This window comes from Kineococcus rhizosphaerae, from assembly GCF_003002055.1.
Lineage (GTDB): Bacteria > Actinomycetota > Actinomycetes > Actinomycetales > Kineococcaceae > Kineococcus > Kineococcus rhizosphaerae.
The window spans coordinates 57672-115077 of record NZ_PVZF01000012.1 but is presented as its reverse complement, the minus strand read 5'-3'; the positions used below and the strand labels follow the sequence as shown (position 1 = coordinate 115077).

At 74.0% G+C, this 57406-nt stretch carries 53 protein-coding genes and 1 pseudogene (2 of these 54 only partly in view); 17 read left to right on the top strand and 37 right to left on the bottom strand.

The features are described 5' to 3' along the window. The 3 genes from gatB to gatC all read right to left on the bottom strand — a co-directional run. Positions 1 to 726 carry the start of an Asp-tRNA(Asn)/Glu-tRNA(Gln) amidotransferase subunit GatB gene (gene gatB / locus CLV37_RS20975; protein WP_106214228.1) on the bottom strand. 792 nt of this gene lie to the left of the window's left edge, so only the first 726 of its 1518 coding nucleotides appear in the window; its start codon is at positions 724 to 726; the stop codon falls past the left edge of the window. Next, the gene (gene gatA, locus CLV37_RS20970; RefSeq protein ID WP_106214102.1) at positions 723 to 2249 is read right to left on the bottom strand and encodes an Asp-tRNA(Asn)/Glu-tRNA(Gln) amidotransferase subunit GatA; all 1527 of its coding nucleotides are present in this window, start codon (positions 2247 to 2249) and stop codon (positions 723 to 725) included. The genes gatB and gatA overlap by 4 nt, the downstream gene beginning before the upstream one ends. Before the next feature lie 115 nt (positions 2250 to 2364). After that, positions 2365 to 2664, bottom strand: coding sequence for an Asp-tRNA(Asn)/Glu-tRNA(Gln) amidotransferase subunit GatC (gene gatC, locus CLV37_RS20965; protein ID WP_106214100.1), 300 nt, complete (start codon positions 2662 to 2664; stop codon positions 2365 to 2367). 114 nt (positions 2665 to 2778) lie between these two features. Between gatC and CLV37_RS20960 the strand changes: the two genes are divergently transcribed. Beyond that, a complete protein-coding gene (locus CLV37_RS20960; RefSeq protein WP_106214098.1) occupies positions 2779 to 3321 on the top strand; it encodes a hypothetical protein in 543 nt (180 codons plus the stop codon). A gap of 3 nt (positions 3322 to 3324) precedes the next feature. On the opposite strand, the gene ligA is transcribed toward CLV37_RS20960, so the two are convergent. The 3 genes from ligA to CLV37_RS20945 are packed head-to-tail and all read right to left on the bottom strand — an operon-like array spanning position 3325 to position 7023. Further along, on the bottom strand, positions 3325 to 5445 hold the full coding sequence (gene ligA / locus CLV37_RS20955) for an NAD-dependent DNA ligase LigA (RefSeq protein WP_106214096.1): 2121 nt from the start codon (positions 5443 to 5445) through the stop codon (positions 3325 to 3327). A gap of 32 nt (positions 5446 to 5477) precedes the next feature. Further along, positions 5478 to 6032 carry a GNAT family N-acetyltransferase gene (locus CLV37_RS20950; RefSeq protein WP_106214094.1) on the bottom strand — a complete coding sequence of 185 codons (555 nt, stop codon included), beginning with the start codon at positions 6030 to 6032 and terminating at the stop codon, positions 5478 to 5480. Then, positions 6025 to 7023 (bottom strand): uroporphyrinogen decarboxylase/cobalamine-independent methonine synthase family protein, encoded by a 999-nt coding sequence (locus tag CLV37_RS20945; protein WP_170127406.1) that lies wholly within the window; start codon positions 7021 to 7023, stop codon positions 6025 to 6027. Before CLV37_RS20945 ends, CLV37_RS20950 begins: the two co-directional genes overlap by 8 nt. Positions 7024 to 7154: 131 nt before the next feature. Here CLV37_RS20945 and CLV37_RS20940 point away from each other — a divergent pair, with 131 nt between their 5' ends. The 3 genes from CLV37_RS20940 to CLV37_RS20930 all read left to right on the top strand — a co-directional run bounded on the left by CLV37_RS20940 (position 7155) and on the right by CLV37_RS20930 (position 12158). Then, on the top strand, positions 7155 to 8846 hold the full coding sequence (locus CLV37_RS20940) for an alpha/beta hydrolase (RefSeq protein WP_106214090.1): 1692 nt from the start codon (positions 7155 to 7157) through the stop codon (positions 8844 to 8846). A gap of 14 nt (positions 8847 to 8860) precedes the next feature. Then, positions 8861 to 10144, top strand: a complete 1284-nt coding sequence (locus CLV37_RS20935) for a DUF445 domain-containing protein (protein WP_106214088.1) — start codon at positions 8861 to 8863, stop codon at positions 10142 to 10144. A 70-nt stretch (positions 10145 to 10214) separates the two neighbouring features. Further along, entirely contained in the window at positions 10215 to 12158 is a 1944-nt protein-coding gene (locus CLV37_RS20930; protein WP_245885518.1) for a putative bifunctional diguanylate cyclase/phosphodiesterase, read from the top strand. Here the strand turns inward: CLV37_RS20930 and mnmA are convergent. Both mnmA and CLV37_RS20920 read right to left on the bottom strand, forming a co-directional pair. Then, on the bottom strand, positions 12047 to 13183 hold the full coding sequence (mnmA, locus tag CLV37_RS20925; RefSeq protein WP_106214086.1) for a tRNA 2-thiouridine(34) synthase MnmA: 1137 nt from the start codon (positions 13181 to 13183) through the stop codon (positions 12047 to 12049). The two genes, CLV37_RS20930 and mnmA, sit on opposite strands and share 112 nt — an antisense overlap. Further along, on the bottom strand, positions 13183 to 14403 hold the full coding sequence (locus tag CLV37_RS20920; RefSeq protein WP_106214084.1) for a cysteine desulfurase family protein: 1221 nt from the start codon (positions 14401 to 14403) through the stop codon (positions 13183 to 13185). The genes mnmA and CLV37_RS20920 overlap by 1 nt, the downstream gene beginning before the upstream one ends. Positions 14404 to 14482: 79 nt before the next feature. On the opposite strand from CLV37_RS20920, the gene glgX reads away from it, so the two are divergent. The 3 genes from glgX to CLV37_RS20905 are packed head-to-tail and all read left to right on the top strand — an operon-like array spanning position 14483 to position 18584. Continuing rightward, positions 14483 to 16591 carry a glycogen debranching protein GlgX gene (gene glgX, locus CLV37_RS20915; protein WP_245885517.1) on the top strand — a complete coding sequence of 703 codons (2109 nt, stop codon included), beginning with the start codon at positions 14483 to 14485 and terminating at the stop codon, positions 16589 to 16591. Positions 16592 to 16598: 7 nt separating this feature from the next. Beyond that, on the top strand, positions 16599 to 17291 hold the full coding sequence (locus CLV37_RS20910; RefSeq protein ID WP_106214080.1) for an alpha/beta fold hydrolase: 693 nt from the start codon (positions 16599 to 16601) through the stop codon (positions 17289 to 17291). A 9-nt stretch (positions 17292 to 17300) separates the two neighbouring features. Further along, positions 17301 to 18584, top strand: a complete 1284-nt coding sequence (locus CLV37_RS20905) for a Kelch repeat-containing protein (protein ID WP_106214078.1) — start codon at positions 17301 to 17303, stop codon at positions 18582 to 18584. A 114-nt stretch (positions 18585 to 18698) separates the two neighbouring features. On the opposite strand, the gene glgP is transcribed toward CLV37_RS20905, so the two are convergent. Beyond that, positions 18699 to 21263: an alpha-glucan family phosphorylase gene (gene glgP / locus CLV37_RS20900; protein WP_170127405.1), complete on the bottom strand. Its 2565-nt coding sequence runs from the start codon at positions 21261 to 21263 to the stop codon at positions 18699 to 18701. Positions 21264 to 21394: 131 nt separating this feature from the next. Between glgP and CLV37_RS20895 the strand changes: the two genes are divergently transcribed. From CLV37_RS20895 to glgB, 3 genes are read left to right on the top strand one after another with little or no spacing between them, the layout of a single operon-like run. Continuing rightward, complete coding sequence (locus CLV37_RS20895; protein ID WP_245885516.1) at positions 21395 to 23437, top strand: alpha-1,4-glucan--maltose-1-phosphate maltosyltransferase; 2043 nt, start codon at positions 21395 to 21397, stop codon at positions 23435 to 23437. Positions 23438 to 23455: 18 nt separating this feature from the next. Then, a complete protein-coding gene (locus tag CLV37_RS20890) occupies positions 23456 to 24832 on the top strand; it encodes a maltokinase N-terminal cap-like domain-containing protein (RefSeq protein WP_106214074.1) in 1377 nt (458 codons plus the stop codon). Between the two features lie 37 nt (positions 24833 to 24869). Continuing rightward, positions 24870 to 27056, top strand: a complete 2187-nt coding sequence (glgB, locus tag CLV37_RS20885; protein WP_106214072.1) for a 1,4-alpha-glucan branching protein GlgB — start codon at positions 24870 to 24872, stop codon at positions 27054 to 27056. Positions 27057 to 27101: 45 nt separating this feature from the next. On the opposite strand, the gene CLV37_RS20880 is transcribed toward glgB, so the two are convergent. The 5 genes from CLV37_RS20880 to CLV37_RS20860 form a co-directional block, all read right to left on the bottom strand. Further along, on the bottom strand, positions 27102 to 28064 hold the full coding sequence (locus tag CLV37_RS20880; protein WP_106214070.1) for an SDR family NAD(P)-dependent oxidoreductase: 963 nt from the start codon (positions 28062 to 28064) through the stop codon (positions 27102 to 27104). A gap of 86 nt (positions 28065 to 28150) precedes the next feature. Further along, complete coding sequence (locus CLV37_RS20875; RefSeq protein ID WP_106214068.1) at positions 28151 to 29089, bottom strand: ABC transporter substrate-binding protein; 939 nt, start codon at positions 29087 to 29089, stop codon at positions 28151 to 28153. Beyond that, positions 29086 to 29841, bottom strand: coding sequence for an ABC transporter permease (locus tag CLV37_RS20870; protein ID WP_106214066.1), 756 nt, complete (start codon positions 29839 to 29841; stop codon positions 29086 to 29088). Before CLV37_RS20870 ends, CLV37_RS20875 begins: the two co-directional genes overlap by 4 nt. 1 nt (position 29842) lies before the next feature. After that, positions 29843 to 30499, bottom strand: coding sequence for an ABC transporter permease (locus CLV37_RS20865; protein WP_211298829.1), 657 nt, complete (start codon positions 30497 to 30499; stop codon positions 29843 to 29845). After that, the gene (locus CLV37_RS20860) at positions 30496 to 31446 is read right to left on the bottom strand and encodes an ABC transporter ATP-binding protein (protein WP_106214064.1); all 951 of its coding nucleotides are present in this window, start codon (positions 31444 to 31446) and stop codon (positions 30496 to 30498) included. The genes CLV37_RS20865 and CLV37_RS20860 overlap by 4 nt, the downstream gene beginning before the upstream one ends. Before the next feature lie 139 nt (positions 31447 to 31585). Here CLV37_RS20860 and CLV37_RS20855 point away from each other — a divergent pair, with 139 nt between their 5' ends. Further along, complete coding sequence (locus tag CLV37_RS20855; RefSeq protein WP_106214062.1) at positions 31586 to 33076, top strand: aromatic amino acid lyase; 1491 nt, start codon at positions 31586 to 31588, stop codon at positions 33074 to 33076. A 213-nt stretch (positions 33077 to 33289) separates the two neighbouring features. On the opposite strand, the gene CLV37_RS20850 is transcribed toward CLV37_RS20855, so the two are convergent. Further along, on the bottom strand, positions 33290 to 33799 hold the full coding sequence (locus tag CLV37_RS20850; protein WP_106214060.1) for a cysteine dioxygenase: 510 nt from the start codon (positions 33797 to 33799) through the stop codon (positions 33290 to 33292). Further along, positions 33796 to 34695: an amidohydrolase family protein gene (locus tag CLV37_RS20845; protein WP_106214058.1), complete on the bottom strand. Its 900-nt coding sequence runs from the start codon at positions 34693 to 34695 to the stop codon at positions 33796 to 33798. Before CLV37_RS20845 ends, CLV37_RS20850 begins: the two co-directional genes overlap by 4 nt. Before the next feature lie 122 nt (positions 34696 to 34817). Between CLV37_RS20845 and CLV37_RS20840 the strand changes: the two genes are divergently transcribed. Continuing rightward, positions 34818 to 35819 carry a LacI family DNA-binding transcriptional regulator gene (locus CLV37_RS20840; RefSeq protein WP_106214056.1) on the top strand — a complete coding sequence of 334 codons (1002 nt, stop codon included), beginning with the start codon at positions 34818 to 34820 and terminating at the stop codon, positions 35817 to 35819. On the opposite strand, the gene CLV37_RS20835 is transcribed toward CLV37_RS20840, so the two are convergent. Both CLV37_RS20835 and CLV37_RS20830 read right to left on the bottom strand, forming a co-directional pair. Beyond that, the gene (locus CLV37_RS20835) at positions 35806 to 37227 is read right to left on the bottom strand and encodes an aromatic amino acid ammonia-lyase (protein ID WP_106214054.1); all 1422 of its coding nucleotides are present in this window, start codon (positions 37225 to 37227) and stop codon (positions 35806 to 35808) included. The genes CLV37_RS20840 and CLV37_RS20835 overlap by 14 nt on opposite strands. Continuing rightward, a complete protein-coding gene (locus tag CLV37_RS20830) occupies positions 37224 to 38615 on the bottom strand; it encodes a serine hydrolase domain-containing protein (RefSeq protein ID WP_106214052.1) in 1392 nt (463 codons plus the stop codon). The genes CLV37_RS20835 and CLV37_RS20830 overlap by 4 nt, the downstream gene beginning before the upstream one ends. Before the next feature lie 191 nt (positions 38616 to 38806). Between CLV37_RS20830 and CLV37_RS20825 the strand changes: the two genes are divergently transcribed. After that, positions 38807 to 40444 (top strand): ABC-F family ATP-binding cassette domain-containing protein, encoded by a 1638-nt coding sequence (locus tag CLV37_RS20825; protein WP_106214050.1) that lies wholly within the window; start codon positions 38807 to 38809, stop codon positions 40442 to 40444. A gap of 10 nt (positions 40445 to 40454) precedes the next feature. Here the strand turns inward: CLV37_RS20825 and CLV37_RS20820 are convergent, their stop codons facing one another. Genes CLV37_RS20820 through CLV37_RS20810 form a run of 3 tightly spaced genes read right to left on the bottom strand, consistent with a single transcriptional unit; the run spans position 40455 to position 43093 of the window. Continuing rightward, entirely contained in the window at positions 40455 to 41414 is a 960-nt protein-coding gene (locus CLV37_RS20820; protein WP_106214048.1) for a tetratricopeptide repeat protein, read from the bottom strand. A 24-nt stretch (positions 41415 to 41438) separates the two neighbouring features. Beyond that, positions 41439 to 42446: a DUF8094 domain-containing protein gene (locus CLV37_RS20815; RefSeq protein WP_106214046.1), complete on the bottom strand. Its 1008-nt coding sequence runs from the start codon at positions 42444 to 42446 to the stop codon at positions 41439 to 41441. Further along, a complete protein-coding gene (locus CLV37_RS20810; RefSeq protein WP_170127404.1) occupies positions 42443 to 43093 on the bottom strand; it encodes a hypothetical protein in 651 nt (216 codons plus the stop codon). The genes CLV37_RS20815 and CLV37_RS20810 overlap by 4 nt, the downstream gene beginning before the upstream one ends. A gap of 241 nt (positions 43094 to 43334) precedes the next feature. Here CLV37_RS20810 and CLV37_RS27790 point away from each other — a divergent pair, with 241 nt between their 5' ends. Continuing rightward, entirely contained in the window at positions 43335 to 43793 is a 459-nt protein-coding gene (locus tag CLV37_RS27790; protein ID WP_170127403.1) for a DoxX family protein, read from the top strand. A gap of 82 nt (positions 43794 to 43875) precedes the next feature. Here the strand turns inward: CLV37_RS27790 and CLV37_RS20800 are convergent, their stop codons facing one another. Continuing rightward, positions 43876 to 44217 carry a thiamine-binding protein gene (locus CLV37_RS20800; protein WP_106214040.1) on the bottom strand — a complete coding sequence of 114 codons (342 nt, stop codon included), beginning with the start codon at positions 44215 to 44217 and terminating at the stop codon, positions 43876 to 43878. A gap of 107 nt (positions 44218 to 44324) precedes the next feature. Here CLV37_RS20800 and CLV37_RS27785 point away from each other — a divergent pair, with 107 nt between their 5' ends. Continuing rightward, positions 44325 to 45407: a coiled-coil domain-containing protein gene (locus CLV37_RS27785; RefSeq protein WP_106214038.1), complete on the top strand. Its 1083-nt coding sequence runs from the start codon at positions 44325 to 44327 to the stop codon at positions 45405 to 45407. A gap of 6 nt (positions 45408 to 45413) precedes the next feature. On the opposite strand, the gene CLV37_RS20790 is transcribed toward CLV37_RS27785, so the two are convergent. Genes CLV37_RS20790 through CLV37_RS20780 form a run of 3 tightly spaced genes read right to left on the bottom strand, consistent with a single transcriptional unit; the run spans position 45414 to position 47501 of the window. After that, a complete protein-coding gene (locus CLV37_RS20790; protein ID WP_106214036.1) occupies positions 45414 to 46121 on the bottom strand; it encodes an alpha/beta hydrolase in 708 nt (235 codons plus the stop codon). Next, positions 46114 to 47172, bottom strand: a complete 1059-nt coding sequence (locus CLV37_RS20785; RefSeq protein ID WP_211298828.1) for a threonine aldolase family protein — start codon at positions 47170 to 47172, stop codon at positions 46114 to 46116. The genes CLV37_RS20790 and CLV37_RS20785 overlap by 8 nt, the downstream gene beginning before the upstream one ends. 41 nt (positions 47173 to 47213) lie before the next feature. After that, positions 47214 to 47501, bottom strand: a complete 288-nt coding sequence (locus tag CLV37_RS20780) for a hypothetical protein (protein WP_106214034.1) — start codon at positions 47499 to 47501, stop codon at positions 47214 to 47216. Positions 47502 to 47683: 182 nt separating this feature from the next. On the opposite strand from CLV37_RS20780, the gene nucS reads away from it, so the two are divergent. Beyond that, the gene (gene nucS, locus CLV37_RS20775; RefSeq protein ID WP_106214032.1) at positions 47684 to 48379 is read left to right on the top strand and encodes an endonuclease NucS; all 696 of its coding nucleotides are present in this window, start codon (positions 47684 to 47686) and stop codon (positions 48377 to 48379) included. A gap of 98 nt (positions 48380 to 48477) precedes the next feature. Here the strand turns inward: nucS and CLV37_RS29080 are convergent. Beyond that, positions 48478 to 48753: pseudogene (locus CLV37_RS29080) on the bottom strand (STAS domain-containing protein); the annotation flags it as partial. Positions 48754 to 49113: 360 nt separating this feature from the next. Here CLV37_RS29080 and CLV37_RS20765 point away from each other — a divergent pair. Next, positions 49114 to 49437, top strand: coding sequence for a hypothetical protein (locus tag CLV37_RS20765; protein ID WP_106214028.1), 324 nt, complete (start codon positions 49114 to 49116; stop codon positions 49435 to 49437). Positions 49438 to 49456: 19 nt separating this feature from the next. Here CLV37_RS20765 and CLV37_RS20760 read toward each other — a convergent pair whose 3' ends face one another. The 11 genes from CLV37_RS20760 to CLV37_RS20710 all read right to left on the bottom strand — a co-directional run. Further along, positions 49457 to 49909 carry a DUF2550 domain-containing protein gene (locus tag CLV37_RS20760; RefSeq protein WP_106214026.1) on the bottom strand — a complete coding sequence of 151 codons (453 nt, stop codon included), beginning with the start codon at positions 49907 to 49909 and terminating at the stop codon, positions 49457 to 49459. Between the two features lie 16 nt (positions 49910 to 49925). Beyond that, a complete protein-coding gene (locus tag CLV37_RS20755) occupies positions 49926 to 50201 on the bottom strand; it encodes a F0F1 ATP synthase subunit epsilon (RefSeq protein ID WP_211298827.1) in 276 nt (91 codons plus the stop codon). Further along, positions 50201 to 51661: a F0F1 ATP synthase subunit beta gene (gene atpD / locus CLV37_RS20750; RefSeq protein ID WP_106214022.1), complete on the bottom strand. Its 1461-nt coding sequence runs from the start codon at positions 51659 to 51661 to the stop codon at positions 50201 to 50203. Before atpD ends, CLV37_RS20755 begins: the two co-directional genes overlap by 1 nt. Before the next feature lie 59 nt (positions 51662 to 51720). After that, positions 51721 to 52629 carry a F0F1 ATP synthase subunit gamma gene (locus tag CLV37_RS20745; RefSeq protein ID WP_106214020.1) on the bottom strand — a complete coding sequence of 303 codons (909 nt, stop codon included), beginning with the start codon at positions 52627 to 52629 and terminating at the stop codon, positions 51721 to 51723. Positions 52630 to 52681: 52 nt separating this feature from the next. Beyond that, on the bottom strand, positions 52682 to 54319 hold the full coding sequence (gene atpA, locus CLV37_RS20740) for a F0F1 ATP synthase subunit alpha (protein ID WP_106214018.1): 1638 nt from the start codon (positions 54317 to 54319) through the stop codon (positions 52682 to 52684). 85 nt (positions 54320 to 54404) lie between these two features. Beyond that, on the bottom strand, positions 54405 to 55232 hold the full coding sequence (locus tag CLV37_RS20735) for a F0F1 ATP synthase subunit delta (protein WP_106214016.1): 828 nt from the start codon (positions 55230 to 55232) through the stop codon (positions 54405 to 54407). Next, complete coding sequence (locus CLV37_RS20730; RefSeq protein WP_106214014.1) at positions 55229 to 55795, bottom strand: F0F1 ATP synthase subunit B; 567 nt, start codon at positions 55793 to 55795, stop codon at positions 55229 to 55231. The genes CLV37_RS20735 and CLV37_RS20730 overlap by 4 nt, the downstream gene beginning before the upstream one ends. 45 nt (positions 55796 to 55840) lie before the next feature. Then, complete coding sequence (gene atpE, locus CLV37_RS20725) at positions 55841 to 56065, bottom strand: ATP synthase F0 subunit C (RefSeq protein WP_012084391.1); 225 nt, start codon at positions 56063 to 56065, stop codon at positions 55841 to 55843. Between the two features lie 65 nt (positions 56066 to 56130). Next, a complete protein-coding gene (gene atpB / locus CLV37_RS20720) occupies positions 56131 to 56919 on the bottom strand; it encodes a F0F1 ATP synthase subunit A (protein ID WP_106214012.1) in 789 nt (262 codons plus the stop codon). An 88-nt stretch (positions 56920 to 57007) separates the two neighbouring features. After that, positions 57008 to 57247 carry a hypothetical protein gene (locus tag CLV37_RS20715; protein ID WP_106214010.1) on the bottom strand — a complete coding sequence of 80 codons (240 nt, stop codon included), beginning with the start codon at positions 57245 to 57247 and terminating at the stop codon, positions 57008 to 57010. Continuing rightward, on the bottom strand, positions 57244 to 57406 hold the 3' portion of the coding sequence (locus CLV37_RS20710) for a Cg1360 family ATP-synthase-associated protein (RefSeq protein WP_106214008.1). It continues 275 nt past the right edge of the window; the window shows 163 of its 438 coding nt (coding positions 276–438); the start codon falls outside the window, past its right edge; the stop codon is at positions 57244 to 57246. Before CLV37_RS20710 ends, CLV37_RS20715 begins: the two co-directional genes overlap by 4 nt.

Below are 57406 nucleotides of genomic sequence, written 5' to 3'. Positions count from 1 at the left end.
CGACCGCGTCCCGAGCTTCGCCTGCGGGGACGGCCGCAGCGACAGGTTGACGTCGCAGCGCAGCGACCCCTGCTCCATCTTCACGTCGGAGACGTCGAGGGAGCGCAGCAGGTCGCGCAGCGCCGCCACGTACGCCTTCGCCACGTCGGGGGCGCGATCGCCCGTGCCCTCCAGCGGCTTCGTGACGATCTCGATGAGCGGGATGCCCGCGCGGTTGTAGTCCACGAGGGAGAACTCGGCGCCGTGGATGCGGCCGGTGGAACCGCCGACGTGCAGGGACTTGCCGGTGTCCTCCTCCATGTGGGCGCGCTCGATGAGCACCCGGTAGGTGAAGGCGGGTTTCGTGCCGTCCTCACTGGCCGGGACGTCGACGTCGAGGTAGCCGTCGAAGGCGATGGGCTCGTCGTACTGCGACGTCTGGAAGTTCTTCGGCATGTCCGGGTAGAAGTAGTTCTTCCGGGCGAAGCGGCAGTACGTCGCGATCGAGCAGTTCAGCGCCAGGCCGATGCGGATCGCGGATTCCAACGCCTTGGCGTTCAGCACCGGCATCGCGCCGGGCAGCCCGAGCGACGTCGGGTCGACCTGGGTGTTCGGCTCGGCGCCGAACTCCGTGGGCGCGCCGGAGAACATCTTGGTCTTCGTGTTCAGCTCGACGTGGACCTCCAGGCCCAGCACCGGGTCGAACTGCGCGACCGCCTCGTCGTAGTCCACCAGTTCGACGCTCACGCCGACACCCCCTGCCACGTCGGGACCTTCGCGAGCAACGGCCCGCCCCACCTGTCGTTCAACCGCGTCTCCAGCGCCGCCCCGACCCGGTACAGCCGGTCGTCGGCCTGCTGCGGCGCGAGGATCTGCAGACCCACCGGCAGGCCCTCGGAGAGGCCCGCGGGCAGGGACATGCCCGGGATCCCCGCGAGGTTGGCCGGGATCGTCGCGACGTCGCCGGCGTACATCGCCAGCGGGTCGTCCAGCTTCTCCCCGAGCCGGTACGCGACCGTCGGCGCGGTCGGCGAGACGAGCACGTCGACGTCGCCGAACGCGGCGGTGAAGTCGCGCTGGACCAGCGTGCGGACCTTCTGCGCGCTGCCGTAGTAGGCGTCGTAGTAGCCCGCGGACAGGGCGTAGGTGCCCAGGACGATGCGCCGCTTGGCCTCGTCGCCGAACCCGGCGGCGCGGGTGGCGCGCATGACGGCCTCGGCCGTCACCCCCTCGCCCTCGGGCACGACGCGCAGCCCGTAGCGCATCCCGTCGAACTTGGCGAGGTTGCTCGACGCCTCGCTCGGCAGGATCAGGTAGTACGCGGCGAGCGCGTGGACGATGTTCGGCAGGCTCAGCTCGACGACCTGCGCCCCGGCGGCGCGGAACTCCTCCAGCGCCTCCTCGAACCGGGCGACGACCCCGGGTTCGTAGCCCTCGCCGGACAGCTCCTTGACGACGCCGACCTTCACGCCCGTCAGGTCGCCGGAGGCGCCGAGCTTCGCGGCACCCACGACGTCGGGGACGTCGGCCGGGATCGAGGTGGAGTCCAGGGGGTCGTGTCCGGCGATGACGGCGTGCAGCAGCGCGGTGTCCAGCACCGTGCGGGCGCACGGGCCGGCCTGGTCCAGCGAGCTCGCCAGCGCGATGAGCCCGTAGCGCGAGACCGCGCCGTAGGTCGGCTTGACGCCGACCGTGCCGGTGACGGCCGCGGGCTGGCGGATCGAGCCGCCCGTGTCCGAGCCGATGGTCAGCGGGGCCTCGAAGGCCGCGAGCGCCGCCGCGGACCCGCCGCCGGAGCCGCCGGGGATGCGGGTGGGGTCCCACGGGTTGCGGGTGTCGCCGTAGGCGGAGTGCTCGGTGGTCGAGCCCATCGCGAACTCGTCCATGTTGGTCTTGCCGAGGACGACGAGACCGGCGTCGTGCAGGGACCGCACGACGGTCGCGTCGTACGGCGGGACCCAGCCCTCGAGCATCCGGGAGCCGGCGGTGGTGGGCAGGCCCTTGGTCGTCAGGACGTCCTTGACCCCGATCGGGACCCCGGCGAGCGGACCGAGGTCGGCGCCGGCGGCGCGGTCGGCGTCGATCTGCCGGGCGCGGGCCAGGGCGCCCTCGTGGTCGACGTGCAGGAACGCGTGGACGCCGCTCTGGACGGGCCCGTCGACGGCGTCGATGCGGTCGAGGTGCGCCTGGGTGACCTCGACGGCCGAGACCTCCTTCGTGCGCAGGGCCTCGGCGAGCTCGACGGCGGTCCTGCGGATCAGCTCGCTCACGCCACACCCTCCGTTCGCTCCGTCGCGGCGCCGGTGACGCCGCCTTCCCTCGGCACCACGCACCGACTCCGTCGGCGTGTCGCCTCGGTCCAGGCGCCGTCGCGCTGCTCGTCGCTCACGCTTCCTCCCCCAGGATCATGGGCACCCGGAACCGGCCGTCCTCCGAGGCGGGGGCGCCCGCGAGCGCCTCCTCGGCGGTGAGGACCTCACCGACGACGTCGGGGCGGGTCACGTTGGTCAGGGGCACGGGGTGCGAGGTGGCGGGTACGTCGTCGGTGGCGACCTTCGCGACGGCCGCGACGGCATCGAGGACCGCGTCGAGCTGACCCGCCATGCGGTCCAGCTCCTCGTCGGACATGTCGATGCGCGCCAGGCGCGCGAGGTGCTCGACCTCGGAACGGGAGATAGCGGACACGAGCAGCGAGTCTATTCGGGTCGGCGGGGATGTCCTCCGTCCACCGCCCGAGAGCGCGACGAGCGACCGACGACGATGGACCGACGGTGGGCGCCACCGACGTCATCATGGGGTGTGGACGAGCGGACGCTGAGGGCCAGCGGCACCGGCCGGGCCCTGGCCGGGGCGGTCTGCCTCGCGGCGCTCGCCGGGCTGCTCCTGTGGTGGCGGCCGATCCCGGCCGAGGTGGTCATCGGGTACGCCGCGGCGGCCGCGGTGAGCCTCGTCTGGTCCGTCGTGCGGCACCGCGGCGACGTCGTGCGCCTGACCGCCGAGGCGGTCGTCGTGGAGTCCCGGGGCTCGACGACGACGTACCCCTGGTCGCAGGTCCTGGAGGCGTCGTGGGGGCCGACCACGTGGCGCGCGTCCGGCAGTGGGCCGGTGCTGCGGGTCAAGGGCGGCGCGTTCGACGAGCCCGGCCCGAACACCCCGGTGCAGGTCGCTGCGCTGCCGCTGTTCGGACGGGGAGCCGAACGGAACGCGGTCCGCACCTTCCGCGAGTTCGCGGAGGCGAAGGGGGTCGTGTTCACCCCGAAGCTCGTCGAACTCCTGGCGCAGGGCGAGCGGCGTTCCCGGTTGCCGGGGGAACGCCGCGACGCACGCGGGGGATCGCTGTGACCCTCACTCCCCGGCGGGTTCCTCCGCTCCCTCGGTTTCCTCCGGCGCGGGCACCGCGTCCGGACCGCCCTCGATCAGCGCCGTGAACCCGGCCTCGTCCAGGATCCGCACCCCGAGCTGCTCGGCCTTGTCGGCCTTGGACCCGGCGGCCTCCCCCACGACGACGAAGTCGGTCTTCTTCGACACCGCGCTGGACGCCTTCCCGCCGCGGGACAGGATCGCCTCCTTGGCCTCGTCCCGGGAGTAGTTCGCGAGCGACCCCGTGACGACGATCGTGAGGCCCTCCAGGGTGCGGGCCACGGACTCGTCGCGCTCGTCGGCCATCCGCACCCCGGCCTCGCGCCACTTGCGGACGACCTCGCGGTGCCAGTCGACGGCCAGCCACTCCACGACGGCCTCGGCGATGGTGGGGCCGACGCCTTCGGCCGCGGCGATCTGCTCGGCGGTGGCGGCCTCGATCGCCTCCAGCGAGGCGAACGTGTCGGCCAGCGCGCGGGCCGCGGTCGGTCCGACGTGCCGGATCGAGAGCCCCACGAGGACCCGCCACAGCGGCTGGGTCTTGGCGGTGTCGAGGTTCTTCAGGAGCTTGCGGCCGTTGGCCGAGACGGTCCCGGCCTTGGTGAGGAACAGCGGGACCCGGGCGAGGTCCTCCTCGGACAGCGCGAACACGTCGCCCTCGTCCTCGATGACCCCGGCCTCCAGCAGGGCCGTCGCGGCCTTGTCCCCCAGCGCCTCGATGTCGAACGACCCGCGACCGGCGAGGTGGAAGACGCGTTCGCGCAACTGGGCCGGGCAGCTGCGGGAGTTCGGGCAGCGGATGTCGACGTCGTCGGCCTTCTGCCGGGCCAGCGTCGTGCCGCACTCGGGGCACTCGGTGGGCATGACGAACTCGCGCTCGTCGCCCGTGCGCGACTCCACGACGGGCCCGAGGACCTCGGGGATGACGTCACCGGCCTTGCGGACCACGACGGTGTCACCGATGAGGACGCCCTTGCGCTTGACCTCGTCGGCGTTGTGCAGGGTCGCCATGCTGACCGTGGACCCGGCGACCAGGACGGGTTCGAGCACGGCGAACGGGGTGACGCGGCCGGTGCGGCCGACGTTGACCTGGATGTCGCGCAGGAGGGTCGTGACCTCCTCGGGCGGGTACTTGTACGCGATGGCCCAGCGCGGGGCCCGCGACGTCGTGCCCAGCCTGCGCTGCAACGGGACCTGGTCGACCTTCACGACGACGCCGTCGATCTCGTGCTCGACGTCGTGGCGGTGCTCGCCGTAGTACCGGACGTAGTCGGCCACCTCGGGCAGGGTGTCGACCACCTTCACCCGCGGTGACGTCGGCAGCCCCCACGCGGCGAGCTTGTCGTAGGCCCCGGACTGCGAGTCGTTCTCCATGCCGCGCCGGGCCCCGACGCCGTGCACCAGCATCCGCAGCGGGCGGGTGGCCGTCACGCGCGGGTCCTTCTGCCGCAGCGACCCCGCGGCGGCGTTGCGGGGGTTGGCGAACGGCGGTTTGCCGGCCTCGACGAGCCCGGCGTTGATCCCCGCGAAACCGTCGAGGTGGAAGAACACCTCCCCGCGCACCTCGAGGAACTCGGGGACGTCCTCGCCGGTGAGCTCGTGGGGGATGTCGGTGATGGTGCGGACGTTGTACGTCACGTCCTCCCCCGTGCGGCCGTCGCCGCGCGTCACCCCGCGCACGAGGCGGCCGTTCTCGTACACCAGGTCGATCGCGAGGCCGTCGATCTTCGGCTCGCACAGGTACCGGGCGCCCTGTCCGACCTCCTTCTCGACCCGCGCCGCCCACTGGGACAGCTCGTCGAGGGAGAACGCGTTGTCGAGGCTGAGCATCCGCTCGGGGTGGTCGACCGCGGCGAACTCCGTCGAGAAGGTGCCGCCGACGGTCTGGGTGGGCGAGTCGGGCGTGCGCAGCTGCGGGTGCTCCTCCTCCAGAGCCCGCAGCTCCTTCTCCAGCTCGTCGTACTGCCCGTCGCTCAGCGGCGAGGAGTCGCGCACGTAGTAGGCGAACCGCGCGGCCTCGATGCGGGCCACGAGGTCCTCCCAGCGGTGCCGGGCCGGGGCTGGGATCTCGCTGGGGCTCACGCCGTCTTCGCTCACGTCCCACATCCTGCCGTGCGCCTCCGACACGTGCCCGCAGGTCAGGCGCCGGGCCGGGAGGAGGTGGGGCGGCGCAGCACGACGAACTCCAGGTCGTCGCGCAGCGGCCGGCCGAACCGCTCGTCGCCGTAGGGGAACGGACGGCGGTCGCCGGTGCGGGCGAAACCCAGCCGCTCGTACCAGGCGATGAGGTCCGCGCGCTGGGCGATGACCGTCATCTCCAGGTACGGCGCCCCCCAGCGGCGCACGGCCTCGGCGTCGGCGTGCGTGAGCAGCCGCCGCCCGATGCCGCCGCCCTGCGCGGCCGGGTCGACGGCGAACGTGCCGAAGTAGGCCGCCTCCCCCACCCGGCGCAGTTCGCAGCAGCCCAGGAGCTCGGCCCCGTGAGCGCCGTCGCGCTCGGCGAGCAGCAGCACCGCGTCGGCGCCCTCGACGACGGCCGAGATCCCCTCGGCGTCGGTCCGCTGCCCCTCCAGCAGGTCGGCCTCCGTCGTCCAGCCCGCGCGGCTGGCGTCCCCGCGGTAGGCGGACTCCACGAGGGTGACGACGGCGGGCACGTCGGCGGCGTGCGCCGCCCGGAACGTCAGGTCAGTCACCGGAAGCCTCCTCCAGGGCGGCGGCCGCCTCGCGCAGCCGGGTCAGCAGTCCCCGCACCGCGGCGGGGTCGGTGTCGGCCAGTCCCGACACCGGGGTCAGCACGACGTCGGCGAGCGCCGTGGCGGGCAGCCCGACGCGCCGCCAGGGCAGGCGGACGGCGTCGACGAGCGCGGCCACGGACGGCGGAGCGCCGCGCACCGGCAGGACCCCGGCCCACAGCCGTTGGCCGTCCTCGACGCCGGCGGCGACCGACTCCCACCCGGCGGGGCCGAGGTCGCGCACGTCCAGGGCGATCCCGGCGGCCCCGGCCTCCCGCACGAGCGCCCAGGGCGCCTCGGCGGGGCTCAGCCGCACGACGGGCTCGGCCCCGGCGGAGCGGACCGCGGCCAGCACGTCGCGCAGGCCGTCGCGGACCTCGGCGCGGTCGACGGCGCGCAGGGTCCCGTAGCCGGACTGGGTGGGCAGGCGGCCGGCCAGGACGGCCGCGATCGAGGGTTCCTCGACGTGGACGACGACCTGCGCCCCCGGCACGAGGCGGCGCACGTCGGCGACGTGCCGGGTCAGGCCCTCGGCGAGGGAGGCGACGACGTCGCGGCGGGCGCCGGGGTCGGAGACGCTGCGCTCGCCGCGGTTCAGCTCGACGGCGGCCAGCAGGGACCAGGGCCCGACGACGGCGAGGGCCAGCGGACCGCTCCAGCCGTCGGCGGCCTCGGCGAGCTCGTCGAGGTCGGCGCGCAGGAACGCGTCGGCGCGGGCGGCGTCGCGGCCGGGGGCGTCGACGAAGCGCCAGCCGGCGGGCTGGCGGTCGACGGGCAGGTCCACGAGCAGGGACGCGGTGCGGCCCAGCGGGTCGGCGCCGGGGCCGCGGGCGGGCAGCTGGGCCAGGTGCGGGACGTGGGGCGGGTCGCCGAGCTCGCCGAAGACGGTGCGGGCGGCTTCGCGGGGGTCCTCGCCGGGCATCGACCCGACGGCGGCGGCAGTTCCTGGCACGCCCGTGACGGTACCGGGGCACGGGTCCTCCGAAGGGAGGACCCGGACCGCACCCCTGGTCAGACGCCGCCACCCGGGCGGGTGCGACTGGATGGTCCTTCCACAGCAGACTCCTGGGAGGGGCAGTCCCCATGCACCACCGCCGTCCAGCCGTCGCCGGTGTCGCGGGCGTCCTCGCGCTGAGCGGGTCGCTCCTGCTCGCCGCCCCACCGGCCTCGGCGGCCCCCACCGGTGACGCCGCCCGCCCGGACCGGCTCGCGCAGGCGCAGCGCGACTTCGAGCGGCGCACGCCGGAGCGCTTCCGCGACCAGCGGCTCGCGTGGTCGCCGTGCACCACCGCCCAGCTCGGCGTGCTGGCCGGCCTGACCTCCGGGCTGCAGTGCGCGCAGGTCGCCGTGCCGCGGGACTGGGACGCCCCGCAGGCCGGTGACCCGTTGCAGGTCACGATCAGCCGCGAACCGCGCACCGGCCCCCGCCCGGCGCGCACGATCGTCACCAACCCCGGGGGTCCGGGCGGGGCGGGGTTGTCCCTGGCCGTGCTCGGCTCGCAGGTGCCCGCCCTGGCCGGCACCGAGGTGATCGGCCTGGACGTGCGCGGGACGGGCGCCAGCTCGACGCTGTCCTGCGGCGCGGGCGCCACCGACCCGCTGCCCGACGTGCGCGACCGCTCCCCCGAGGCCCTGGCCCGCACGGCGGACACGATCGCGTCGGTGGCGCGGGGCTGTGCGGGCGACCCGCTCGCCCCCGTCGTCAACACCCGCCAGACCGTCTTCGACGTCGACGTGGTCCGCGACGCGCTGGACCGCGAGACGATCGACTGGGTCGGGTACTCGGGCGGGACCTGGCTGGGCACGCAGTACGCGACGCACCTGCCGGCCCGGGTCGGGCGCTTCGTCCTGGACTCCACCGTCGACGCGACCGCCGGCTACCAGGAGGTGTTCTCCTACCAGCCGATGGCGTTCCAGCGCCGCTTCGACGCCGACTTCACGCCGTGGGCCGCGACCGGGAACGCGACGTACGGGCTGGGCTCGACCCCGCAGGAGGTCACGGCGACGTACGAGCGGCTGCGTGCCGAACTGGTCGCCCGGCCGCTGCCGCTGCTCACCGCGGACCTCGACGGCAACGGGCTGGACACCCTCGTGGTGCAGGCCATGTACGGCAAGGCGCAGTTCCCCACGCTCGCGCAGACCCTCGGCGGGCTGCAGACCGTGCTGGCCCTGCGCGGCCCGGCCGACCTGCCGGTCCCCGCGACGCTGCAGCGGCTCCTCGTCGAGCTCGTCGAACGGCTCACCGGTCCGCCCGGGGCGGGCCGGACCACGGCCGCGACCTTCGCGGCGACCACCTGCAACGACAGCCCGTGGACGACCGACCAGGCGTTCTGGGACGCCTACGGGACCGAGCAGGGTGCGAGGTACCCGCTCGTGGGCTACAGCAAGAGCGCCCAGGTCTGCGCCGCGTGGGACCGCGCCCCCGTCGACCTGCCCACGGTCGACGGCCACGACCTGCCGCCGCTGCTCATCGTGCAGTCGCGCCACGACCCGGCGACGGCCTACGAGGGCGCCGTGAAGACCCACGCGGCGCTGGGGTCGTCGGTGCTGGTCACGGTCGAGGACGAGGGCGACCACGGCCTGTACGGGCTCGGCGGCAACGCGTGCGTGGACGACGTGGTCGGGGACTTCCTGACGACGGGGGCCGTCCCCGACGGGGACGTCACCTGCGAGGGGGTCGGCCTGCCGCCCGTCGGCGGGGCCGGGCAGGAGGGCCCGCTGGCGACGGTCCTGCGCTCCGCGTGGACGCAGGTGGTGGCCCCGGCCGGGGTGTGAGCGAGGATGACCCGGTGAGCAGCACCCCCCGACCGCCCGCCGTCACCGCCCCGACGGTCGGGGGGGTCTCCGACGACGAGCGGCGCCGGGGCCTGCGCCGCATGCGGCTGCTGGCCACCGGGCTGCTGGCCCTGGCCGCGGTGGTCTACGCGCTGACGATCGGGCGCGACGGCGGGTGGGGTTTCGTGAACTCCGCGGCCGAGGCAGCGATGGTCGGCGCGGTGGCCGACTGGTTCGCCGTCACCGCGATCTTCCGGCACCCGTTGCGGCTGCCCATCCCGCACACCGCGCTCATCCCCCGCCGCAAGGACGCGCTCGGCAAGAGCCTCGAGCAGTTCGTGGCCGAGAACTTCCTCGCCGAGGACGTCGTGCGGGACAAGGTGGTGCGCGCCGGCATCCCGCGCCGGGTGGGGTCCTGGCTCGTGGAGCGGGGCGGCTCCCAGCGCGTCGTGGAGGAGGCCGCGACGATCCTGACCGGCGCCCTGGGGATCCTGCGCGACGAGGAGGTCACCCAGGTCATCGACCAGGTCCTCGTCCGCCGGCTCGGGGCGCAGTCGTGGAGCCCCACCGCGGGACGGCTGCTGGAGGAGGTCGTCCGTGACGGCACCCACCACCCCGTGGTCGACCTCACGCTCATCGAGGTCCAGACGTGGCTGCGCCGCAACGAGGACCTCGTGCGGCGCATGGTCACCGACCGGGCGCCGCTGTGGGCGCCGGACTGGCTCAACGACCGCCTGGGCAGGCGCGTCTACACCGAGGCCCAGACGTGGGTGGACGACGTCGTCGCCGACCGCGGGCACGCCGGCCGCAAGGCCATCGACGACCTGCTGGCCCGCTACGCCGACGCCCTGCAGCACGACCCCGAGACCCGCGCCAAGGCCGACGAGTTCCAGCACCGGCTGCTGAGCTCGCCGGGCCTGGCCGACACCGTCGCCGGTCTGTGGTCCAGCGTGCGGGGTTTCCTCCTGGACGCGCTGCAGGACCCCGCCTCCTCGCTGCGGGTGCGCAGCGAGGAGGCCCTGGTCGACGTCGGGCACCGGCTCGTGGCCGACGAGGCGTTCGCGCTGCGGGTCGAGGGGCACCTGACCGACGCGGCGGGGCACGTCGTGCGCCGCTTCGCCCCGGAGCTGGCGACCGTCATCTCCGACACCGTCGCGCGCTGGGACGGGCAGGACGCGGCGCAGCGCATCGAGCTGCACGTCGGGCGCGACCTGCAGTTCATCCGGATCAACGGGACGGTCGTCGGCGGGCTCGTGGGGTTGCTGATCCACACCGTCACCGTCCTCGTCGGCGGCTGAGCCGCACCCCGTGCTGCGCCGGGCGGGTGAGCGGGGTCCGGTACGGGCGCGCGGGTGCCGAAGCACCACCGTGAGCTCCGTCCGCGCCGCCGTGCGCCGCCGCTGCGCGACCGTCCTGTCGCTCCTGCCCACCGGCCGGATGCTGCCGGACGAGGTGTGGCACCGCCGGCACGTCGCGATCGTCCGCGTCGCGGCGCTGCAGGCCGTGGGCCTGGTCATCTTCGGCGCGTTCGCCGACCACGGGGCGCTCAGGTGCCTGGCCGGCGGGGCCCTGGTCGCCGCCCCGCTGGCCCTGGCGTGGCCGCGGACCTACTCGCGCAAGGTGCGTTCGGCCGGGGCCTCGATGAGCCTGTTCCTGGCCTCGACGGTCCTCGTCGACTTCTGGCACGGCCAGACCGAGGCGCACTTCCACTTCTTCGTGATGATCGGCCTCGTCGCCCTCTACCAGGACTGGGTGCCCTTCGGGATCGGCCTGAGCATCGTCGTGGTCCACCACGGGCTCCTGGGCACCCTGGCGCCGAAGTACGTCTTCAGCCACCACGCCGCCATGGCCCACCCGTGGCGGTGGATGCTCGTGCACGCCGCGTTCGTGCTGGCCGCGAGCGTCACGCACCTGGCCTCCTGGCGGCTCAACGAGCAGCAGGGACTGCGCGACCCGCTGACGGGACTGGCGAACCGGACGCTCCTGAAGGAGTTCCTGGCGCGGGTGCTCTCGCGCCGCGAGGAGGTCGCGGTCCTGTTCGTCGATCTCGACGACTTCAAGAACGTCAACGACTCGCGCGGTCACGCCGCCGGTGACCAGCTCCTGCTGGCGGTCGCGCAGCGGCTGCGCTCCAGCGTGCGCGGCGGTGACCTCGTCGCCCGGCTCGGCGGGGACGAGTTCGCCGTCGTCGTCCACGGCGGCGAGGCCCCCGCGCGGCGCGTCGGGGAACGGTTCCTGGCGGCCCTGAGCCTGCCCGTCGACGTCGAGGGCCAGCCGGTCCACGTCCACGCCAGCCTCGGCACCGCCGACACCACGACGATGTGCGGCCGCCTCAGCGAGCTCGAGGGCGCCGACGAGCTCCTGCGCAACGCCGACCTGGCGATGTACTGGGCCAAGGCCGGCGGCAAGAACCGGCTCGTGGCGTACGCCGAAGGCATGTCCAAGGAGGCCCAGGACAAGGCCTCGCTGCGCGACGACCTCGCGGACGCGCTGGCCCGGGGGCAGTTCGAGGTCTTCTACCAGGCCACGATCGACTTCCGGAAGCACGAGACCGACTCCCGCGCCAAGAGCTACGAGGCGCTGCTGCGCTGGCGCCACCCCGAGCGGGGCATGGTCTCCCCGCTGGAGTTCGTGCCGCTGGCCGAGGCCAGCGGCGAGATCCTCGCGATCGGGGCCTGGGTGCTGCGCACCGCCACGGCGCAGGCGGCCACGTGGACGGCCGAGCGCGGCCACCCGGTCGGGGTCGCGGTGAACCTGTCGGCCGTCCAGCTCGGCACCGACGAGATCCTCACCGTCGTCAAGGACGCGTTGCGCGACAGCGGTCTGCGCCCGCACCAGCTGACGCTGGAGGTCACCGAGAGCGTCCTGGTCGGCGACCTGGAAGCCGTCTCGGCCCGCCTGGCGCAGCTGCGCGCCACCGGCGTCCTGGTCGCCATCGACGACTTCGGCACGGGGTACTCGAGCCTGTCGTACCTGCGCCGGCTGCCCGTCGACACGGTCAAGATCGACCGGTCGTTCATCAGCGACCTCGCCCTCGGCGGGTCGGCGACGACGCTGGTCTCGACCATCATCGAACTCGCCCGCAGCCTCGGCCTGGACGTCGTCGCCGAGGGCGTGGAGACCGAGCAGCAGGCCCAGGTGCTGCGCGACCTCAGCTGCACCTACGCGCAGGGGTTCCTGTACGCCCGGCCGCAGCCGGCTCAGGAGGTCTCGACGGAGGTCCCCGCGCTCGTCCCGGCGCTGGTCCCCGCACCGGCCGCGGAGGTCGTCCCCGCGATGGTCGCCGAGCCCAGCACCCGCGTCCCGCTGTAGACCGCGACCGTCTGGCCGGGGGCGACCCCGGTCAGCGGCGTGCGCAGCTGCACGTGCAGCTCGGGGCCGCGCAGCTCGGCCACGGCCGGCACGGGGTCGCCGTGGGCGCGGACCTGGACGTGGACCTCGACGGGGCCCTGCGGCGCGGGGCAGTTCCACACCGGGTCCACCGCGCGCAGCGCGGCCACCGCGAGCCGCTCGGCCGGGCCGACCGTGACCGTGCGGCGCACGGGCTCGATGCTCAGCACGTACCGGGGCCGGCCGTCGGGCGCGGGCCGGGAGATCCCCAGGCCCTTGCGCTGGCCGACGGTGAAGCCGTAGGTGCCGGAGTGGGTCCCGAGCACCTGCCCGTCCTCGTCCACGACCTCGCCGGGGACCTCACCGAGCTTGTCGGCCAGGAACCCGCGGGTGTCGCCGTCGGGGATGAAGCAGATGTCGTGGCTGTCGGGCTTGTGCGCCACGGGCAGCCCGCGGCGCTCGGCCTCCGCGCGGACCTGCGCCTTCGTCGGCGCGTCCCCGAGGGGGAACATCGCGTGGGCGACCTGGTCGGCGTCCAGGACGGCCAGCACGTACGACTGGTCCTTGGCCGCGTCGGCGGCCCGGTGCAGCTCGGCGGTGCCGTCGGAGCCGGTGAGCACCCGGGCGTAGTGGCCGGTGGCGACCGCGTCGAACCCCAGGGCGATCCCCTTGTCCAGCAGCGCCGCGAACTTGATGCGCTCGTTGCAGCGCACGCACGGGTTCGGGGTGCGGCCGGCGGCGTACTCGGCGACGAAGTCCTCCACGACGTCCTCGACGAAGTCGTCGGACAGGTCCCAGACGTAGAACGGGATGCCCAGCAGGTCCGCCGCGCGGCGCGCGTCCAGGGAGTCCTCGATGGTGCAGCAGCCCCGCGACCCCGTCCGCAGGGTCCCGGGGTTGCGGTTCAGGGCCATGTGGACGCCGACGACCTCGTGGCCGGCGTCGACGGCGCGCGCGGCGGCGACCGCGGAGTCGACCCCTCCGCTCATGGCGGCCAGGACACGCATCAGGACACTCCTCCGGCGAGGGATCGGGGACGGCGGCGGGACCGGTCGGTCCGGGAGCTGCGGGCGCGGCGCGCGCGCTCGACGGCCGGGCCGATGGCCGCCAGCGCGGCGTCGACGTCGGCGTCGGTGGAGTTCCAGCCGAGGGAGAACCGCAGCGCCCCCGCGGCCTCCTCGGCGTCCAGCCCCATCGCGAGCAGGACGTGGCTGGGCTGGGGCACCCCGGCCTGGCAGGCCGAGCCCGTCGAGCACTCCACGCCGGCGGCGTCCAGCAGGTACGTCAGGGAGTCGCCCTCGCAGCCGGCGAACGTGACGTGCGCGTTGCCGGGCAGCCTGCCCGCGCCCGGACGGGCCCCGCGCACGACGGCCCCGGGGACCTGCGTGAGGCCGGCCAGCAGGCGGTCGCGCAGCCCCGCGAGCCGGCGGGCCTCGGTGGGCAGGTCGGCCACGGCCGCCGTCAGGGCCGCGGCGCTCGCGGCGGCCCCGGCCGCGTCGAGCGTGCCCGAGCGAACCCCGAGCTCCTGACCCCCGCCGTGCTGCAGCGGGACGAGGGACGTCCCCCGCTTCACGAGGAGGGCCCCGGTGCCCACGGGACCGCCGAACTTGTGCGCCGACAGGGACAGCAGGTCCGCCCCCGAGGCGGCGAAGTCGACGGGCAGGTGCCCGACGGCCTGCACGGCGTCGGTGTGCAGCGGGACCCCGGCGGCGTGGGCCAGCTCGGCCGCCCGGGCGACGGGCTGCACCGTCCCGACCTCGTTGTTGGCCCACATGAGCGAGACGAGGGCGACGTCGTCGCCCACCAGCGCCGCCTCCAGGGCGGCCAGGTCGAGCAGGCCGGTGCCGTCGACGGGCAGCCACGTGACCTCGACACCCTCGCGGGCCTGCAGGTGCTCGACGCAGTCCAGGACGGCGTGGTGCTCGGTGGCGGCCAGCAGGACCCGCCGGCGCACCGGGTCGGCGTCGCGCCGCGCGCGGAGGAGCCCCGTCAGGGCCAGGTTGTCGCTCTCGGTGCCGCCGGAGGTCCACACGACCTCCCCCGCGCGCGCCCCCAGCGCCGCGGCCAGCGCCTCCCGGCTCTCCTCGACGACCACGCGGGCGCGGCGGCCGGCCGAGTGCAGCGACGACGGGTTGCCCGCCCCGCGCGCCGCCTGCGCGACCAGGGCGTCGAGCGCCTCGGGCCGCAGGGCGGTCGTCGAGGCGTGGTCCAGGTAGGCCGCCGTCACACCCCCGAGTCTAAGGAGCTGGCAGACTGCGGCGGTGCCCGTCCCGACGCCCGCCCCCACCCGGAGCCACCCCCTGGGGGTGACGCCACGTGACGCCGAGCACGGCGGCGGGGCCGACGTCGCCGTCCTGGCCGTGCACGCCGACGCCGTCGAGGTGTGCGTCTTCGCCGCCGACGGCGGCGAGACCCGCACGAGGCTGCCGGACGTGGAGCTCGGCGTCTGGCACGGGCACGTGCCCGACCTGGTCGCCGGGTCCCGCTACGGCCTGCGCGTCCACGGCCGCTGGGACCCCGAGCGCGGGCTGCGGCACAACCCGGCCAAGCTGCTGCTGGACCCGTACGCGCGCGGCGTCGAGGGCGAGGTGGCCCTGGTGCCGGAGATCTTCGGGCACACCGTGGACGCGGGCTTCGAGGGTGACCTCGCCGTCGCCGACGACCGCGACAGCGCCCCCTTCGTCCCCCGCGGGGTCGTGCTGGGCGACCTGCCCGCCGGCCTGCGGGTGCGCCCCGACGAGCGCCCGCACGTGCCGTGGGCCGACACGGTCGTCTACGAGGCCCACGTGCGCGGGCTGACGCAGCAGTTCCCCGAGGTGCCCGCGGACGAACGCGGCACCTACGCGGCGCTGGCCCACCCCGCCGTCCTGGACCACCTGCGCTCCCTCGGGGTCACGACGCTCGAACTGCTGCCGATCCACGCCAGCACGTCCGAGATCGCCCTGCGCCGGCGGGGGCTGTCGAACTACTGGGGGTACAACACCCTGGGCTTCAACGCCCCGCACGCCGGGTACGCGACGGCCGCCGCGCGCGCCGCCGGGCCCGAGGCGGTGCGGACCGAGTTCCGGCGCGCGGTGCAGGCCCTGCACGCCGCGGGCGTCGAGGTCCTGCTCGACGTCGTCTACAACCACACGTGCGAGGAGGGCCCCGACGGCCCGCACCTGTCGCTGCGCGGCCTGGACGACGCCACCTACTACCTGCGCGACGCCGGCGGGCGGCCCTTCGACGTCACCGGCTGCGGGAACTCCCTCGACTTCGCCGAGCACCGCGTCGTGCAGTTCGCGCTGGACTCGCTGCGGTACTGGGTCGGCGAGTACGGCGTCGACGGTTTCCGCTTCGACCTCATGACGACCCTGGCCCGGGGCCGCGACGGGTTCACCCCGGACCACCCGTTCCTCGTGGCGCTCGCCGCCGACCCCGTCCTGGCCGGCACCAAGCTCGTCGCCGAGCCCTGGGACGTGGGGCCGTTCGGCTGGCGGACCGGGCAGTTCCCGCAACCCCTGCACGAGTGGAACGACCGGTACCGCGACGGGGTCCGCCGGTTCTGGCTGACCGACGCGCGCGAGATCGCCTTCGGCCACTCCGCACCCGTCGCCGCCGGCCGGGGGCTGCGCGAGTTCGCGACGCGGTTCGCGGGTTCGGCCGACACCTTCGACGTCCAGCGCGGCCGGCTGACCAGCGTCAACTTCGTGACCGCCCACGACGGTTTCTGCCTGGCCGACCTCGTCGCGTTCGACCGCAAGCACAACGAGGCCAACGGCGAGGGCAACCGCGACGGCTCCGACGGCGACACGAGCTGGAACCACGGCGTCGAGGGCGACACGTCCGACGCCACCGTCCTGGAACTGCGCCGGCGCAGCATCCGGAACCTGTTCGCGACGCTCGTGCTGTCCTCGGGCGTCCCGATGATCACCGCGGGCGACGAGTTCGGCCGCAGCCAGGGCGGTAACAACAACGCCTACTGCCAGGACAACGAGGTCAGCTGGCTGGACTGGAAGCTCGAGGACTGGCAGACCGAGCTCCTCGACGACGTCCGCGAGCTGCTGGCCCTGCGGCGGCGCTACCCCGTGCTGCGCGAGGCCGGGGTGCGGCGCGGGTCGCCCGTGCGCGAGCAGCGCCAGGACCTGCTGTGGTACTCCGAGGACGGCGGGCAGATGACCGTGGAGCAGTGGCACGAACCGGACCGCAGGATCCTGCAGGTCCTCGTCGACGGGCGCGACCGCGGCCAGGAGTCCGTGCTCGTCGTCGTCAACGGCGGCCCCCGCCAGCTCGACGTCACGCTGCCGGCCGTGGAGGGGCTGCCCACGTTCCACCCGCGGTGGGCCTCGACCCCGGACCGCCGGCGCCGGGTGGCCCCGGCGGGCACGTCGCTGCGGGTCGCCCCGTGGTCGGTGCGGGTGCTGGCCTCCTCCTGAGCCGTCCGTGACTCCCCTGGTCCTCGTCCCCGGGGTCGGGTGCGGCACCTCGCAGTTCCGGCGACTGCTGCCCGGGCTGGGCGGTCTCGACGTGCACCCGGTGGAACTGCCCGGCCACCGCGGCGCACCGCCGCTGCCGGAGGCGTCGCTGGAGGCCGTCGCCGCACGGGTCGGCGAGCAGGTGCCGGCGGGTTCGGTGCTCGCCGGCCACAGCACCGGCGGGGTGGTGGGGCTCCTGGTCGCCGTGCGGCACCCCGGCCTGCTGTCCGGCCTGGTGCTGCTGGACGCCAACCTCCCGGTGACCGCGGACGCCCTGGCGCGCAAGACGTCCCGGGCCGCGGCGGTGCTCGGCCCGAGGTGGCGCCGCGTCCTGGAGGAGTCGATGCGGACCTCGTGGGGCCCGCGGGAGCCGCAGCTGCGCGAGGAGGTCGTGGCGGGGATCCTCGCCACCCCCGAGGCGGCGCTGCGCCCGCTGTGGCACGACGTGCTGGCCCTGGACCCGGTGCCGCTGCTGCGGGAGCTGAGCGTGCCCACCGCGTACGTGCGCTCGAGCCGCGACGTGGACCTCGACGCCCTGCGGGCGCTGAACCCCCTGGTCCACGGGGTCGACCTGCGCGGCCTGCAGCCGGGTCACTGGCCGCACCTGACCGAGCCGGCCGCCGTCCTCGACGCCCTGCGCGGGTTCCTGGCGCAGCCGTAGCCTGCGAGGGTGACGAGGACGACACGGCGGACCCTGCTGGCCGCTGCGCTGGGCGGGCCGCTGCTCGCCGGCTGCCGGGACTCCGCCCCCCGCGCGTCTCCCACCCCCGCACGGCACGGCTGGACGCAGCTGCCCGCGGCCCCCCTCGCCCCGCCGGGGCTGCGGGCCGGGCTGGCCGCCGTCTGGACGGGCGAGGAGGTCCTGGTGTGGGGCGGTTCCTCCCCCCGGGCCGACGGGTGCGCCGTCGCCGTGTGCGCCGACGGGGCGTCGTGGCGCCCCGTCGGGGGTCGGGACCGGGCCGCCGGGTCCTGGACCGCGCTGCCTCCCGCCCCGCTGCAGGCGCGCAGCGGGGCCCGGCTGCACTGGACCGGTTCCGAGGCCGTGCTGGTCGGTGGCCTGGACCCGTGGGCCCGCTGCGAGTCCCGGCCGGCGGGCCGGCTCGACGTCGCCGCGTTCTCCCCCGCCACGCGGTCCTGGCGGGCGCTGCCGCCGTTGCCGTGGCCGGAGGGGACCGTCGTCGACGCGAGCGCGTGGACGCCCCGCGGGCTGCTGGTGTGGTCGGTCAGCGCGGGGGCGTGGTCGCTGCCGGCGGGCGGGGCCTCCTGGGCAGAGCTGCCGGACCCGCCGGTGGCCCGCGGCGACGCCTCGGCCTACGCCGGGGTGCAGGACGTCTGGACCGGGACGGAGTGGGTGCTGCTGGGGGGTGCGTACACGCCCGACCCCGTCCCCCTGGGCCTGGCCCTGGACCCGGCCACGTCCTCCTGGCGCGTGCTGGACCGGGGGCCGGTCCGCACCCCGGACGTGGCGGTGGCGTGGACCGGGACCGAACTCCTGGCCTTCGACGCCACCGCCGGGCTCAGCCGCCTCGCCCCGGCGACCGGCCGGTGGACCGGGGCCGCGCGAGGACCCCTGGACGGGCTCGGAGGCCCGCTCGGCGGCCCGGCGCTGGGCTGGACCGGGACGGAACTGCTCGTCTGGGGCGGTTCGCGCAACGCCCGCGACGGGTCGAGGTGCTTCGACGGCGTCGGGGTGGAGGAGTCGGAGCTCGCGTACGGCGGCGCGTGCAACCCGGCGACGGGGCCGCTGGCCGCGGCCTACGACCCCGCCCGGGACACGTGGCGTCCGCTGGCCGACGGACCGTGGCAGCGGCGCACGGGCAGCTGCGCGGTGTGGACCGGGACGGGCCTGTTCCTCGGCGGCGGGGTCGACCTGGAGGAGCAGCGGGCCGGTGGCGGCCCGCCCTTCGCCGACCACGCCGACCAGGCGTTCGCGGTGCTCGACCCGTCCGCGTGACGGCCGGCGGCGGCGCCGCCGTGGCCCCGACCCGCGCGTTCCCACCCGCCCGCACGACGCGGGCGGGAACGCGGGACTCGACGCGGCCCCCGCCGGTCCGGCCGCAGACGAGGGTCAGGCGTTGACCACCAGCCCCAGTTCGGCCGCGGTCGCCAGGCCCGCGTGCCGCGGGAGGATCCGCACGGTGTACCCGAACGGCCCGGTCTGACGCAGGGAGAACTCCCCCTCGAACCGGTGCCGGCCGTCGCCGAACGACTCGGCGGGTTCGAGGCGCACCGTGCCCGACGGCCGCAGCTCGTCGGACTCGCTGACGCGGCCGTGGACGACCTGCACCTCGACGTCGTCGACGGACAGGTCCCCGAGGGACACGAAACCCCGCACGTGCACGACGTCGCCGACCTGGGCGGAGTCGCCGACGCCTGAGGACTCGACGTGGTCGACGCGCACCGCGGGCCAGGCGCTGCGCACGCCGGCCTTCCAGCGGGCGAGGTCCCTGGCCCCCGCGGCCGTGGACGCCACGGCGGCACGGCCGGCCTTGGCGGCGGGGACGTACAACTGCTCGACGTAGTCGGTCACCATCCGGCTGGCGAGGACCTTCGGGCCCAGCGAGGCCAGGGTGTGCCGCACCATCTCCAGCCAGCGCGCGGGCAGCCCCCGCTCGTCGCGGTCGTAGAACCGCGCCGCGACGGAGTTCTCGACGAGGTCGTACAGCGCGGCGGCCTCGAGGTCGTCGCGGTGGTCGGGGTCGTCGACGCCGTCGGCGGTCGGGATGGCCCAGCCGTTCCCGCCGTCGTACCACTCGTCCCACCAGCCGTCGAGGATCGACAGGTTCAGCCCGCCGTTGAGCGCGGCCTTCATGCCCGAGGTCCCGCACGCCTCGAACGGCCGCAGCGGGTTGTTGAGCCACACGTCGCAGCCCGGGTACAGCGACAGCGCCATGGTGATGTCGTAGTTCGGCAGGAACACGATGCGGTGCCGCACCTCGGGGTCGTCGGCGAACCGGACCATCTGCTGGATGAGCCGCTTGCCCGTCTCGTCCGCGGGGTGGGACTTGCCGGCGATGACGAGCTGGACGGGGCGCTGGGGGTGCAGCAGCAACGACTTCAGCCGCTCGGGGTCGCGCAGCATGAGCGTCAGGCGCTTGTACGTCGGGACGCGCCGGGCGAAGCCGATGGTCAGGACGTCGGGGTCGAGGACCTCCTTGGTCCAGGCCAGTTCCGCCTCCGAGGCCCCGCGCTGCAGCCAGGACAGCTTCAGGCGGCGGCGGGCGTCGTCGACGAGCCGGCCGCGCAGGACCCGGCGCGTGCGCCAGATCTCCTCGTCCGGCACCTGGCCGACCTTCTCGAACCCCAGCCCGTCGCGCGGCAGTTCGGGCCCGATGTACTGCTTGCCCATCGAGATCACCTCGGGGGCGACCCAGGTGGGGGCGTGCACGCCGTTGGTGATGGAGCTGATCGGCACCTCGGGGGCGTCGAAACCGGGCCACAACCCGTCGAACATGCCGCGGCTGACGGCGCCGTGCAGCTGGGACACGCCGTTGGCGCGCTGGGCGAGGCGCAACCCCATGACGGCCATGTTGAAGACGTTCGGGTCCCCACCGGGGTAGTCCTCGGCACCGAGGGCGAGGATGCGCTCGACGGGCACGCCCGGCAGCGGGTTGTCACCGCCGAAGTAGAGGCCGATCTGGTCGCGGCCGAACCGGTCGATGCCGGCCGGGACGGGGGTGTGGGTCGTGAACACCGTCGCGGCGCGCACCGCCTCGAGGGCCTCGTCGAACGTCAGCCCGCGCTCGACCTGCTCGCGGATGCGCTCGACGGACAGGAAACCCGCGTGCCCCTCGTTGGTGTGGTACACCTCCGGTTCCGGCGCGCCGGTCAGCCGGGACCAGGTGCGCAGCGCGCGGACCCCGCCGATGCCGCACAGCAGTTCCTGCTGCAGCCGGTGCTCCCCGCCGCCGCCGTACAACCGGTCGGTGACCCCGCGGGCGGCCTCGTCGTTCTCCTCGACGTCGGAGTCCAGCAGCAGCAACGGCACCCGGCCGACCTGTGCCTTCCAGACCTGCGCGTGCAGGCGCCGCCCGCCGGGCAGGTCGACGGACACCTTCGCGGGGCTGCCGTCGGGCTCGCGCAGCAGCGCCAGCGGCAGGCCGTCGGGGTCCAGCACGGGGTACGTCTCCTGCTGCCAGCCGTCGCGCGACAGCGACTGCTTGAAGTAGCCCGTCGCGTAGAACAGGCCGACGCCGACGACGGGCACGGCCAGGTCGCTGGCGGACTTCAGGTGGTCCCCGGCCAGGATCCCCAGGCCCCCGGAGTACTGGGGCAGGGCACCGGTGATGCCGAACTCCATCGAGAAGTAGGCCACCGCGGCGGGGGCGTCGGCCCCCAGACCGGCGTACCAGCCGGGACGCGACAGGTACGCCTGCAGGTCGGCGGCCGTGGTGCGCACCCGCTCGACGAACCGCGCGTCCGCCGCGAGCGCGTCGAGGCGCTCGGTGCTCAGCGCCCCCAGCAGCGCCCCCGGTTCGCGGTGCACGGCCACCCAGGCCACGGGATCCATCGACTCGAACAGGTCCCGCGTGGGCTTGTGCCACGACCAGCGCAGGTTGCTCGCCAGCTCCCCCAGCGGCGCCAGCGGCGCGGGGAGCACGGTCCGGACGGTGAAGCGCCTGATAGCTCTCACGGCGCCGACCATAGACCGGTGATCACCGCCGCGCGACGCTTTCGGCCGCAGCCGGGCGATCGGCCCCCCGCAGCCCCACCCCCCGGACGCTCCCGCGCGACGAGCGGCCCCCTGCTCGGTAGGTTCGCCCCGTGACGATCGACCGAGACCTCACCGACGACACGCTGACCGTGAGCCGCAGCACTCCGAGCACCCCGGTGGTCGGGCGCATCCCCGTGCTCGACGTCCAACCCGTCGTCGACGGCGGGCGCTGGCCGTCGCAGGCGGTCCCGGGTGAACTGATCCCCGTGCGGGCCGTCGTCTTCCGCGAGGGCCACGACGCCGTCGCCGCCACGGCGGTCCTGGTGCGCCCCGACGGCACCGACGGGCCCAGCGCCCGGATGGACCAGGAGAACGCCGGCCTGAGCACCTGGACCGCGACGCTGTCCCCCGACACCGAGGGGCTGTGGGGGCTGCGCGTCGAGGGCTGGTCGGACCCCTACGGCACTTGGGACCACGACGCCACGATCAAGGTCGAGGCCGGGGTGGACGTCGCGCTCATGCTCGAGGAGGGCGCCCGGCTGCTCGAGCGCGCCGCCACCGTCGCGGGGCGCACCGCCGAGGACGCGGCGGTGCTGCACGAGGCCGCCACCGCCCTGCGCGACACCTCCCGCGGTGACCACGAACGGCTCGACGCCGGCCGCAGCGACGCCGTGCGGGCCGTCCTGGACCGGTTGCCGGTGCGGGAGATGGTCAGCCCGTCGGCGACGTACCCCGTGCGCGTCGAGCGCACGCTCGCGGCGTTCAGCGCCTGGTACGAGTTCTTCCCCCGCTCGGAGGGCGCGTACTGGGACGAGGAGGCGCAGCACTGGGTCTCGGGCACCTTCCGCACCGCCGCCGAGCGGCTCCCGGCGATCAAGGAGATGGGTTTCGACATCGCCTACCTGACGCCGATCCACCCCATCGGCCGGATCAACCGCAAGGGCCCGAACAACACCCTGACGGCCGGGCCCCTGGACCCGGGCTCGCCGTACGCGATCGGTGCCGCCGAGGGCGGGCACGACGCCCTGCACCCCGACCTCGGCACGTTCGAGGACTTCGACTTCTTTGTCGGACGGGCCAGGGAGCTCGGCCTCGAGGTCGCCATGGACATCGCGCTGCAGTGCGCGCCGGACCACCCGTGGGTCACCGAGCACCCCGAGTGGTTCACCACGCGCGCCGACGGCTCCATCGCCTACGCCGAGAACCCCCCGAAGAAGTACCAGGACATCTACCCGCTGAACTTCGACAACGACCCGGCCGGGATCTACGCCGAGGTCAAGCGGATGGTCCTGCTGTGGGTCGAGCACGGCGTGACGCTGTTCCGCGTCGACAACCCGCACACCAAACCCGTCGAGTTCTGGGAGTGGCTCATCGCGGAGGTCAACGCCGAGCACCCCGAGGTCGTCTGGCTGGCCGAGGCGTTCACGAAACCCGCGATGATGCACACGCTGGCCAAGGTCGGCTTCCAGCAGTCGTACTCCTACTTCGCGTGGCGCAACCAGGCGTGGGAGCTGCGCGAGTACCTGCAGCAGCTCACGACCGAGTCGGCGCACTACATGATCCCGAACTTCTGGCCGACGACGCACGACATCCTGACGCCCACCATGCAGTACGGCGGGCCGCCGGTGTTCAAGCTGCGCGCCGTGCTCGCGGCCCTGCTCTCGCCGTCGTGGGGCGTCTACACCGGCTACGAGCTCGTCGAGCACGCCGCCCGGCCCGGCGCCGAGGAGCAGCTCGACAACGAGAAGTACCAGTACCGTCCCCGGGACTTCGCCAAGGCCGAGCGCGAGGGCTGGTCCCTGGCCCCGTACCTGGGCAGGCTGAACTGGATCCGCAACCACCACCCCGCTCTGCAGCAGCTGCGGGGCACCACGTTCCACGCCACCGACGACGAGAACGTCCTCGCGTTCACGCGCCGTCGCGTCGAGCTCGACGGCACCGAGGACCTCGTGGTCGTCGTCGTCAACCTCGACCCGCACGCGGCGCGCGAGACGACGGTGCACCTCGACATGGCGGCCCTGGGCCGGCAGTGGTGGGAGACGTTCACGGTCGTCGACGAGATCACCGGCGCGCGGTACGAGTGGGGCGAGAACAACTACGTCCGCCTCGACCCGTACGTCGAGCCCGCCCACGTCTTCCGCGTCGAGGCCTGAGCCGTGGGAGTTCCCGTCGTGACGTCCAAGGCCTCCGACGAGGCCGTCGCCGAGCTCCTGCGCGAGTGGGCCCCCCGGCAGCGGTGGTTCGCCCACAAGGGCGTCCTCGCCCACGTCCAGCGCATCGAGCGCACCCCGCTCGACGAGGGCGGGGTGGCGCAGCTGGTTGCCCTGACCGTCCGTTCCGGCGAGGGGCACGACGCCGCGCACACCGTCTACTCCGTGCCGATCTCGGTGCGCCCGGCCCCGGACCCGGACCTGGCGCACGCCCTGGTCGGGGAACTGCCCGACGTCGACGGGGCCCCGGCGTGGATCTACGACGGTCCGCACGACCCGACGTGGACGCGGGCCCTGCTGACCCTGGTGGCCGCCGAGGAGGGGGCGGGGTCGACGACGTTCGGCGTCCACGGCCACAGCGCCGAGGGCGGCCTGCCCGTCCCCGCGGGGCTGCGGACCAAGGTCCTGTCCGGCGAGCAGTCGAACACCTCGATCGTGGTCTCGGCCGACGAGGGCGAGACACCGCTCATCGCCAAGGTGTTCCGGGTGCTGTCCGCGGGCGACAACCCCGACGTCGTCGTGCAGACCGCGCTGGCCGACGCCGGCTGCGGCCGGGTCCCCCGTCCCTCGGGGTGGGTGGACGGGCAGTGGACCGGCACCGACGGGTCGCTCGCCGTGGGCCACTTCGCGCACGTCACCGAGTTCCTCGCCGGTTCGCAGGACGCCTGGCGGGTCGCGACGGCCGCCGTCGAGCAGGGTCGGGACTTCAGCGCGCAGGCGCGGGAACTGGGCCGGGCCACGGCCGAGGTCCACGCCGTCCTCGCCGCCGAGCTGCCCACCGAACCGGCCACGCCCGAGCGGCTGGCGGCGCTGGCCGACGGACTGCTGGAGCGCGTGGCGTGGGCGTGCACGGCCGTCCCGGCGCTGCACGACGTGGCCGCCGCCGCCCGCGCCCGCGTCGACGCCGTCCGGCACGTCACGCACGCCCCTGCGCTGCAACGGGTCCACGGCGACTACCACCTCGGGCAGGTGCTGCACTCGGCCGCCCGCGGCTGGGTGCTGCTGGACTTCGAGGGCGAGCCGCTGCGGCCGCTGGCCGAGCGCAGCCTGCCGGACCTCGCGCTGCGCGACGTCGCGGGGATGCTGCGCTCCTTCGACTACGCGGCCTCCACGGTCCCCGAGCCGGGGACCTGGGGCGCGCGGTGCCGGGAGGCCTTCCTCGACGGGTACAGCGCCGTCGCGGGATCCGACCCCCGCACCGGCGACCAGGCGGTGCTGCTGGCGGCGCTCGAACTGGACAAGGCCCTGTACGAGGTGGTCTACGAAGCGCGCAACCGGCCCGACTGGCTGCGCATCCCGCTGGACGCCGTCCACCGGTTGCTGTCCGACCCGTCCTGAGAGGCGGGTCCCCGACGATCACGGGAGACTCACACGCATGACCGGTCAAGCCATCGTCCCCCGCCCTGTCGACGCCGACGACCTGGCCCGGGCCGCCGCCGGCGCGCACTGGTCCCCGCACTCGGTCCTCGGCGCGCACGCGCACGACGGCGGTGTCACCTACCGCGTCCTGAAGCCGTTCGCCTCCGCGGTCACGGTCCTCACCGAGGACGGCTCGCGCGTCGGGCTCGTCCACGAGTACGACGGGGTGTGGGTCGGGGTCCGCCCGGACAGCGCCGTCGGCGACTACCGGGTCGAGGTCACCTACCCCGACGCCGAACCCCTCGTGGTGGACGACCCCTACCGCTTCCTGCCCACCGTGGGTGAGGTCGACCTGCACCTCATCGGCGAAGGCCGGCACGAGGAGCTGTGGAACGTCCTCGGCTCGCACGTCAAGCGCTGGAAGGGCCCGCTGGGCCCGGTCGAGGGCACCTCGTTCGCCGTGTGGGCGCCCAACGCCCGCGCGGTGCGCGTCGTCGGCGACCACAACCACTGGAACGGGCGCGGCGAGGGCATGCGCTCGCTCGGCTCGTCCGGCGTGTGGGAGGTCTTCCTGCCCGGGGTGGGGCTCGGTTCGCGCTACAAGTACGAGATCCTCGGCGCCGACGGGCACTGGCGGCAGAAGGCCGACCCGATGGCCCAGTACAGCGAGGTCCCGCCCGCGACGGCCTCGGTCGTCACCGAGAGCAGCTACGAGTGGAACGACGCCGACTGGCTCGAGCAGCGGGCGGCGAAGGTCGCCCAGGACGGGCCGGTCTCCATCTACGAGGTGCACCTGGGGTCCTGGAAGCAGGGTCTGAGCTACACCGAGCTCGCGACCGAGCTCGTCGACTACGTGAAGGCCACGGGGTTCACGCACGTCGAGTTCCTGCCCGTCATGGAGCACCCCTTCGGCGGGTCGTGGGGCTACCAGGTGACGGGGTACTTCGCCCCGACGTCGCGGTTCGGCTCCCCCGACGAGCTGCGCTTCCTCATCGACTCCCTGCACCGGGCCGGCATCGGCGTCATCATCGACTGGGTCCCCGGCCACTTCCCCAAGGACGAGTTCGCCCTGGCCCGCTTCGACGGGACCGCGCTGTACGAGCACCCGGACCCGCGCCTGGGCGAGCACATGGACTGGGGCACCTACATCCCCAACTTCGGCCGCAGCGAGGTCCGCAACTTCCTCGTCGCCTCCGGGCTGTACTGGCTGGAGGAGTTCCACGCCGACGGCCTGCGGGTCGACGCCGTGGCCTCGATGCTGTACCTGGACTACTCCCGCAACGAGGGTGAGTGGGTCCCGAACCGCTACGGCGGCCGGGAGAACCTCGAGGCGATCTCGTTCCTGCAGGAGGCCAACGCCACGGCCTACAAGCGCACCCCCGGCATCATGATGATCGCCGAGGAGTCCACCGCGTACCCGGGCGTCACCGCGCCCACGAGCGGCGGCGGGCTCGGCTTCGGGCTGAAGTGGAACATGGGCTGGATGCACGACTCGCTGCGGTACATCAGCGAGGACCCCGTGAACCGGCAGTGGCACCACGGCGAGCTGACGTTCAGCCTGGTGTACGCGTTCAGCGAGAACTTCACGCTGCCGATCTCGCACGACGAGGTCGTGCACGGCAAGGGGTCGCTGCTGCGCAAGATGCCCGGCGACCGCTGGCAGCAGCTCGCCAACGTCCGCGCCTACCTGGCCTACATGTGGTCCCACCCCGGCAAGCAGCTGCTGTTCATGGGGGCCGAGCTCGGGCAGGAGTCGGAGTGGTCCGAGGCCCGGTCGCTGGACTGGTGGCTGCTGGACACGCCGTGGCACAAGGGGCTGCACCACCTGGTCTCGCAGCTGAACGCCGTCTACAAGGACCGTCCAGAGCTGTGGTCCGACGACTTCCGGTCCGAGGGCTTCCAGTGGATCGACGGCGGCGACAACCTGCGCAATGTCCTCTCCTACGTCCGCTGGAGCACTGACCGCAAGCCGCTCGTGGCGGTCTGCAACTTCTCCGGGTCGGCGTACGAGGACTTCCGGGTCGGGCTGCCGCAGCCGGGGGCCTGGCGAGAGGTCCTCAACACCGACGCCGAGGAGTTCGCCGGCTCCGGGGTCGTCAACACCGGGACGCTCGAGGCCGAGCAGATGGCCTGGAACGGCCAGGAGTTCTCCACCGCGCTGCGGGTGCCGCCGCTGGGTGTCACCTGGCTCGTCCCGGCCTGATCCGTCTGTCCCCCCGCCCGCCCCGAGCTCACCCGGGCGTCGGCGTCACGCGAAGGCGTCGACGCCCGTGAGTTCGGCCGACAGCGCCCACAGGCGTGCCGCGGCCTCGGGGTCGGTGGCGTGCGGGGCGACGCCGGCGGTGAACGGCGGCCGGTCGGCGTCGACGGGCAGCGCGATGTCGCAGTCCTCGCAGAACACGCCCCCCAGCCCGTCCAGCCGCGGGCTCGTGGCGGCCCACACCTCGGTCGCCGCCCCCGCGGCGGGGGTCTTGAACCCCTCCATCAGCTCGTTGCCGTCTTCGTCGATCCAGCCGGCGGCGACCATCTCCTCGCGGGGCAGGTGACGCTGCAGCGGGGTGAGGATGCCGCCGGGGTGCATCGAGAAGGTCCGGACCCCCTGCGGCGCGGCGAGGGTGTCGAGGTGCAGCGCGAACAGGGCGTTGGCCGTCTTGGCCTGGCCGTACGCCTCCCACTTGTCGTAGTCACCGCGGGTGAACATCGGGTCCTCGAAGCGGATGCCCGAGCGGTGGTGGGCCGAGCTCGACAACGAGACCACGCGACCGCCCCCGGCGGCGAGAGCGGGCCAGAGCCGGTTGACGAGGGCGTAGTGCCCCAGGTGGTTCGTGCCGAACTGCGCCTCCCAGCCCCGCGCCAGGCGGGTCTCGGGGCAGGCCATGATCCCGGCGTTGCCGATGAAGGCGTGGATCGGACGCCCCGAGGCGAGGAACTCCTGCGCGAACCGGGCGACGCTGTCCTGGTCCCCGAGGTCGAGTTCGGCGACCTCGGTGCGCTCGATCCCGGCGAGCTCGGCGGCGGCGCGCTCGGGACGACGGGCGGGGACCACGACGTGGGCCCCGGCGGCGGTCAGGGCGCGGGTGGCTTCCAGGCCGATCCCGGAGTAGCCGCCGGTGAGGACGACGGTGCGGCCGGTGAGGTCGATCCCGGCGAGGACCTCCGTCGCGGTGGAGTCGTGACCGAAACCGGAACCGACGGGTCGTTGTGGCGTCATGCCGTGAACGCTAGGACCTGGAGCGCGCTCCAGGTCAACCCCCGGGGGGGCGGGGCTGCTCCCCCACCCCCCGCAGGTCGTGGGGGTCAGGCCAGGCCGTTGGCCGACAGGAACGCCTTGGCCACCGTGGCGGAGTCCTGCTTGTCCACCTGGACCTTGGACAGGTACTCGGTGAGGTTCTCGGTCGTCAGCTTGGCCGAGAACGCGTTGAGCGCGGAGGCGATCGTGTCGTTGCTCTTCGAGGACCGGATGAGCGGCAGCACGTTCTGGGCCAGGAACAGGTTCTTGGGGTCCTCCAGGACCGTGAACTTGTTCGTCGTGATGGCCGAGTCGGTGGTGAAGATGTTGCCGACCTGGATGGTGCCGTCCTTGAGCGCCCCGACGGTCAGCGGGCCGCCCGGGTCGAGGGACTTGAACTCCTTGAACTCGACGCCGTACAGCTCCTTGAGCCCGACCAGGCCCTGGTAGCGCTTGACGAACTCCGGGCCGCCGCCGGCGACGAGGTCCTTGGCCACCGGTGCCAGGTCGGCGATGCTCTTGAGGTTGTACTTCGACGCGGTGTCGGAGCTGACCGACAGGGAGTCCTTGTCCTCGGCGGCCGCCTGGTCCAGGACCTCCAGTCCCGAGGGCAGCTTGGGCTTGAGCGCGTCCAGCACCTGCTCAGGGCTGGACACCCCCTGGGGCGCGTCGCCCTTGAGGTAGTACGCCAGCAGCGCGCCGTTGTACTCCGGCAGCAGGTCGATGGACCCGTCGTCCAGGGCCTTGAGGTAGAGCTCACGGGCGCCGATGTTGAACTTGCGCTCGACCTTGACGCCCTTGCCCTCGAGGACCTGGGCGTACATCTCGGCGATGAGCTCGCTCTCAGGGAAGTTCGCGGACCCGATGATGACCGAGCTGGAGTCGGCCGAACCGCTCGTGGTGCTGCTGGAGGTGCTGCTCAGCGGGTCGCCGCCTCCGCCGCACGCGGCCAACCCCGCGGTCACGGAGCCCAGGAGGGCGAGGCCGAGGAGGTTCCTGCGGTTCATGACGTGCCTTTCGACGAGCCTGCACTGATGAGTTCTTCGTCCGGGATCGCCCCGGACTCTGCCACGGATCGCGTTCCCCGTGCGCGCTTCAACCCGCGGCCGGTGAGTCCGGGTGAGACGGCGTAGCGCTGGACCAGGCCCAGGAGCAGGTCCAGCACGATGGCCAGCACCGCGACGACGACCGCCCCGGCGACCATCTGGCCGTAGTCGTTGAGGGCCAGCCCGTCGACCAGCAGTCGTCCCAGCCCGCTGCCCCCGACGTAGGCGGCCACCGTCGCGGTCGCCACGACCTGCAGCACCGCGGCCCGGATCCCGCCGAAGACCACGGGCAACGCGATCGGGAGCTCGACGCGGAACAGCACCTGGGTGGAGCTCATGCCCATTCCCTTGGCCGCGTCGACGGCGTTCTGGTCCACCGAGCGCAGCCCCGCGTACGTGGAGGTGAGGATCGGGGGGATCACGAGGACGACCAGGGCGATGAGGACGGGGGTGAACCCCAGACCCATGAGCACGACGAGCAGGCTCAGCAGCCCCAGGGTCGGCAGGGACCGCCCCGCGTTGCCGGCGTTGATGGCCAGGAACGAGCCCCTGCCCGTGTGCCCGATGAGCAGACCCAGCGGGAACGCGATGACGAAACCCACGAGGACGGCGAAGAACGTGTACCCCAGGTGGGACACCAGCAGGTGCGGGATGGTCCCGGTGCCCGACCAGGTCCAGTTCGCACCGTCGAGCAGGTAGGGCTTGCCGTCCACGTCAGGCTCCCTTCACGGCGCGGGTCCACGGCGTGACCGCCCGCTGGAACAGCACGATCAACAGGTCCGCGAGCGCGGCCAGCGCGATGGACAGCACGATCCCCACAACGATGGGGGCGGTGTAGAACAGCTGGAACCCGCGGGTGAACAACGCGCCGAGCCCCCCGACCCCCAGCAGCGCCCCGACGCTGACCAGGGAGATGTTCGACACCGCGGCCACCCGCACCCCGGCGAGGATGACCGGCGCGGCCAGCGGGAGTTCGACCTCCAGCAGGCGCCGGGTCCGCTTGTACCCCATCGCGGTGGCCGCCTCGGTCAGCGCCGGGTCGACCGATCGCAACCCGTCGGCCACGGTCCGGGCCATGAGCGCCACCGTGTACAGCGCCAGCGCCACGACGATGTTGACCGGCGAGAGGATCTTCGTGTGCAGCACGTACGGCAGGGCCACGAAGACCGCCAGCGAGGGGATCGAGTAGATCAGCCCGGAGACGTTGAGCAGGGGGTGGTACAGCCAGCCGAACCGCACGCCGAGGTACCCGACGGGAAGGGCCACGACGACGCCGATCAGCAGCGGCAGGACCGCGAGGAGCACGTGCTGTCCGAGGGCGTCCAGGACCGTCGAGTGGTTGTCCCGCAGGTACTTCACAATATCGCTCACCGGCGCTGCTCCAGCAGGTCGACGACGTCGCGGTGGTGCACGAACCCCAGCGGCCGGCCATCGGCGTCGACCTTGACGGCGGTCCCCGTCGGGGACGTGAGGGTCAGGTCGACGACCACGCGCAGCGAGTCCCCGTCGCGGAACGTGCCCTCGCCGTCCAGGGACCGGCCCGCCGGGAAGGGGTGCAGGAGCAGGTCGTCGCTGCGCTGGAAGCTCAGGCCGCGGTAGCCGCGGTCGCGGCCCACGAAGTTCCGGACGAACTCGTCGGCGGGTTTCGTGAGCAGTTCCTCGGGGGTCCCGACCTGCGCGAGGTGCCCGCCCTGGCGGAAGACGGCGATCCGGTCACCGAGGACGACGGCCTCGTCGATGTCGTGGGTGACGATCGCGATGGTCTTGCCCAGCTCGGCCTGCAGGCGCAGGAACTCCTCCTGCAGCTGGGCCCGGACGATGGGGTCGACGGCGCTGAAGGGTTCGTCCATGAGCATGACGGGCGGGTCGGCCGCGAGCGCCCGGGCGACGCCGACGCGCTGCTGCTGGCCGCCGGACAGCTGGGCGGGGTACCGGTCGGCGAAGGCCGCCGGCAGCCCGACGCGTTCGAGCAGTTCCAGGGCGCGGTTCCTTTCGCGCCCCCTGCCGACCAGCTTGGGCACGGTCAGGACGTTGTCGAGCACGGTCTTGTGCGGGAAGAGCCCGGCGTGCTGGATGACGTAGCCGATGCCGCGGCGCAGGGTGGCGGGGTCCTGGGCGCGGACGTCCTTCCCGTCGATCGCGACGGTGCCGCCGGTGGGCTCGATCATCCGGTTGATCATCCGCAGCGACGTCGTCTTGCCGCAGCCCGAGGGGCCCACGAAGACGGTGATCCGCCCGGTGGGGAGCTCCAGGTCGAGGCCGTCGACGGCCACCGTCCCGTCGGGGAACTGCTTGCGGACGGCCTCGAACGTGATCACTGGGGCGGCTCCCGGGTTGGACCTGTGGGCTGGTACATGCTGAGCACAGGGCAGGAACCGGTCAACGAGGCACGATCAGCCGACACCTGATCGTGACCTCTCCCAGGAAGACCCACCAGCGGTCGTGCGTGGAGGACAAGTGGAGCACCAGCGGTCCCGGGGCGCGACTCCGGGGGTCGCGTTGTCGGGTCGGGCCCTGAGCCTGGAGGACCTGGACGACGTCGCGCACGGGCGGGCCCGGCCGGTCGTGGACCGGGTGGTGCTGGGCTCGCTGGGGGCGCTGGAGGCGGCGATGGACGCTGCGCGCGGGGCCGGGGCGGTGTACGGGGCGACGACGGGCGTGGGCGCGAACAAGGACGTCGAGGTCGACGAGGAGCAGGAGGAGCACCCCCGGGCGCACGGGTTGCGGCTGCTGCGCTCGCACGCGGCGTCGCTGGGGCCGGTCGAGGACGAGCCGACGACCCGGGCCGCGCTCGTGGTGCGGCTGAACCAGCTGCTCGCGGGGGCGCACGCGGGGCTGGGCGCGGGCGTCAGCGCTCCCGTGCTGGGCGCGCTGGCCGACGCGGTGGAGACGGGCGCGCTGCCGACGCTGCACCGCTTCGGGGGCATCGGGACCTCGGACCTGGCCCCGTTGGCCGAGCTGGGGCTGACGCTGGTCGGCGAGCGCCCCTGGCGGTCGGGGTCGGTCCCGCCGGCGCCGCTGGGGGCGGCCGACGCGCTGCCGCTGATCTCCTCGCACGCGCTGACGCTGGCGACGGCGTCGCTGGCCCTGGTCCGGTTGCGCCAGCTGCTGCTGGCGGGGCTGGGGATCTCGGCGCTGTCGTTCCTGGCCCTGCGCGGCAACCCGCAGGCGTGGGCGCCGCGGGTGCACGCGGCGCGCCCGCACCCGCGTCAGCCCGAGGTCGCGGCGGCGCTGCACGCCCTGGTGGACGGCGGGCCGCGGGCGGCGCGACTGCAGGACCCGTTCGCGCTGCGGACGGTCCCGCAGGTGCTGGCGCCGGCGTTCGCGGCGGCCGACGCGCTGGGCGACGTGCTCACCCTGGAGGCCTCGACGCCGGGGGAGAACCCGCTGGTCTCCCCCGACGGCGTCTTCCACCACGGGCAGTTCCACGCGGCCTCGCTGGCGACGGCCCTGGACACGTTGCGCGCCACCACGTACGGGGTGCTCACGTTGTCGGCGGCGCGGCTGGCGCTGCTGCTGCGGCCCGAGCACACCGGGCTGCGCGCGTTCCTGGCGGCCGGTCCGCGCGGCAGCTCGGGGCTGATGATCGGCGAGTACGTCGTGCAGGACGCCTTGGCGGAGCTGCGGCCGGCGACGGCCCCGATGACGGCGGGGACGGTGTCGATCTCGCTGGGGCTGGAGGAGCACGCGAGCTTCGCCACACAGGGCGCGCGGGCGCTGCGGCAGACGGCCGACCTGGCGCCGCTGGTGCTGGCCGTGGAGGCCCTGGCGGCGGTCCGGGCGCTGCGGGCGGCGCCGGACCGCCTCTCCCCCGGCGCGGCGGCGCTGTTCGGGGTGTTCGACGAGATCCTGGACCGCGACGCGCGGGACGCCCCGATCGGTCCCGACGTCGAACGGGTCGTCGAGCGGGTGGCGGACCTGGCGCTGTTCCTGCGGCTGGAGGGCTAGGACCCGCCCGGCAGGACGGGGACGGGGACGATCGTCCGGACGGCGGGACGACCGTGCCATCGGCCGGGGTGTGCGCGGATCCTGCACCCGTTCCGCGACACGCCGGTGTCCGGGCTGTGGTCGTCGGCGTGTCGCCCGATGGGTGCGGAGTTCCTGCACGTCGTGGAGGCTGACGACCCCGAGGGGCGAACGCGGTCGGTGCGGTCCGCCCGCTCAGTCCAGGGGGCGCAGCTCGTCGGCGTAGCTAATCGAGGTGCGGCGCATCACCCCGGACGGGGAGATCGAGTACTGCCCCATCCGCCACAGCGGCGGGGAGTAGGCGTGGATCGAGACGGACCCGTCGACGGCGCCGGTCATCCGGTGGATGTGGTCGGGGCCGAAGGCGAAGGACCGTCCCGCCGCGACGGTGCGCACGACGGGGTCGCCGCCCATCCGGGGGTTGGCCTCGGTGACGGCCCCGCGGGTGACGGCGACGGCGCCGGAGGAGGTGTCGTGGTCGTGCCAGCCGGTGTCGTCCACGGTGTTCCAGCACAGGACCCAGACGTCGAGGTCCCCGTCGCGGTGCAGGCTGGCGAAGTGGCGCCCGCCGGTGTCGTGCCGGACGAGGTGCTCCCAGGCCGCGGGGGTGCGGGCGGCGGCGTCGACCCAGGCCTTCAGCTCGCGCGGGCTCAGGGTGCGCCCGGGCGGGGCGGGCAGGTGCGGGGTGTCGGGGGCGAGGGTCACGGTCGGCTCCCTTCGAGCAGGTGGGCGGGGTTGGCGGTGGTCAGGGCGTGGGCGAAGGCGGCCCCGAACCCGGGCAGGTCGGCCGCCTCGAACGGCTGGGCGTAGGGCCGGTCGGTGCCCAGGACGACGGGGTCGACCCCCACGACGCGCACGAGGGCGTCGACGGCGCGGGGCCCGTACGAGCTCGTCTCGTAGTGCACGTCGGGGTCGAGCCGGCCCAGCGCCCCGCCGCGGGCGGCGAGCCGTTCGTGGTGCAGCGGGGCCAGCCCGGCGAGCGCCGCGAAGCAGATCCGGACGGCGGGGTGGTCGGCGGTGTGCCAGGCGTGCCAGGCCGCCTGCAGCTGCTGGACGTAGGGGACGAGGGCGGGCCACCAGCCAGGGACGTCGTCGCCGGTGCCGGCGGCGGGGCCGGGGTGGACCAGCACGGGCTTGCCGGCGCGTTCGCACTCGGTCAGCAGCGGGGCGAGGCGTTCGACGGCCCGCGGGGTGGCCAGCGCGGTGGCGGGCAGCTGGAGGCCGACGACGCGCTCGTGGCGCAGGGTCGCGGCGAGACCGGCGGGGTCGAGGTCGGTCACGCCGGCGGCGGCCCAGAGGCCGAACGGGTCCCCGAAGGCCCGCGCGCCGTCGTGCCAGGCGCGCAGGAGGGGTTCGGCCTCCTCCCCCGGCAGGTGCTCCAGGCCGAGGGGGGAGCTCAACGAGACGAGGGCGCGGGCGGTGCCGTCGGCGCGTTCGAGGGTGCGGCGGACGTCGACGTCGTGGGCGGCGGGGTCGATCGCGCAGGGCGGTTCGCCGGGCAGGTGCAGGGTCCAGCCGCGCAGGTACGGGGGGTCGGTGCGCTCGCGCAGGGCGTCGAGGAGCGCTGCGGGCCACAGGTGCTGGTGGCAGTCGGTCCGCACTCCATCACCCCCTGTTCCGTGAAGCGCTTCACTCCTACTGAGTGAAGCGCTTCACAAACGAGGTGTCAACTACCCGCCCCAGTTCGACGGGCACTCGAACGCCCGCCGGTTACTGTTCAGCCGTGCCGAGGGACTCACGCCGCACGCTGCAGGACGTCGCCGACGCCGCCGGGCTGTCCCTGGCCGCCACCTCCTACGCCCTGCGCGGGACCCGCGGGTCGGCCGCGACCATCGAGCGCGTCCAGGCGCTCGCGCTCGAGCTCGGCTACCGCGTCGACCCCATCGCCCGCGCCCTGGCCAGCGGCCGGACCGGCACCGTGGGGATCAGCGGTTCGCTGCGCGACCTGTGGCAGCAGGACCTGTCCGTCCTGCTCACCCGCGCCCTGCGCACGGTCGACAAGGACGCGACCATCGCTGACGCCGACGCCGACCCCCGCGTGGAGCGGCGGGTGGTGGAGCGGTTCGCGGCCCAGCGCGTCGACGGCGCGCTGGTCTCCCCCGTCGACCCGTCGGCGGACCACTGGCGCCTGCTGCCCGCCTCCACGGCCGTCGTCTCCATCGGCGACGCCCTCACCGCCCGCCCCGGCAGCGGAGCGGTGCTGTTCGACAACGGGTTCGGGATCGGGGCGGTCCTGGACCACCTCGCCGAGCGCGGGCACCGGCGGGTCGCGCTGCTGACCCCGTCCCTGCCCACCACCCCCGGCCGCCCCTCGGAGCGGCTGGCGGTGCAGCTCGCGCAGCCGCGCGGCATCGAGCTCCTCGTCGTGCCGGCCCCCGCCTCCCCCGCGGGCGCCGCCGAGGCCGCCGCCGGGGTGCTGTCCGCCGACCGGCGCCCCACCGCGGTGTTCTGCCTGTCCGACTCCCTCGCCTTCGGGGTCTACCGCGCCGCCGCCGACCTCGGGCTGCGCATCCCCGGCGACGTGTCCGTCGTCGGCTTCGACGACCACCAGCTCGCCGCGCTCGTGGCTCCCGCGCTCACCACGGTCTCCTGGGACGAGGACGCGATCGTCGCCGCCGCCGTCGAGCAGCTCCTGGCCCTGGGCGGGGACGGCGAGGTGCCCGACCCCGTCGTGTTCCGCCCGCACCTGGTGGTGCGCGACTCCACGCGGTTCACGACCGGCTGAGCGAACCCCCGAGCAGCCCCACGAGCGCCTCCACGTCCCGGCCGTAGGGCCGGTCCACGACCTCCTCGCCCAGCTCGTCGGCCACCCGGTCCAGGAGCCCCGTGAGGTCGGGGGAGATCCCGGCCAGTCCCCCGCGCAGCAGCCGCGCGCGGTGCACCGCCAGGAGCTCGACCGCGAGGACCTCGCGCAGGCCCGCGACGACCTCGGCCAGCGACTCGGCCGCCTCCAGCGCGAAGCTCTGCACGTCCTCCTGACCCAGCGACGTCTCCACCGGCCCCGTCAGCGCGGGGACGGCGAAGCGCCGCAGCCGGTGCGCGACCCCGACGGCCCGCTTGTGCACGGCCACCAGCCCGGCCTGCGCCCCCGGCTCCGGCGACAGCTGCGGGTTCAGCCCGGTCAGCCGGGGGTCGAGCGTGCGGTGCGTGCGGGCCACCGACGTCTCGGCCAGGTGCAGCACCGCCGCGGCCAGCGCGTCCGACCCGCCGGCCAGCTCGGTCCCGGCGAAACCCGCCGTGCCCGCGAACCGCCCGTCCCAGAACGCCGGGGAGTCCGTGACCCCCTCCAGGGCCCGGTCCGCGGCCGCGGCGAGGTCGCCCGCCCGGCGGCGGACCAGCGCGACCGCCGCGGGCGCGACCCGGACCGAGAGGGGGGCCTGCAGCCCGTGGACGTGCGGGGCCGGTCGCAGGGCCCGCAGCCGGGTGTGGACCACCTCGAGGACGTCGTCGGCGCGGGCGGCCCCCGGACGCACGGGGTCGGGGCTGGAGCGCAGCACCTCCGAGGTCGCGGCCAGCACGCGCTCGGCGTCGTCGAGGAGCGTGGAGACCTCCTGGACGGCCAGCGTCGCCAGGGCGGTCGCGACGGGGACCCCCTCCAGGAACGCCACGCCCTCCTTGGTCCCGAACCCGGCGGGCCCACCGCTGCGGCCGTCGAGGGTGTCCGCACCGCCGAGCACGACGGCCCCGACGTGGGCCAGGGGGATGATCTCCCCCGCGGCCCCGTTGCCGCGCAGGGGCACGCGCGGGTGCACGCCCCGGTTCAGCAGGTCGGCCAGCCGCAGGCACAGTTCGGGCGAGACCCCCGCCTCGGGGTGCAGGAACGTCCGCAGCCGCACGGCCAGCACCGCGCGGACCTGCGGCACCGACAACCACGGGGCCGAGCCGACGGCCCGGCCCACGACGAGGTTGTCCTGGTGCGCGGCGCGGGCACGGGCGTCGAGGGTGACGCCGGCCATGGCCCCCATGCCCGTCGTCACGCCGTAGACGGGGCCGGAACCCTCCAGCGCCGCGAGCAGCGCCCCGCGGGACGCCCCCACCGTCGCCAGGAGGCCGGGGGCCAGTTCCACCGGGGCGCCGGCCGCGACCCGCAGGACCGCTGCCCGGTCGAGGTCGGCTCCCCGGTGGACGATCACGACGGCCGGCGCAGCGTGCTCAGCGCGGGGGCGTGCAGGGGTCCGGTCTCCCAGCGACCGGTGAACTGCTCACCGTCGAACTCCAGGTGCAGCAGGTGCGGCGTCTCGGCGAACCGGACGTCGACCCGCGACCCCGCCCCGGAGACCGCCAGGGGGCCGGTGTCGGCCCAGGAACCCTGGCCGATCGCGGCGGTGAGGGTGTCACCCGAGTCGTGCAGAGCGAGTTCCCCACCCGAGGTGCTCACCGCCGTCAAACTGGCGGGTTCGCTGCCGGGGGCCGCGGTGAACTCCCCCTCGACGACCGGGTGACCCTGCAGCGCAGGAAGTTCCAGCGCGGACAACCGGTGGGCGAGCGCCTCGTCGTGGGCCGTGGCGTCGCCGGGCGGATCGGCGGTCAGGGCCGGGAGCAGGTGCTCCCACGCCGCGTCGAGCACGGCCTGCATGTCCGGGCTCTGGGACGTGATCGCCACGACCGCGTCCTGCTCGGGCAGCACGACGCAGAACTGCCCGTACGCGCCGTCCCCGCGGTACCCGTGCCGGGCGATCCAGAACTGGAACCCGTACCCCTGCTGCCAGTCGGGGTTGTCGTTGAAGCTCGCGTTGTCGATGTGCGAGCGGGTCGCCTCGACCACCCACGCCTCGGGCAGGACCTGCTGGCCCTCCCAGACGCCGCGCTGCAGGTACAGCTGCCCGAGCTTGGCGATGAGTTCGGTGGGGGCGTGGAAGCCCGACCAGCCGAGTTCACGGTCGCGGCCGTCGCGCAGCCACCCGAGGTTCTCCGGGGAGACCCCGAGGGGTTCGAGCAGCCGGGGCCGCAGGTACTCCAGGAGCCCCTGGCCGGAGGCGCGCTGCACGATCGCGGACACCGAGAACGTGCAGGGCTGGTTGTAGCAGAACAGGGTCCCGGGTTCTTCGTCCGGGCGGATCTTCAGGAAACCCTTGACGATGTCGCCGCTGGGGTCTTCCGCCGCCCGGCCCAGGGTCTCCTCGCGGTGGCCGCTGGCCATGTTCGCGACGTGGCGGACCAGGATGCGCCGGGAACGGTCGTCGGTGATCTCGTCGTCGTGCTCGGGGAAGTAGGACAGGACCGTCGCGTCGAGGTCGACGATCCCCTCGGCGACGGCGAACCCGAGCGCCGTCGAGGTGAAGCTCTTCGACAGCGAGTACAGCAGGTGGGGCCGCTCGGGCCGGAACGGCGCCCACCAGCCCTCGGCCACGACGTGGCCGTGGCGCAGGACCAGCAGGCTGTGCGGCTCGACGCCGGGGGTGTTCTCCAGCGCGTCCACGAACGACGCGATGCCGCGTGCGTCGACGCCCTGCGCGGACGGCGTGCTGCGGGGCAGGGGGACGTCACGCGTGACGTCCGGGGTGGTGGCTTCGGTGCTCACGCGCCCGACTCTAGGACCGGCCGCGGGGAAAAGCGGTTGCGGGTCCCCGGCGGCCGGGCGCACGCTCGGTCCCGTCCCGTCCCCGACCGAGGAGCCGCTGCGGTGCTCATCTGACGTGCCCCGATCCCCGGACCCCGCCACGCCACGCGTGCGGGGGGTCCACCCGGCGTACGTCACGTGAAGGAACCCGCATGCCTGCCCCCACCCTCCGGACCACCACCTCCCTCGCCCTGCGCGGCGTCACCAAGAGCTACGACCACGTGCCGGTCCTGCAGGACCTGACCCTCACCCTCGCCCCGGGCACCGTCACCGGGGTCATCGGCGAGAACGGCTGCGGCAAGTCGACGCTGCTGCGCGTTCTCACCGGTGTCGAACCCGTCGAGGCCGGCCGCGTCGTCGCCACCGCCCCGGGCGGGATCGGCCACCTCCCCCAGGACGCCGGCGCCCCCTCGCGCACCACCGTCGGCACCGTCCTCGACGACGCGTTCGCCGACCTGCGGGCCCTGCAGACCCGGATGCGCGAGCTCGAAGGGCTCATGACGGGCCCGGACGCCGGGACCGTGCTCGACGAGTACGGCGACCTGCAGACGGCCTTCGAGCTGCGCGGCGGGTACGAGGCCGACACCCGGCTCGAGCAGTCCCTGACCGGGCTGGGCCTGCCCCGGCTCGACCGGGACCGGGAGGTCGGCACGCTCTCCGGCGGGCAGCGCTCCCGGCTGCACCTGGCCGCCCTGCTGGCCGCCAGGCCCGAGGTGCTGCTGCTCGACGAGCCCACCAACCACCTCGACGTCAGCGCGTCGCGGTGGCTGGAGGACCACCTGCGCTCCCGGAGCGGGACGACGGTGGTGGTCTCGCACGACCGGGAGTTCCTCGACGCCGTCGCCCGCGAACTCGTCGAGGTCGACACCCGCCACGAGCACGGGATCGGGCGCTACCCCGGCTCCTACGCCGACTACCTGCTCGCCCAGGCCGCCGAGCGCCGCCGCTGGGAGCAGGCCCGCGCCGGGTGGGAGGCCGAGGTCGAGCGGCTGCGCACGAGCGGGGACGACCGGGCCCGGGCCGTCAACCACGACCGGCCGCCGCGCGACAAGGACAAGATGCAGTACGGCTACAAGGGCGGACGCGTCCAGGAGTCGATCGCCGCCCGGGTGCGGGCCAACGCCGAGAAGCTGCGGCGGCTGCAGGAGGCCGAGGTGCCCGCGCCCCCGGAGCCGCTGCGGTTCACCGCCCCGCCGGGCGCCTCGGGACGGCGGGGGTCGCTGCACGCCGAGGGGATCTCGGTGGCGGGCCGGCTGGCGCCGCTCGACCTGCACCTCGGGCCCACCGACCGACTGCTGGTCACCGGGCCGAACGGGGCGGGCAAGTCGACCCTGCTGGACGTGCTGGCCGGGGACCTGAGCCCGGACACCGGGACCGTCCGCCGGCGCGGCCGGGTGGGCCTGCTGCGCCAGGACCCGGCCGGCGTCCACCTCGCGGACGGGGCCGACCGCTCGGTCCTGGCGACCTTCGCGGCCGGACGCCCCGCCGGTCCCGAGGAGAGCGCCCGCGCGCTCCTGCGCATGGGGTTGTTCGACCGCGACCGCCTCGGCGTCGCCGTCCGGACGCTGTCCACCGGCGGCCGGCGCCGGCTGGACCTCGCCCGGCTGCTGGCCGACCGGCACGACGTCCTGCTGCTGGACGAACCGACCAACCACCTCGCCCCGCGGCTGGTCGAGGAGCTCGAGGCCGCCATCGACGCGTTCGCCGGGGCCGTGGTCGTCGTCAGCCACGACCGCCGCTTCCGCCGCACGTTCCGCGGCGACGTCCTCGAGCTCGGGGGTGAGCGCTGAGCGCGCGGGCTCAGAACAACGCGCGCGTGAGGGCCTGGCGGGCCTTCACGACCCGCGGGTCGCTCGTGCCGACGACCGAGAACTGGTCCAGCAGGTGCGTGCGGGCGGCGTCGCGGTCGTCGCCGACCGTGCGCTGGACGATGCCGAGCAGCCGGTTGAAGGCGTCCTCGACGTGCCCGCCGACGAGGTCGAGGTCGGCGACCACGATCTGCGCGGACACGTCGTCCGGGGCGGCGGCCGCGGCGGCGCGGGCCTCGTTGAGGTCGACCCCCGCCACCCGGCGCAGGACGGCGACGCGCGCCAGGCCCTCGGTGGCCGCGGCGTCCTTGGGGTCCTGGGCCAGCGCCCTGGTCCAGGCGGCCGTGGCGCCGTCGAAGTCGCCGGCGTCGAGGGCGGCGAGCGCCTCGGCGTGCAGGGGCGGGACGGCGGGGGCGGCCTCGGCGGGAGCGGCGGCCGTCCCCTCGACCCGGCCCGTCACGCCGTTCGCCTCGGCGACGCGCAGGACTTCCTCCAGCACCGGGCGGATCTCCTCGGCGCCGGGGTAGGACCCGGTGAACAGCGGGATGGGCTGGCCCTTGACGATGGCGGCGACCAGCGGGATCGCGCGCGCCTGCAGCGACTGCACGAGCGACTGGGCCAGGCCCGGTTCGGCCTGGGCGTCGATGCGACCGAGCAGGAAGGCCCCCGCGAACTCGTCGGCGAGGGCCTGCAGGGCCTCGGCGCCCTGGTCGTACCCCTCGGCCCACAGGTCGAGGACGAGCGGCACCTGCACCGAGCCCTGGACGAGCTCGGTGAACGTCTCCTCGGTGACGTCGACGACGAACGGCGACGAGGGGGTCGCGGCGTCGGGGTCGGCCGCCGCGCGCCGGGCGACCTCCTCGCGGCGGGTGGTGCGCGCCGCGAGCGCACCGAGGTCCACCGCTCCGCGCAGGTTGAGCTTGCCGCCGGGGCCCGTGGGCTGAGAAGTCATGCGCGACACCTTCTCACGCGCGGCTCAGCCGGCCGTGACCTGCACCAGACCGCTCTCGACGGCCACGGCCTGCACGGCGCCCTGGCCCGGCGGGACGGCGAAGACGACGACGCTCTGGCGCTCCACGTCGGTGGTGCGGCCCTGCGCGCGACCGGCGAGCGCGGCGAAGGCCGGCTCCAGGGTCCCGCTCGTGGCCCCCGCGGGGATGTCGAGCGTCGTGGTCCACGTGTAGCCGGCGACGACGAGGGCGCCGCCGTCGCGCGTGCGGACGGCCAGGACCCCGTCGGGCAGCACGGACCGTTCCTGGCTGAAGCGGCCCCCGGCGCCCTGGACGGCGGCGGTGTCGGCGCTCACGGCCGCCTGGACCCCGGCGCGGTACCCGTCGGGGGCGAACTCGGCGGCGAACCGGCTGCCGTCGCCGTTCGTGAGGACGTCGGCGTAGTGCTCGGCGACGGCCCGCGGGGTCAGCGGCAGGTTGGTGTCCTCGTCGTCGGCGACCACGGCCACGCCGTCGGCGGGGGCGGCCAGCGTCGGCAGCGAGGCCCCGGGCAGCAGCGAGGGGGTCGCCCACACCGTGTAGGGGTCGCGGGCCGAGGCGGAGCGCAGGACCACCAGCGAGGGGGACTGGTCGGCCCCGCCCTGCGTGACGGTCGCGAACCAGCGGGGGAAGGCCTTCTCGCGGGGCAGGATCGAGGTCAGCGGCGTGAGTTCGTCCGCCCCGTTGGTGGCCGGGGGGCTCGCGCCCGCGGCGGCGATCGTGTGCGCCGCGGTCCGCAGGGCCAGTTCCGGGCCGCTGACGCGCGCGGCGAGCGCCGCGGGGTCGGCGGTGGCCGGGTCGGCACCGGCCTGCAGGACGGCGGTGGCCGCCTCGACGACGCGGGTGGCCTGGCCGGGCTCGACGACGAGCGGGACCTCGTCGGTGGCCGCGGGGGTCCGCACGGTGGGCAGCTGCGCGCACCCGGTGAGCACGAGGCTCGCGGTGAGGGCGGTGGCCAGCGCCGCGGCGGGGCGCAGGTGGGTGCGGCGGCTCACGCGCGCCCCCCCGCGGCGCGGCGGCGGGGGTCCAGCAGGACGCCGACGGCGCCGAGCAGCGCCAGGACGCCCCCGGCGACGACCAGCGGGACCCCGGCGGGGTGACTGGCCGCGGTGCCCTCGGCGTGCCAGCTGAGGCGCACGGCCGCGGGGGCGGGTGCGGTGCCGTCGGTGGCGGCCAGGACGACGACCCCGCCGGCGTCGCGGCGCTCGCCGTCGGAGGCCGTGGGCCACGTCAGCTCGACCGACCCGGTGCCCGTGCGGCTGGCGAGCCAGATGTCGGCGGTGCGCGGGTCGGCCGCCGCGCCGGTGCCGGTGACCTCGGTGGTCGCGGCGGGGTCCGACAGGTCGCCCCCGACGCCGGTGACGGTGGTGCGCTCGGCGTCGGCGAGCCAGGCCGTGGCGTCGGCGGCCCGGGCGACGCCGACGAACACGCCGGTGCCGCTCGCGCCGGTCGCCGTGACCCGCACGTCGGGCCCGGACAGCTCGAGCAGGCCGGGGGCGGTCACGACGGCCACGCCGGGCTCGGCGCGGCGTTCGGTGACGTCGATGCGCTCGGCGGGGGCGAAGACGGTCAGCAGCGCCGCCCCCGCGACGGCGCAGGCCAGTCCCGCCACGAGGAGGGTCCAGGCCACCAGGCGTCGCACGTCGGGTCCTTCGTCTTGGGGAGGGGTACGGGGGGACACCCTAGGCGCATGCGGTCCGGGTCCCGGTCGTACCGATCACGCTGCGTGGTGGACGACTCGCCGACGGTGCGCGTTGTGGCGCAGAACACGTCGTGCGGGTGAACCGGTGAGCTCCGCGCCCCGTGCTGGGGGTGCACCTCGTGCCCGCCCGAAGAGCCGCCGCCCACGCCCGGCTCCCTCCCGACGCAGAGGAGAACCCCCCGTGACCGCACCCACCACCGGCACCGTGCGCACCGACGGCCCGCAGGTCGTCCGCAGCACCACGACCGCCTCGACCGGCCTGCTCGTGCTGCGCCTGGTCGCCGGGGCGCTGCTGCTCGTGCACGGCGTCCCCAAGCTGGCCGACCCCGCCACGGCGACGGGCTACGCCGCCGCCCTGCAGGTCCCGGGCCCGACCTTCTTCGGCTGGCTCTCGATCCTCGGAGAGGTGGGGCTGGGCACGCTGCTGCTGCTCGGCCTGGCCACCCGCGTCGCGGGCACGCTCCTGCTGGCGCAGATGGCCGGGATCTGGCTGCTCGCCCACGCCCCGCAGGGCTTCCTCGTCGACGGTCAGGTCAACGGCGAGAACGCGCTGCTGTACGCCGCGCTCGGCCTCGTGCTCGCCCTCACCGGCGCGGGCCGCTTCAGCGCCGACGCGGTCCTGCTGCGCCGCAGGCGCTGACGGGCGCCGGCCGGGGTCGTCCCCGAGTCACCCGCGGGTCACCCGCGGGTCACCCGCGGGTCACCCGCGGGTCACCCGCGGGTCACTGACCCCGGCCGGCCTCCCCCTGCGCCCGTTCGACCGCGGCCTCCAGCCGCTCCAGCTTTCCGGTCATCTCCCCCGTGCGGCCGGGGCGGACGTCGGCCTTGAGCACCAGCGAGACGCGGGTGCCGTGCCGGGCCACGGCCTCGGTGGCCCGCTTGACGACGTCCATGCACTCGTCCCAGTCGCCCTCGATGGTCGTGAACATCGAGTCGGTGCGGTGCGGCAGCCCGGAGGAGCGCACCACCAGGACGGCGTCGGCGACGGCGGCGCTGACGGAGTCGGGTTCGCCGTCCACGGGGACGGGACCACCGGACGGGGCGACGGAGAAGGCGACGATCACCCTGTGAAACTACCCCCGCCCCGTGTCCCCTCCGGATCCACCGGGTCCTCGCGGTTACGCTGCGCTCAGTCCGTTCCCGCCCCCTCGTACCCGCCGGAGGTCCGCCGGTGTCCACCGACTCCCACGACGCGTTCAGCATCGTCGTCCGCGGCTACGAACGCAGCCAGGTCGACGCGCGCCTGAAGCACCTCGACGACGCGCTGGCCGAGGCCCGCGCCCGCGTCGCCCAGCGCGACCACGAACTGCGTCAGGCCGAGGAGAAGCTCGCCGACGCGCACAAGGAGCTGCGCGAGCACGAGAAGCCCTCCTACGCCGGCCTCGGGGCCCGCATGGAGAAGCTGCTGCGCCTGGCCGAGGACCAGTCCTCGGAGATCCTGCGCTCGGCCCGCCGCGACGCCGACCGGCTGCGCGAGGAGGCCCGCGCCGAGGCGGCCTCGACCCGCCAGCAGGCCGACGAGGACGCCCGGCGCCGCACCGGGGAGGCCGGCCGGGACGCCGAGGAGATCGTGGCGCGCGCCAAGCACCAGGCCGACGGGATGGTCGACGCCGCCCAGCGCACGGCCGCCGAGGTCACCGCGGCCGCCCACCGTCAGGCCGACCAGCTCCTGGCCGGTGCCCGGCACGAGAGCGCCGAGCTGATCGCCGCGACCGAGCGCCAGGTCGCGGCCCTGCGCACGCAGGCCGAGCGCGAGACCATCGAGCTGCGTTCGAGCACCGACGCCCGCGTGCGCGAGCAGGAGCTCGCGCTGGCCGCGGCCCGCGCGCAGGCGGCCGAGGAGGACCGCCAGCGGCTCGAGGTCGCCGCGGCCCGCACGGCCGCGCGCATCGCCGAGGCCGAGCAGCGCGCCGCCGAGGCCGAGGAGCGGGCGAACGAGGCCGTCGAGGCGGCCGAGGCGATCCGCGCCGACGCCATCGCGCAGGCGTCGCTGCGCGCCGAGACGGCCCGCCGGGAGTCCGACGAGCTGCTGTCCGACGCGCGCGCCCGCGCCCAGTCGATGGTCGAGACCGCCCGTGAGCAGGCCGAGCGCTCGCGCGCCAACGCGCAGGCGGAGGTCGACGAGCTCATGTCCCAGCGCGACCAGATCACCGACCAGCTCGACGACCTGCGCGGACTGCTGGGCCTGGCCCCGAAGCTGCCGGCCCGCGAGCTGGACGTGCGCGAGGAGGAGCCCGTCGAGCAGGCGGGCTAGGACCCCTCAGAACTGCGTGGGCAGGGGTGAGCGCGCGGGGTTGACCCGCGCGACCACCTCGTCCAGGACCCGGCGCACCGAGTTCTCCCCCACCCACAGGTGCTTGGCCCCGGCCACGGGGACGATCTCGGCCTGGGTCAGCGCGGCGAAGCGTTCGCTCGCCTCGGCCGGGCGCAGGAAGTCGTCGAACTCGGGCACCAGGGCCGTCACGGGCCGGCCGAACTCCGCCCACGCCCGCAGGTCCTGCGGCGTCGACCAGCGCAGCGGCGGGGACAGCAGGATCAGCCCCTCCACCAGCGGGTCCCGGCCGTGGACGAGGGCGAGGTCGGTGCCGAAGGACCACCCCAGCAGCCACACGCGCGGCAGGTCGCGGAACTCGGCGAACTCCAGCGCGGCGGCGACGTCGAACCGTTCGCCGTCCCCGGCGTCGAAGCTGCCCCCGCTGCGCCCGCGCGGGGACTCGGTCCCGCGCGTGTTGAACCGCAGGACCGCGAGGTCGGCCAGGGCCGGCAGCCGGTTGGCGGCCTTGCGCAGGACGTGGCTGTCCATGAACCCGCCGCTGGTGGGCAGCGGGTGCAGCGTCACGAGGGTGGCGACGGGGTCCTTCTCGGCGGGCAGGGCGAGTTCGCCCACGAGCGTGAGCCCGTCGGCGGTGTGCAGCTCGACCTCCTCGCGGCGCGCGGGCAGCACCGTGTCGGCCCGGATCTCAGCCACGCGCGAACTCCTCGGCCAGGACCGCGCCGAACCGGGCGACGTCCTGCGCGGTGGTGTCGAAGCTCGCCACGAGCCGCACCTCGACGGTGGCCGGCGAGAAGTGCGGGTCCCAGACGTGGAAGGGGACGCGCGCCGCCGCGCGGGCCGCGACGTGCGGCGGCAGCTCGGCGAACACGCCGTTGGCCTGCACGGGGCGGGTGATCTTCGCCCCCGCCGCCTCGACCACCCCGGCGAGGTCGCGGGCGGCCGCGTTCGCCGCGCCCGCGGTGCGCCGCCACAGGTCGCCCCCGAACAGCGCGAGGAGCTGGGCGGAGACGAAGCGCGTCTTCGACGACTGCTGCATCGAGGGTTTGACGAGCCGGCGCAGCGCCTCGGCGTGCTCCTCGCCGACCACCACGGCCTCGGCGACGCCCCCGCCGTTCTTGGTGCCGCCGACGGAGACCGCGTCCACGCCCAGGTGCGTCGTGAACTCCCCCAGCCCCAGGCCGAGGGAGACGGCCGCGTTGGCCAGCCGCGCGCCGTCGACGTGGACGCGCACGCCCAGGCCGTGGCTGACGCGCACGAGGTCGCGCAGCTGGTCCACGGAGTAGGTCGTGCCGAGCTCGGTGCTCTGGGTGAGCGTGAGCGCGCCGACGGGGGCGCGCATCGGGTTGTCCGCCGCCTGCACGGCCCGCTCCACGTCGGCGGGGTCGACGAGCCCGTCGACGGTGGGCAGGGCGATGACCTTCGTCCCACCGACGTGCTCCAGGCCACCGGCCTCGTCGTGCAGCACGTGCGCCTGGTCGGAGGCGAGCACCGACTCCCAGCGGCGGGTCAGGGCCTGCAGCGCCACGACGTTCGCGCCCGTCCCGGTCAGGACGACCGCGGAGGACGTGCGCGGTCCGAAGTGGGTGCGCAGGGACTGCGTCAGGGCGCTCGTGTACGGGTCGCCGCCGTAGCTGGCGACGTGCCCGCCGTTGGCCTCGACGAGGGCGGTGAGGACGTCGGGGTGCATGCCGGCGGCGTTGTCGCTGGCGAACCCGCGGGCGTCGGGGTCGTGGAGGGTGCTCACCCGGGCACGCTACCCACCCGCCCGGCGGTGGCGCCGAGGGGTCAGCGGCGCTGCCCGCGCAGCTGGAAGCACGACCGGTGCCAGTGCCGGCGCTCGGTGGCGCCGTCGCCGGGGCTGAAGGTGCCGCGCGCGGGCCAGACGACCAGGTGCGGGGTCCCCGGGGGGATGCCGGTGCGGCAGCCGGGGCACGTGTAGGTCTTCGTCGACGTCGTCCCGCGCAGCTCGCGCACCACCCAGTCCCCGTCCGGGCCGGACACCGAGCGGTCCACGCCCCGGCCCAGCGGGGCCCGGGGTGGCGGGTCCTGGCGACGACGGTTCGCACGGGGCACCCGCAGATGCTCTCAAACGCGCTCCCGGACGGTGCCGCGGTGGTGTCCCCTCCACACCACCGTGGCCCGCCCGGTTCGACACGTAGTCGTCGCGGGGCCGCGATTCGTTACACGCCGTGCGGCGAACGGGTGCCACGGGCGTCCACGGGGCCGGGGACGCGGGGTGCGTAAGCTCGCCCCTCGTGCGTCTCGTCATCGCCCGCTGCTCCGTCGACTACGCGGGCCGGCTCACCGCCCACCTCCCGCTGGCGACGCGGCTGCTGATCGCCAAGGCCGACGGCAGCGTCCTGGTCCACTCCGACGGCGGGTCCTACAAGCCCCTGAACTGGATGAGCCCGCCCGCCAAGCTCACCGTCTCCGTGCCCGAGGAGGACCAGCGCGAGGCGGGCGTGGTCGAGACGTGGACCGTCCAGCACGCCAAGACCGACGACCGGCTCGTCGTCTCGATCCACGAGGTGCTGCACGACAGCGAGCACGAGCTCGGCGTGGACCCCGGCCTGGTCAAGGACGGCGTCGAGGCCCACCTGCAGAAGCTGCTGGCCGAGCACATCGCCACCCTGGGTGAGGGGTACACGCTCGTCCGGCGCGAGTACATGACGGCGATCGGGCCGGTCGACATCCTGGCCCGCGACGACGCGGGCCGCGCCGTGGCCGTCGAGATCAAGCGGCGGGGTGAGATCGACGGCGTCGAGCAGCTCACCCGCTACCTGGAGCTGATGAACCGCGACCCGTTGCTGGCCCCCGTGACCGGCGTCTTCGCCGCGCAGGAGATCAAGCCGCAGGCCCGGACGCTGGCGACCGACCGCGGCATCCGCTGCGTGGTGCTGGACTACGACGCCTTGCGGGGCATCGACGACGTCGACTCGCGCCTGTTCTGAGCCCGGTCCGTCCCGCGGTGCAGGATGGCCTCGGCCCGGGCGCGGCGCGCGGCCTTGCGCTCGTCCTCGGTCGGGACGTCCAGGCCGGCGGTGGGCTCGTCCACGAGCAGGACCAGGTGCAGCCGGGTGACCCGCATCAGCCGCAGCGCCGGCAGCGGGACGTGGCGCAGCACGAGGCGGCGCCCGCAGCGCTGCGCGCGCCGGTGGGCCCCCACGAACACGCCCAGGCCCGTGGCGTCGGCGACGACGATGTCGTCCACCTCGACCACCAGGTCCCCCGTCCCGGCGTCCACGGCCGCGTGCAGCGCCTCGCGGACGCCCGGGACGGTGTGGACGTCGAGGCGGCCCGCGACGTGCACGACCTTCCCGTGCACCTCCTCGTCGACGTGCGCGAGGTGTCCGGGCGCCGAACGGGCAGCCCGGCGTGCCGCGACGTCGTCGGCCGCGCTCGGTGCGAAGTCGATCGCCATGTGTTCCTCCCCCGAGGACGCCGGTCGTGATCTCGTGATCGTCACCGGTGGGACGCAGGAGACGCCCGTCCGGTTGCACCCGGTTCTGAAGATCACACGCTGCGTGCGTGGTGCGTGCGTGTGACGACTGGGGGCAGTGGGACGGTCGATCGCCTGTGAGCACACTCTGCCACCGTTCGGTACCGCTAAGTAGTGACTTGCGACGCCGATGCCGAACGGTGACCTGACGGGGGCGACCAGCGCACCGAGGAGCACAATGCGGGGGTGCAGTCCTGGGGGAGCTACTCGTTCGCCTTCGGGCCCCTCGTCGCGTTCGTCGCCGTGGGGCTCCTCGTGGTGCTGCTGCGCTGGACGTACTCACGGGGCAAGTCCGTGGTCGAACGCCGCCCGCAGCCCGGGACCGAGGACGAGTACGGGCTGCTGGAGGTCGTCTCCAAACCCACCACGTTCATCGAGGCGGAGGTCCAGCGCCGGACCCTGCTCGACGCGGGCATCCGCGCGACCCTGGCCCCCACCACCGAAGGCCCCCGCGTGATGGTCTTCCCCACCGAGGCGGGACTGGCCCGGCAGATCCTGGAGCAGCGCTGAGCGGAGACCGGCCCCGGTCTCAGGCGACGTTGACGCCCTGACCGGGCGGGGCGGACTCCAGCCAGCTCGCGAACCCGGTGTAGGCGTCCTTGCCCATCGCCAGGTCGATCTCCTCCCCCGCCCCGTCGACCTCGAGGCGGCACTCCACGACCATCGCCCCCGGCTGGACGGCCACGAGCTCGGCGCCCTCGGCGTCGCGGAACAGGGTCACGGCCAGCGCCCGCCGTGCGTAGCTGCACGACGGGCGCGGGGACAACGAGAAGGTGCGGTACCAGTCCAGGCGGTCGACCTCGTACTGCGCGACGCCCAGCGCCCACCGGCGACGACCGCGCCGGACCTGGCGGACGGAGCAGTCGAAGGTCCCCAGCCGCGCCATCAGCCGGCGCCGGCGGACCACCACCAGGACGAGCACCACGAGCAGAGCGACGGCGCACGCGCCTGCGACCTCCAGGGAGAGCAGGACCTCGTGCACCGTCGCTCAGCCGTTCTCAGCGCGCGCCGGAACCCGCGGTGACCTCGACCTGCTCGGCGACGATCGTCACCTTGTCGTGGTCCACCGAGAAGAACCCGCCGCTGACCGTGGCGGTGAGACCCTCCGACCCAGAGCCCGTGATCGCCACGTCACCCGGAGCGAGGATGGCCAGGATCGGCTCGTGGCCAGCCATGATGCCGATGTCGCCCTCGGCGGTGCGGGCGCGCACGAGGGTCGCGTCGCCGGACCACACCGAGCGGTCCGCCGCCACGAGCTCGACCTGCAGAGCCATCAGGCGGTTTCCTTCTGGATGCGCGCCCAGTTGCGCTCGACGTCCTCAAGACCACCGACGTTGAAGAACGCCTGCTCGGCGACGTGGTCCAACTCACCGTCGGCGATCTTCGAAAAGCCCTCGATGGTGTCCTTCAGCGGGACGGTCGAGCCGGAGACCCCGGTGAACTTCTCGGCCATGTACGTGTTCTGCGAGAGGAACTGCTGGATGCGGCGAGCACGGCTCACCGTCAGCTTGTCCTCCTCGGACAGCTCGTCGACACCGAGGATGGCGATGATGTCCTGCAGCTCCTTGTTCTTCTGCAGGATCTGCTTGACGCGCACCGCGGTGGTGTAGTGGTCGTTCGAGATGTACAGCGGGTCCAGGATGCGCGACGTCGAGGTCAGCGGGTCCACGGCCGGGTACAGACCGCGCGAGGCGATCTCGCGGGACAGCTCGGTCGTGGCGTCCAGGTGCGCGAACGTCGTGGCCGGCGCCGGGTCGGTGTAGTCGTCGGCCGGGACGTAGATCGCCTGCAGCGAGGTGATCGAGTGACCGCGGGTCGAGGTGATGCGCTCCTGCAGCACGCCCATCTCGTCGGCCAGCGTGGGCTGGTAGCCGACGGCCGAGGGCATGCGGCCCAGCAGCGTCGAGACCTCCGAGCCGGCCTGGGTGAACCGGAAGATGTTGTCGATGAACAGCAGCACGTCCTGGTTCTGCACGTCGCGGAAGTACTCCGCCATCGTCAGCGCCGACAGGGCCACGCGCAGGCGGGTGCCCGGCGGCTCGTCCATCTGGCCGAAGACCAGGGCGGTCTTGTCGAAGACGCCCGCCTCGGCCATCTCGGCGATGAGGTCGTTGCCCTCACGGGTGCGCTCACCGACACCGGCGAACACCGACACACCACCGTGGTCCTGCGCGACGCGCTGGATCATCTCCTGGATGAGGACGGTCTTGCCGACGCCCGCACCGCCGAAGAGGCCGATCTTCCCACCCTGGACGTACGGGGTGAGCAGGTCGATGACCTTGATGCCGGTCTCGAACATCTGGGTCTTGGACTCCAGCTGGTCGAAGGCCGGGGCCTTGCGGTGGATCGGCCAGCGCTCGGTGACCTCGAGCGTCTCGCCCTCCTCCAGGTTCAGCGCCTCACCGATGGCGTTGAAGACCTTGCCCAGGGTGACGTTGCCGACGGGCACCGAGATCGGGGCGCCGGTGTCGACGACGGCCGCACCGCGGACCATGCCGTCGGTCGGCTTCAGGGAGATGGCCCGGACCATGTTGTCACCCAGGTGGGAGGCCACCTCGAGCGTGACGGTCGTGGTCTGCCCGCCCATGGTCACCTCGGTGGTGAGGGCGTTGTTCTGGTCCGGCATCGTGTCGGCCGAGAACTCGACGTCGACGACGGGCCCGATGACTCGGGCGATGCGGCCGGTCGCACCCTTGCTGGTGCTGGTCGGCGCTTCGTTGACGGTGGCGGTCATGTCGCTCCTCGGGCTTCCTTCGTCGAGTGAGTTCTTCGTGAGGTGGTGGGGGCCGCGCGTCAGGCGCGCGAGCCGGAGGAGGCCAACGCGTCGGCGCCGCCGACGATCTCGCTGATCTCCTGGGTGATGTCCGCCTGACGGGCGTTGTTGGCCAGCCGGGTCAGCTTCTTGATGAGTTCGTCCGCGTTGTCGGTCGCGCTCTTCATGGCCCGCTGACGGGCGGCGAGCTCGGAGGCCGCCGCCTGCAGCAGGCAGTTGTAGATGCGGCTGGTGACGTACTGCGGCAGCAGCGCGTCGAGCACGGCGTCGGCGCTCGGTTCGAACTCGTAGAGCGGCTGCAGGTCCCCGCCGGTGGGCGCCTCGACGCCCTCGACGACCTCCAGCGGCAGGAGCCGGATGACCCGGGGCTCCTGCGTCACCATGCTCACGAAGTGCGTGTACACGACGTGGATCTCGTCGATCCCGCCGGCCGCGTCGTCCTGGGCGAAGTCGGCGAGCAGACGGTCACCGATCGCCTTGGCGTCGGAGTACTGCGGCGCGTCGGTGAACCCGGCCCAGGAGTCGACCACGTCGCGGCGGCGGAAGTTGTAGAACGCCGCCGCCTTGCGGCCGACCAGGTACGGGGCGACCTCCTTGCCGTCGGCGCGCAGGGCGGCGGTGAGCCGCTCGCCCTCGCGCAGCACCGACGACGAGTACGCCCCGGCCAGACCGCGGTCGGACGACAGCAGCAGCAGGGCCGCGCGCTTGACCTGGGTCTTCTCGGTGATCAACGGGTGGTCGAGCGAGGAGTTCGACGCCGCCGCCGACACCGCGCGGGTCAGCGCCCGCGCGTACGGGGTCGACGCGCGCACGTTCGCCTGCGCCTTGATGATCCGCGACGCCGCGATGAGCTCCATCGCGCGGGTGATCTTCTTGGTCGCCTGGACCGAGCGGATCTGCCGCCGGTAGGCCCTCAGCTGGCCTGCCATGTCCTGCTCCTCTTCCTTGCTCCGCTCGGTCCTTCGACTACCCCAGCGCTGCTCAGCGCTTGGTGGTGGTGATCCGCTCCTGCGAGATGTCGTCCGCGTCGGTCTGACCGTGGTCCTCGTCCGCGGGCACCGTGTGGCTGGTCTCCCCGGCCGAGAACTGCGGCTTGAAGGCGTCGATGGCCTTCTTCAGCTCGTCCTTGGCGCCGTCGGAGAACTGCTTCGTCTCGCGGATGCCCTGCATCAGCTCGGCGTGGTTGCGCTTGACGTGCTCGAGGAACTCGCGCTCGAAGCGGGAGATGTCCTCGACCTCGACGGAGTCGAGCTGGCCCGTCGTGCCCGCCCAGATCGAGACGACCTGCTCCTCGAGGGAGAAGGGCGTGTACTGCGGCTGCTTGAGCAGCTCCACCAGGCGCGCACCGCGGGCGAGCTGGTTGCGGGAGGCCTGGTCCAGGTCCGAGGCGAACATCGCGAACGCCTGCATCGACCGGTACTGCGCCAGGTCCAGCTTCAGCGTGCCCGAGATGCCCTTGATGGCCTTCGTCTGCGCGGCACCGCCGACGCGGGACACCGAGATGCCGACGTCGATGGCGGGGCGCTGGTTGGCGTTGAACAGGTCCGACTGCAGGAAGATCTGGCCGTCGGTGATGGAGATGACGTTGGTCGGGATGTACGCCGAGACGTCGTTGCCCTTGGTCTCGATGAAGGGCAGACCCGTCATCGAGCCGGCGCCGAGCTCGTCGGACAGCTTCGCGCAACGCTCCAGCAGGCGGGAGTGCAGGTAGAAGACGTCACCGGGGTAGGCCTCGCGGCCCGGCGGGCGGCGCAGCAGCAGCGACACGGCCCGGTAGGCCTCGGCCTGCTTGGACAGGTCGTCGAACACGATGAGGACGTGCTTGCCGGCGTACATCCAGTGCTGGCCGATGGCCGAACCGGTGTAGGGCGCGAGGTACTTGAACCCGGCCGGGTCGGAGGCGGGGGCCGCGACGATGGTCGTGTACTCCATCGCGCCGGCCTCCTCCAGCGAACGCTTCACCGAAGCGATCGTGGAGCCCTTCTGGCCGATGGCGACGTAGATGCAGCGGACCTGCTGCTTCGGGTCGCCCGAGGCCCAGTTGGCCTTCTGGTTGATGATCGTGTCGATCGCGATCGCGGTCTTGCCGGTCTGGCGGTCGCCGATGATCAGCTGACGCTGGCCGCGGCCGACGGGGATCATGGCGTCGATGGCCTTGATGCCGGTCTGCAGCGGCTCGCGGACCTCCTGGCGCTGCACGACCGAGGGGGCCTGCAGCTCCAGCGCACGACGGGTCTCGGCCTCGATCGGGCCCAGGCCGTCGATCGGCGCACCCAGCGGGTCGACGACGCGGCCCAGGAAGTCGTCACCGACGGGCACGGAGAGGACCTCACCCGTGCGGTGGACCTCCTGGCCCTCCTCGATGCCGGCGTAGTCGCCCAGGACGACCACACCGATGTCGCGGACGTCGAGGTTCTGCGCGAGGCCGAGGGTCCCGTCCTCGAAGCGCAGCAGCTCGTTCGCCATGACCGAGGGCAGGCCCTCGACGTGGGCGATGCCGTCGCCGGCGTCGGTCACGCGGCCGACTTCCTCACGCGCGGCGGTACCGGGGTCGTACGACGCCACGAAGGCGTCGAGAGCGTCCCGGATCTCCTCCGGGCGGATGGTCAGCTCGGCCATGGGAAGCCCTGCTCTCCTTCTCGGGTCGTGCACGTCTCAGTCCATTGTCCCTCGCCTGCGGCGAGGGCGGGTGTTCAGGAGGCTGTCAGCCGGCCAGGCGGCGGCGGGCGTCCTCGAGGCGGGCCAGGATCGACCCGTCGATGACGTCGTCACCGATGCTGACGCGCAACCCGCCCACGAGGTGCGGGTCGACGTCGACGTTGATGCGGATCGGACGGCCGTACTGGCGCGACAGCGAGGCGGCGAGCCGGTCCCGCTGGGCGTCGCTCAGCGCGGACGCGCTGACGACGTGGGCGACGAGCTGCTCGCGGCGCTGGGCCACGACCTCGACCCAGTCCTCGAGCACGCGCTCGGCGCGCAGCCCGCGGGGGGCCACGGCCACCCGGCGGGCCAGCTGGATCGTCTCGGGCACTGCCCGGTCGAGCAGCAGCCGGGAGACCAGCGAGGCGCGGTTGGCGTCCGGGGCCGTGCGGTCGGCGAGCGCGTCGCGCAGGCTGGGGTTGCCGGCGATGGTCCGGGAGAACCGGAAGAGCTCGTCCTCCAGCGCGTCCAGGTGCCCCGACCGCTCGGCCTGCGTCACGACCGCCCCGACGGCGAGCCGCTCGGTGGCGTCGGACAGGTCGCGCCCGGCCGTCCAACGCGCCGACGCCAGCGAGACCAGGGTCTCGACGGCGGCCGGGCTGATCTTGCCCGTGAACGTGGCGCGGACGAAGGCGGCCTTGGCGCCGGCCTCGCGGGACGGGTCGGTCAGCGCGCGGCGCAGGCCGACCGAGGAGTCCAGCAGGCTGGTGACGGCGAAGAGGTCCTCACCGGTCCGGCCCGCGTCGGAACCCTCGGCGGCCAGCTGCGCGTCGAGCACCTGCTGCGCGGCGGCGAGGCTCGCCTTCGCGACGCCGGAGTCGAGCTCGCTCATCGGGAGGTCGCCCCCGACTCGCTGCGCTCCAGGTCGGCCAGGAACCGGTCCACGACACCGCTCTGGCGAGCGGAGTCGTGCAGCGACTCGCCCACGATGCGCGACGCCAGGTCGGTCGCCAGGCGACCCACCTCGGCGCGCAGCTGCGCGGTGGCCTGGGCGCGCTCGGCCTCGATGGTCGCGCGCGCCGCGGTCGTGATGCGCTCGGACTCGGCCTGGGCCTGCTCGCGCATCTCGGCGAGGATCTGCGCGCCCTGCTGGCGGGCCTCCTCGCGGATGCGGTTGCCCTCGGCGCGCGCGTCCGAGAGCTGCGCCTTGTACTCCTCGAGCGCGGCCTGGGCCTCAGCCTGGGCGCGTTCGGCCTTCTCGACGTTGCCCTCGATGGCCGCGCGCCGCTCCTCGTACATGGCTTCGAGGCGCGGGACGACCTTCTTGGCGACGACGATCCAGATGATGATCGCGAAGATGATCCCGACGATCAGCTCCCCCAGGTGGGGAAGGATCGGGTAGATCGGGTCGCCCTCGACTTCTTCACCGGCTGCGGTGAAGGCTGCTACGAGCACGTTTCCTCCTTCGGGCTCAGGGCAACGGACGGATCAGGGGGCTGATCAGCCGTTGGGGTTGGTGCCCGAGAAGACGAAGGCGAGGGCGATGCCGAAGATGGCGAGCGCTTCCGCGAGGACGAAGCCCAGGATGGCGATGCTCTGGAGCATGCCGCGGGCCTCGGGCTGACGGGCGGCGCCGTTGATGTAGGCCGCGAAGATCAGGCCGATGCCGATGCCCGGGCCGATGGCGGAGAGACCGTAACCGACGATGGCGAGGGAGCCGTACATGGTCCTCTGTCATTCCTTTCGTAGCCGAAGCGCAGGTCCGCGCCCCGGGTTCTGGGTGGGGCGGGTCAGTGCTCGTCAGCGAGAGCGCTGGCGATGAAGGTGGCGGCGAGCATCGTGTAGACGTACGCCTGGAGGAACTCGACGAAGATCTCGAAGAGCGTCAGGGCGAAGGCCATGACGATCGTCGGGATCCCGACGATCTTCAGCCCGAAGCCGCCGTGGAGGAACATGTACTCCGCGCCGCTGATGAACAGCACGAGGATCAGGTGACCCGCGAACATGTTGCCGAAGAGCCGCAGGGTGATCGTCACCGGTTGGATGACCACGATCGAGAGGACCTCGAGCAGGAAGACCAGCGGCACGATCGGCTTGGGCAGCCCGTGCGGGACGACGCCCGCGAAGTAGGCCGCGAAGCCCTTCTTCCGGATCCCCACGATGTGGTAGGTGAGGTAGAGGAAGATCGTCAGGGCCAGCGGGAAGGCGATGCGCGACATCGTCGGGTACTGGATCGGCGGGATGACGCCGAACAGGTTGTTCACGAGGATGACCGAGAAGAACGTGAACAGCAGCGGGACGAACTTCAGGAACTCCTTGGACCCGATGATGTCCCGGCCGATGGAGTTGCGGACGAAGCCGTAGGCGGCCTCGACGACCATCTGCTTCTTGCCCGGGACCACCGCGAGGCGCTTGGTGCCCGCGAGCAGCAGCCAGATGATGAGGACCGCGGACAGCGCGAAGACGATGGCCGGCCGGGTGATGGCGAACGCGCCGCTCCCGATCAGCGGCTGCCAGAACATGTGCTGGTCGGGCGCTTCGTACGCGCTGGGCGCGGCAGCCAGCAGGGGCAGGCTCACGTCAACTCCTCCGTGCGAACTTCATCGTGGGTACGGGGCCGGTGGCCGGCCGCGTTCCTGAGCGAACTGGTGGTCGAGCGTCCCGCGGTCAGTGCGTACCGTACCGGAGCCACACGTAGTACAAAGTCAGCGCCTTGCCGGTGACCAGACCGATGCCCACGATGAAGTGGGTGCCGAAGAGGTGGTCGAGCCCCCAGCCGGCGAGCGCCCCGAGGAGCGCACCGGAGATGAGGTAGGACGTCACGCTCCAGGCGATCTTCTCGGTGATGCCGTTGCCGGCGTCGGTCGGCATCTGCGAGGACGGCGCGGCGGGCTTGGCGAGGCTCACTTCTCGTCCCCGCTCGCCATGAAGACCGGGATGCGCATCTTCATGAACCCGCGCAGCTCGGCGGCCAGCCACACCACCGCGGTGATGATGACGGTGAAGCCGAGCGCGGGACCGGAGATCCCGTGGATCCGCGTCAGCACCAGCATCGCGACGCCCAGG

What these genes read in the sequence shown, in the direction of transcription:
- CLV37_RS20875 (WP_106214068.1), bottom strand. Translation starts at nt 29,089, where the DNA reads ATGAACCGCAGGAACCTCCTCGGCCTCGCCCTCCTGGGCTCCGTGACC.
- CLV37_RS20825 (WP_106214050.1), top strand. Translation starts at nt 38,807, where the DNA reads ATGCCTGCCCCCACCCTCCGGACCACCACCTCCCTCGCCCTGCGCGGC.
- CLV37_RS20880 (WP_106214070.1), bottom strand. Translation starts at nt 28,064, where the DNA reads ATGACGCCACAACGACCCGTCGGTTCCGGTTTCGGTCACGACTCCACC.
- CLV37_RS20745 (WP_106214020.1), bottom strand. Translation starts at nt 52,629, where the DNA reads ATGGCAGGCCAGCTGAGGGCCTACCGGCGGCAGATCCGCTCGGTCCAG.
- CLV37_RS20940 (WP_106214090.1), top strand. Translation starts at nt 7,155, where the DNA reads ATGCACCACCGCCGTCCAGCCGTCGCCGGTGTCGCGGGCGTCCTCGCG.
- CLV37_RS20820 (WP_106214048.1), bottom strand. Translation starts at nt 41,414, where the DNA reads ATGACTTCTCAGCCCACGGGCCCCGGCGGCAAGCTCAACCTGCGCGGA.
- atpA (WP_106214018.1), bottom strand. Translation starts at nt 54,319, where the DNA reads ATGGCCGAGCTGACCATCCGCCCGGAGGAGATCCGGGACGCTCTCGAC.
- CLV37_RS20735 (WP_106214016.1), bottom strand. Translation starts at nt 55,232, where the DNA reads ATGAGCGAGCTCGACTCCGGCGTCGCGAAGGCGAGCCTCGCCGCCGCG.
- glgB (WP_106214072.1), top strand. Translation starts at nt 24,870, where the DNA reads ATGACCGGTCAAGCCATCGTCCCCCGCCCTGTCGACGCCGACGACCTG.
- atpE (WP_012084391.1), bottom strand. Translation starts at nt 56,065, where the DNA reads ATGTACGGCTCCCTCGCCATCGTCGGTTACGGTCTCTCCGCCATCGGC.
- CLV37_RS20755 (WP_211298827.1), bottom strand. Translation starts at nt 50,201, where the DNA reads ATGGCTCTGCAGGTCGAGCTCGTGGCGGCGGACCGCTCGGTGTGGTCC.
- atpD (WP_106214022.1), bottom strand. Translation starts at nt 51,661, where the DNA reads ATGACCGCCACCGTCAACGAAGCGCCGACCAGCACCAGCAAGGGTGCG.
- ligA (WP_106214096.1), bottom strand. Translation starts at nt 5,445, where the DNA reads ATGTGGGACGTGAGCGAAGACGGCGTGAGCCCCAGCGAGATCCCAGCC.
- mnmA (WP_106214086.1), bottom strand. Translation starts at nt 13,183, where the DNA reads ATGCGTGTCCTGGCCGCCATGAGCGGAGGGGTCGACTCCGCGGTCGCC.